Annotated in this window: 29 protein-coding genes and 1 other RNA gene; 8 read left to right on the top strand and 22 right to left on the bottom strand. The window is 47.6% G+C overall.

Annotation, left to right across the window (positions count from 1 at the left end; genetic code table 11):
* Nucleotides 1-822: 822 nt before the first annotated feature.
* Together HMPREF2955_RS12275 and HMPREF2955_RS12270 are read right to left on the bottom strand one after the other, a co-directional pair.
* The gene (locus HMPREF2955_RS12275; RefSeq protein ID WP_070723744.1) at nt 823-1,602 is read right to left on the bottom strand and encodes an ABC transporter permease; all 780 of its coding nucleotides are present in this window, start codon (nt 1,600-1,602) and stop codon (nt 823-825) included.
* Nucleotides 1,603-1,623: 21 nt separating this feature from the next.
* Entirely contained in the window at nt 1,624-2,262 is a 639-nt protein-coding gene (locus HMPREF2955_RS12270; protein ID WP_070723743.1) for an ABC transporter ATP-binding protein, read from the bottom strand.
* A gap of 219 nt (nt 2,263-2,481) precedes the next feature.
* Here HMPREF2955_RS12270 and HMPREF2955_RS12260 point away from each other — a divergent pair, with 219 nt between their 5' ends.
* Nucleotides 2,482-3,567, top strand: a complete 1,086-nt coding sequence (locus HMPREF2955_RS12260) for an agmatine deiminase family protein (protein ID WP_070723742.1) — start codon at nt 2,482-2,484, stop codon at nt 3,565-3,567.
* 19 nt (nt 3,568-3,586) lie between these two features.
* Nucleotides 3,587-4,468, top strand: coding sequence for a carbon-nitrogen hydrolase (locus HMPREF2955_RS12255; RefSeq protein ID WP_070723741.1), 882 nt, complete (start codon nt 3,587-3,589; stop codon nt 4,466-4,468).
* Between the two features lie 106 nt (nt 4,469-4,574).
* Here HMPREF2955_RS12255 and HMPREF2955_RS12250 read toward each other — a convergent pair whose 3' ends face one another.
* The 9 genes from HMPREF2955_RS12250 to HMPREF2955_RS12210 form a co-directional block, all read right to left on the bottom strand.
* On the bottom strand, nt 4,575-7,346 hold the full coding sequence (locus tag HMPREF2955_RS12250) for a DEAD/DEAH box helicase (RefSeq protein ID WP_246830143.1): 2,772 nt from the start codon (nt 7,344-7,346) through the stop codon (nt 4,575-4,577).
* Nucleotides 7,347-8,563: 1,217 nt separating this feature from the next.
* Nucleotides 8,564-9,679: a hypothetical protein gene (locus HMPREF2955_RS12245; RefSeq protein WP_070723740.1), complete on the bottom strand. Its 1,116-nt coding sequence runs from the start codon at nt 9,677-9,679 to the stop codon at nt 8,564-8,566.
* A gap of 624 nt (nt 9,680-10,303) precedes the next feature.
* Nucleotides 10,304-12,400, bottom strand: coding sequence for a galactose-1-epimerase (locus HMPREF2955_RS12240; protein WP_070723739.1), 2,097 nt, complete (start codon nt 12,398-12,400; stop codon nt 10,304-10,306).
* A complete protein-coding gene (locus tag HMPREF2955_RS12235; RefSeq protein WP_070723738.1) occupies nt 12,397-16,356 on the bottom strand; it encodes a two-component regulator propeller domain-containing protein in 3,960 nt (1,319 codons plus the stop codon). The genes HMPREF2955_RS12240 and HMPREF2955_RS12235 overlap by 4 nt, the downstream gene beginning before the upstream one ends.
* A gap of 54 nt (nt 16,357-16,410) precedes the next feature.
* Nucleotides 16,411-18,405, bottom strand: a complete 1,995-nt coding sequence (locus HMPREF2955_RS12230) for a hypothetical protein (protein WP_070723737.1) — start codon at nt 18,403-18,405, stop codon at nt 16,411-16,413.
* Nucleotides 18,406-18,587: 182 nt separating this feature from the next.
* Nucleotides 18,588-20,078, bottom strand: a complete 1,491-nt coding sequence (locus tag HMPREF2955_RS12225) for an IPT/TIG domain-containing protein (protein WP_070723736.1) — start codon at nt 20,076-20,078, stop codon at nt 18,588-18,590.
* Between the two features lie 51 nt (nt 20,079-20,129).
* On the bottom strand, nt 20,130-21,266 hold the full coding sequence (locus HMPREF2955_RS12220) for an endonuclease/exonuclease/phosphatase family protein (RefSeq protein ID WP_070723735.1): 1,137 nt from the start codon (nt 21,264-21,266) through the stop codon (nt 20,130-20,132).
* A 140-nt stretch (nt 21,267-21,406) separates the two neighbouring features.
* Nucleotides 21,407-22,693, bottom strand: coding sequence for a family 43 glycosylhydrolase (locus tag HMPREF2955_RS12215; protein WP_070723734.1), 1,287 nt, complete (start codon nt 22,691-22,693; stop codon nt 21,407-21,409).
* Nucleotides 22,694-22,864: 171 nt separating this feature from the next.
* On the bottom strand, nt 22,865-25,576 hold the full coding sequence (locus HMPREF2955_RS12210; protein ID WP_070723733.1) for a glutaminase family protein: 2,712 nt from the start codon (nt 25,574-25,576) through the stop codon (nt 22,865-22,867).
* Between the two features lie 339 nt (nt 25,577-25,915).
* On the opposite strand from HMPREF2955_RS12210, the gene HMPREF2955_RS12205 reads away from it, so the two are divergent.
* The 5 genes from HMPREF2955_RS12205 to HMPREF2955_RS12185 all read left to right on the top strand — a co-directional run bounded on the left by HMPREF2955_RS12205 (nt 25,916) and on the right by HMPREF2955_RS12185 (nt 36,942).
* Nucleotides 25,916-28,675, top strand: coding sequence for a hypothetical protein (locus HMPREF2955_RS12205; protein WP_070723732.1), 2,760 nt, complete (start codon nt 25,916-25,918; stop codon nt 28,673-28,675).
* A 534-nt stretch (nt 28,676-29,209) separates the two neighbouring features.
* On the top strand, nt 29,210-30,694 hold the full coding sequence (locus HMPREF2955_RS12200; protein ID WP_070723731.1) for an IPT/TIG domain-containing protein: 1,485 nt from the start codon (nt 29,210-29,212) through the stop codon (nt 30,692-30,694).
* A gap of 24 nt (nt 30,695-30,718) precedes the next feature.
* Entirely contained in the window at nt 30,719-33,808 is a 3,090-nt protein-coding gene (locus HMPREF2955_RS12195; RefSeq protein ID WP_168166899.1) for a SusC/RagA family TonB-linked outer membrane protein, read from the top strand.
* A 15-nt stretch (nt 33,809-33,823) separates the two neighbouring features.
* Complete coding sequence (locus tag HMPREF2955_RS12190) at nt 33,824-35,896, top strand: RagB/SusD family nutrient uptake outer membrane protein (RefSeq protein WP_070723729.1); 2,073 nt, start codon at nt 33,824-33,826, stop codon at nt 35,894-35,896.
* Between the two features lie 23 nt (nt 35,897-35,919).
* Nucleotides 35,920-36,942: a DUF4973 domain-containing protein gene (locus tag HMPREF2955_RS12185; protein ID WP_070723750.1), complete on the top strand. Its 1,023-nt coding sequence runs from the start codon at nt 35,920-35,922 to the stop codon at nt 36,940-36,942.
* Between the two features lie 1,806 nt (nt 36,943-38,748).
* Here HMPREF2955_RS12185 and ssrA read toward each other — a convergent pair.
* Nucleotides 38,749-39,149, bottom strand: a transfer-messenger RNA (tmRNA) gene (gene ssrA / locus HMPREF2955_RS12180).
* Between the two features lie 207 nt (nt 39,150-39,356).
* On the opposite strand from ssrA, the gene HMPREF2955_RS12175 reads away from it, so the two are divergent.
* The gene (locus tag HMPREF2955_RS12175) at nt 39,357-40,112 is read left to right on the top strand and encodes a glycosyltransferase family 2 protein (protein WP_070723728.1); all 756 of its coding nucleotides are present in this window, start codon (nt 39,357-39,359) and stop codon (nt 40,110-40,112) included.
* A 45-nt stretch (nt 40,113-40,157) separates the two neighbouring features.
* Here HMPREF2955_RS12175 and HMPREF2955_RS12170 read toward each other — a convergent pair whose 3' ends face one another.
* From HMPREF2955_RS12170 to HMPREF2955_RS12125, 10 genes are all read right to left on the bottom strand, one after another.
* Nucleotides 40,158-41,375 (bottom strand): glycosyltransferase, encoded by a 1,218-nt coding sequence (locus HMPREF2955_RS12170; RefSeq protein ID WP_070723727.1) that lies wholly within the window; start codon nt 41,373-41,375, stop codon nt 40,158-40,160.
* Nucleotides 41,372-42,166 (bottom strand): polysaccharide deacetylase family protein, encoded by a 795-nt coding sequence (locus tag HMPREF2955_RS12165; RefSeq protein WP_019188940.1) that lies wholly within the window; start codon nt 42,164-42,166, stop codon nt 41,372-41,374. Before HMPREF2955_RS12165 ends, HMPREF2955_RS12170 begins: the two co-directional genes overlap by 4 nt.
* Nucleotides 42,156-43,271, bottom strand: a complete 1,116-nt coding sequence (locus tag HMPREF2955_RS12160; RefSeq protein ID WP_044260928.1) for a glycosyltransferase family 4 protein — start codon at nt 43,269-43,271, stop codon at nt 42,156-42,158. Before HMPREF2955_RS12160 ends, HMPREF2955_RS12165 begins: the two co-directional genes overlap by 11 nt.
* Nucleotides 43,272-43,524: 253 nt before the next feature.
* Nucleotides 43,525-44,832: a hypothetical protein gene (locus tag HMPREF2955_RS12155; protein WP_246830142.1), complete on the bottom strand. Its 1,308-nt coding sequence runs from the start codon at nt 44,830-44,832 to the stop codon at nt 43,525-43,527.
* 20 nt (nt 44,833-44,852) lie between these two features.
* Nucleotides 44,853-46,142, bottom strand: a complete 1,290-nt coding sequence (locus HMPREF2955_RS12150) for an oligosaccharide flippase family protein (RefSeq protein WP_070723749.1) — start codon at nt 46,140-46,142, stop codon at nt 44,853-44,855.
* Between the two features lie 37 nt (nt 46,143-46,179).
* Nucleotides 46,180-47,019: an AAC(3) family N-acetyltransferase gene (locus HMPREF2955_RS12145; RefSeq protein WP_246830141.1), complete on the bottom strand. Its 840-nt coding sequence runs from the start codon at nt 47,017-47,019 to the stop codon at nt 46,180-46,182.
* 74 nt (nt 47,020-47,093) lie between these two features.
* The gene (locus tag HMPREF2955_RS12140) at nt 47,094-48,131 is read right to left on the bottom strand and encodes a chain-length determining protein (RefSeq protein WP_070723724.1); all 1,038 of its coding nucleotides are present in this window, start codon (nt 48,129-48,131) and stop codon (nt 47,094-47,096) included.
* A gap of 19 nt (nt 48,132-48,150) precedes the next feature.
* On the bottom strand, nt 48,151-50,688 hold the full coding sequence (locus tag HMPREF2955_RS12135; protein ID WP_070723723.1) for an SLBB domain-containing protein: 2,538 nt from the start codon (nt 50,686-50,688) through the stop codon (nt 48,151-48,153).
* 388 nt (nt 50,689-51,076) lie between these two features.
* Nucleotides 51,077-51,547 carry a lipocalin-like domain-containing protein gene (locus HMPREF2955_RS12130; RefSeq protein ID WP_246830140.1) on the bottom strand — a complete coding sequence of 157 codons (471 nt, stop codon included), beginning with the start codon at nt 51,545-51,547 and terminating at the stop codon, nt 51,077-51,079.
* A 17-nt stretch (nt 51,548-51,564) separates the two neighbouring features.
* Nucleotides 51,565-53,130 carry a capsule assembly Wzi family protein gene (locus tag HMPREF2955_RS12125; protein ID WP_371326391.1) on the bottom strand — a complete coding sequence of 522 codons (1,566 nt, stop codon included), beginning with the start codon at nt 53,128-53,130 and terminating at the stop codon, nt 51,565-51,567.
* Between the last annotated feature and the right edge of the window lie 633 nt (nt 53,131-53,763).

Genomic DNA, 53,763 nt, shown 5'->3' with positions numbered 1-53,763 from the left:
AGAACGTATGGAATAACTTCCGCCAGGGTCGCTTCCTGAAACATAGCCCCGTTTTGTCACAGACAAATGGGGCAACATTTCAGATTTCATCATATCTCCGCCCAGTACTTTGTGCATGAGCGGGGTGATTATCTTGGTTTTACAGTATAAAGACATAAACTCCTCTCTGTTTGTAGAAATATTTAAAGTAAAGACGACTTCACCGCCTGTTTATAATGAGTTTCAGCCTCAATACCAAATTTGCGCCAACAATAAAGCCTCCCCTCTTGGTGCTTTGTTCGTTAATTGGTACGTTCGTCAGTTTTCACGATGAGAACAAAATTCGTTGACATCAAAGCATATAATGCCCGCTTATACGCCTAGATAATATGGGAAAAACAGGTTTCTAAGTAGCACCACCAAGAACAAAAAAGTGGCCGTTGCACGCCTTTCGACGTAGCAACGACCACTTTCGTTAATATTTAAACCTATGAATTTTCTTTTTATACGGGAACGTTTACACGGCCGTAATTGTACATTTTGAGCACGTTTACACAGTATTTGTTAAACTTATCGCTCGTTACAATTTTCTTAACCATCTTTCTCATAACTTTATTCCTTTCTAATTTAATTATCCTAATGTTTTGTTCGATGCCTCTTCACATCGGTGTTATCCTGAATATGTCTTTTTAAAGACTTTAAGCGATGTTCGCTAAACGTGATGCAAAGTTAAGACCTAAAATTGTGTGCGCAAACAATTTGATGGAAAAATGGCGTTTTAAGGCCGTTTCTTTGACACACATCAATGCGGTTGACCTAGGTCAACCACCTGGCAGCTGCCAATTAGTCAGCCTTCAAAACATCAAGAAGACGGCCGTGTTTGTCGAACGAGAAACGATGGGCAATATAAAGCGTAACCATGAGCGAGAGCATGGGTGCACAGAAAGTGATACACGAAATAAGTATCTGATAACGCACAGCCGTATCGGGCGCCGAACCACCAAGTATCTGGCCAATCATCGTTCCGGGGAAACTAACCAGCCCCATTACTGCCATATTGGCAATACAAGGCATAAAAGACTTCTCTATGGCCTGCCTAATAAAGGGCGTCAAAGCCTCTAAACGTGTTGCGCCATTGCCCAAAAGATAGAAATACAACTGCCGTTCGCGCTGCAAACCATGATAATAAGTACTCAACGAAAGCACGTTCACCCCAAGCATATTGCCTAGCAGTATGCCCACAACGGGTATAAAATAACGTGCATCGAAGGGGTTATACAAGCGCAACACCACGAAAAGGGCATACATGCACACCACGAAAGCCCCCACGCCTAGACCTACGGCAATAGGCATAAGCATCAGCCGCATGCGCATACGGGTTCGGTTTACTGCCGTTATCGAGGCCACCAGCACCATCAGCACAAACCAAAGCACATTGACCAACCAACTGTTGTAGCTGAAAAGGAACTCTAAGTAAAGTCCGATAAGCGACATCTGTACCATCATACGCACCGTAGAGATGATAGTAGAGCGAATAAGAGGAACTTTGAAATAATGGAAGAAATAAAGCGGAACAAGCACCAAGAGCAATGTCAAGAGCATTCCGATGATGGATATATTCATTTTATAAAGCCGTGTTTGGGGTTACTGATTGTTTAGTTTAAGCATCAAGGTCTTATCGCATTGCCCAGCAAAGGCCCTATCGTGGCTCACAGCGATGATGGCCGCCCCACGTTTGGCCAAGCTTTGCAGATATCCGGCAACAAGCAATGCACTGTCTACGTCTAAGGCCGATGTTGGTTCGTCTACCAGCAACACCTTCTTATCCAACAGTCCGGCCATCGAGAGCATAATGCGTTGTCGTTCGCCTCCGCTCACTTCGGCCAAGCGCTTATCGTATAATGTTTCGTCCAATCGCAGTCGAACCCATTGGTCCATCAGCGCCTCCTTAGAAAATCGTTTGTCGCGATTTACCCGTAGTTGGTAGGGCAAAGCCACAAGCTCGGCCACGGTGTTGCAAGGTAGGTTCACTTCTTGTGGAACATAGGCTATCATACTGCGCATATACTCGGCAGAGAGCGGCGTTAGTTCTGTTCCGCCAATGCTAACTGAACCCTCGTCAAGGGGCTGAAAGCCCAATATACATCGCAACAGCGTTGTTTTTCCGCATCCCGACTCGCCCATCACGCAAAGCATCTCGCCCCCACTAACCACAAACGAAAGGTTGTGGAACAGGCTTTTACTCTCTAACGCAAGACTGGCGTCTTTCATTTCTACCGTCATACTATATTTATAATGTGTTATGGTGCGAAGGTTAGGCAAAGCGCGCATATCTACACTAGGTTATGCGCCAGTATGGCCAAGGCACGGTTCGCGCCAGGTGTTCTTTAAGTTCAATAAAGTAATGAATTGCCTACAAAAATACAAAGAAAAGTTCACAAACGTGTCGTTTGTTGGCTTTTTACGCTATCTTTGCAATGAAAACGAAGGAGAAAGATAAATATGGCAACATCCAACAACATCGACATAAAGCTTTACTTACCTGCCGAGTGGCACGAGCAAAGCGGCGTGCAGCTTACGTGGCCGCACGCAAAAACAGACTGGGCACCCATTTTGCCCGACATAACCAAGGTGTTTGTGGAGCTTACCCGAGCCATTGCCAAACACGAAAAGGTGCTTATCGTGGCTCCCGATACCGATGAGGTGAAGGCAACGCTTATGCGAAACTTAGGCATGGAACGCCTGCGCAACGTTCTGTTTCACCAATGCGAAACCAATGACACATGGGCCAGAGACCATGCCGCCATAACACTTACGGGCAACAACACCAACAATGGCTTTAAAATACAAAACACGCTGCTGGACTTTAAGTTTAATGGGTGGGGCGAAAAGTTTGCTGCCGACAAAGACAACGCCATTACCCAAAGCCTATACCACGAGGGTATGCTTAACGGAACGCTTGAAAGCCACAACGACTTTGTTCTTGAAGGCGGTGCCATAGAAAGCGACGGAAAGGGAACGGTGTTCACAACATCGCAATGCCTGCTGGCCCCGCATCGCAACCAACCTATGACAAAAGACGACATTGAACAACGGCTGAAAGAGGTGCTGAGAGCCGAACACGTGGTGTGGCTAGACCATGGGAACCTTGTTGGCGACGATACAGACGGACATATCGACACCATTGTGCGCACAGCACCCGAAAACACACTGCTATACGTGGGATGCGACGACAGCCACGACGAGCAATACGAGGATTTCTTGGCCTTAGAACACCAGTTAATGGGCCTTCGCACATCAACAGGCATGCCCTATCGCCTGCTGCGTCTGCCCATGCCCGACGCCATTTACGACGAGGGCGAACGTCTGCCTGCCACCTATGCCAACTTCCTCATCATCAACGGAGCCGTTATTTGCCCCACTTACGCACAACCCGAAAAGGATAAACAGGCGCTGCAAACCATCGCCCAAGCTTATCCTTACCGCGAAATCATAGGCATAGACGCACGCACCGTTATCAAACAACACGGGTCGTTGCACTGCCTTACCATGCAATTTCCGCAAGGCGTTATTGCCAATAACCCATAAAACCACGACAAAGAAAAAAATGCTTAGAACAGGAATAATACAACAACACAACACGGCCGACATACAAGACAACATGAACCGACTGGCCAACGGCATTGCTCAGCTGGCCAAGGAGGGCGCACAACTCATCGTTCTGCAAGAACTGCACAACTCGTTGTACTTCTGCCAAGAAGAACAAGTAGACGTGTTCGACCTTGCCGAGCCCATTCCTGGTCCATCAACGCAGTTTTTTGGCCAACTGGCCAAGGAGCATGGCGTGGTGATTGTTACCTCGCTGTTCGAGAAAAGAGCACCAGGGCTTTACCATAACACGGCTGTGGTGATGGAAAAAGACGGCAGTGTGGCAGGCATTTATCGTAAGATGCACATCCCCGACGACCCTGCTTACTACGAGAAGTTTTACTTTACGCCGGGCGACTTGGGCTTTGAACCCATCAACACAAGCGTTGGACGATTGGGCGTGCTGGTTTGTTGGGACCAATGGTATCCAGAAGCAGCCCGACTGATGGCCATGCGCGGAGCCGACTTGCTTATCTATCCCACCGCCATTGGCTATGCAGCCAGCGACGATGAGGCCGAACAGCAACGCCAACGCGATGCTTGGACAACCATACAGCGCGCACACGCCGTGGCCAACGGCCTGCCTGTGGTGGCAGTTAACCGCGTTGGTTTCGAACCAGACCCTTCGCAACAAACGCCAGGCATCAACTTTTGGGGCAGTTCGCTCGTATCTGGTCCGCAAGGCGAACTGCTTTTCCGTGCCAACGACACCGAAGAACAGCGCGCCATTATAGATATAGACTTGGCTCACAGCGAGCAAGTGCGCCGTTGGTGGCCATTTTTCCGCGATCGTCGCATAGACGAATACGGCGGCCTTACGCAGCGTTTCTTGCAGCCGTAGCAGTCGGCATTGCAGCAGTCTCGGCCTTTTAGGCTCGTTGGTTTGCCTCTTTAAGGCGCTCATTAGCCTGTTTCTTCTAGGCCGTTAGTTTATTTCTTTTAGGGCGTTAGTCTTCCTCTTGCGACTTATTGGCGGCAAGCAGCGAGCCGAAGAAACCCAGCAAAACCTCCACGCTCTTTTTGTCGGGTATGGCTATCTTGATATGTGTCGCTCCCGTTTCGGGGTCTTCTTCCACCAGTTCTTCCACCAGCTGCCTTGTTGCCTCTGGCGACTTAAGCGTGTCTGCAAGCCCTTGGAAGAACGTACGCCCTGCATGTACCAACTCTTTGGGCGTAGATGGGTTTGCGCTGCGGGTGCTGTGGCCATGGGTGGGTGTGACATTGGCATTTCCTTTTGCCGCATTCTTGGGTGTGTCTCCGCGTCCGAAGTCCTTGTTCTCGGCCATTTCGCCTTCGTGCTCAACGGCATTGTCCTCATACTCGGCAGCATTGTCTTCTGTTCCATCATCAGTTGGTGTGCCAAAATCAAAATGAGTGACTACCGTTGTGTTATCGTACTCGTCTTGCGGTGTTTTGCTTTCCCTTGCACGTTCTGCATTGCTGTTTCCGCCCTCGTTGTCGGCAAGGGTGCGCGCGCTTACTTCGCTTTCTTCATTATTGCGCGTTTCTTCTTCATTTTCGGCCAAATCGTCATCGTCAAACACTTCCGTTTCGCTTGTTTCGGGGGCGTTGTCTTCCATCGTTTCATTGCCCACAACCAGCTCTTGCTCGTCGTTGTCAATGGGGCTTTCGCCAGTGTGGGTGTCTGCCGAGCTGCCCATCGTTTTGTTTAGTTCGGCCATCATCTCGTCAAACTTGCCTTGTTGGGCAAAGATGGTGTCCTCCCCGCCATCCAAAACCCCTTCGAAGAGAGAGGATTTGAACTTTAATTTACCCAGCATGTCTTCTTCGAACGTGCCTGCCGACACGAGGTTTATCACCTGTATGTTGCGTTTCTGCCCCAGACGGTAAACACGTGCGATGCGTTGTTCAAGTACGGCAGGGTTCCAAGGCAGGTCTATGTTCACCACGACAGAGGCTGCTTGCAGGTTCAACCCGGTGCTTCCCGCATCGGTAGAGAGGAAAACGCGGCAGTGGGGTTCGTCCATAAAGTTGTTTACAAGGTCTTTACGACGTATCGAGGGGATGCCGCCATGCAGATATTCAAAGCCGATGCCTTCCTTTTCCAATTCTTTGGCCACCAGTCTTGTCATTCGTTCCCACTGGCTAAACACCACCAATTTCTCATCGCCGCTTTCTATAACATTGCGCACGATGTTTATCACCTCGGTTACTTTTGTGTCGAACCGCGTTTTTTGGTCTAATATGTAGGTGCTGTCGCACAGCATACGCATCTGCGAGAGGTGCTTCATCAGCCTATTGCGGTCTGTTTCAGACAAGAAGTGCATGTTCTGCCATTTCTTCAACAGCACCGACACATGCCAGCGCGCCTCATCGTGTTGCACCATCTGTTGCTTAGTCATGGGTACGAACAAAAGTTTGTCTTGCCTTTCGGGCATTTGCAAGTTTACGTCGCGTTTGCGCCTCCGTATCAAGAAACGTTTGATGCGCTCGCCCAATTCGTTCAGGTTACGATAGCCCGCGGTAGCACCTCTCTCATCGAGCATAATGTACCGGTCTTTGAACTTATAATAAGGGCTAAGTGCGAATTGGTCTACCAGTTCGGCCACCGAATAGAGTTCTTCCAAGCGGTTTTCCAAAGGCGTACCCGATAGCACCACGGCATATTGGGCGTTCACCTTGCGGGCCGCTCTGGCGATGTGCGTATTCCAATTCTTAAGTCGCTGCACCTCGTCTATCACCAACATGTCTACCTCTATGCTTTTGAGAAGTTTCAAATCGTTGCTTAATGCGTTGTATGATATGATGCGATAGGGTTCTTGACCTTCATATTGTTTGCATCTGGCCAACAAGTCGCCCTCTATAACGTGAACTGTTTCGCCTGTAAATCGTTCTATTTCGCGTTTCCATTGGTATTTCAGCGATGTGGGGCACACGATGAGCACATTTCCCACCAGTGCCTTGTGCCTTAACATCTGCGCTGTGGCGATGGCTTGAATGGTTTTGCCCAGTCCCATCTCGTCGGCGATGATGGATTTGCCTGCCTTTAAGGCAAACTTTATGCCCTCAACCTGATAAGGATAGAGGCGGGTGTGCAGCAGAGAGTTGAAATCTTCCTGCCCCAAAGCGTCAACCCATGCCGCCCTTTCAATGTTTTCTCGGCGTTCAACAACATATTGCAGCGCATCGGGGTAACATCTAAACCCGGCATCGAGTTCTCGGGCCTTGGCCAAGAACTCATGGAAATGGGCATAAGCTGTTGGTTTTAACGCTAAATGCTCGTCAAAGTAATCGTTCGCCAACATCTTGAACGCCTCGCTGTTGTCGCAGCCGATGCGTATGCGCACTTGGCGACCTTGCCTGTAATCGATGTATACGGAGGAATAGGGCGGCAACTCCCTGTGCACTTTTCGTCGCCCGCCAAACGTGAGTTTCAATGCTTCTATGTGCTTGCATGTGTCAAGTTGAGATGTGCGGAAATCAAAACACGAGCAATAATTCCACTGGCTGTTTGCCCCGCGATACACAACTTTATACTGTTGTTCGGTTTTGGGATTGGTCACCAAGTACTCTCCGGGCTGCAGCTTATCGTCTACGGTAGTAACAAGCAGCCGCTCTTCTCTGGCCACTTGCCTTCTTAATGCCACCTGCCAGTCTTCCAAGTTCATACCTTTGGGCATCACTTGGTGGGATATTCTTTTCCTTACCTTTTGTTTACCCTTCTTTTTCTTCTTTCCCTTGTTGATGTTTTCGCTCATTATCAGTTAAACTTTGCTCGTTTTCGAAGAAGTTATCTTGGCCTTATCACCTCAATGTGCATAGTGTGGGGCTTTATGCTGAATGGCCAAAGCAAATTGGCAAGACCAAACAACGCCCCCCTTTTGGAGTATAAAGCTTGCAACAAAGGTACAATAATATTTGATAATCTCACCGCTTTGTGGGCCGTAAAGTTTAGGTATGCAGCAGATGTGCATGGCAGGCAGTAAGACGCTCTTTGCTAGTTGTTTTCAGTTCCGAATGGTTGTGTACATGGTGCCTTCGATGTCGAAACGCAAACAACAAATCGGGGTTATAGTAGTTGTTATGCCTGTTTGTGATTGGGAGATTTCACCACACATCCTTCACTAACCGTCCCACAAGGTCAATAACTACCTTTATTTTACAATACCAAGAAGACCCTATTTTACGAAACCGATGTAGCAAATAACACGCAGCACATTGGTAAAGATTGGCTTACGCGGTTGTTGATGTAAAATAAATTCACGTGAAACATCGCCATAAATTCACATTTTTAAGCCTTTTACATTTCGAAATCTCTACAACTGGAGGACAGAGAGAGAGGCTTTACCTAGGTGTGCAACCTGCTCCTTTTGCCTACAACCAGCCGTGATGGTTTGCCCAAGACCGAACATCGGGCGGTAGGAGTGGCAACGATAAATGTTAAGGCATGTCCAGTCTTTTCGCCCTAGTCCACATGGTTGATGGCGTAGGGGTAGCAAATGTTTTTCTCAATCGCCCTCCTGTGGTATGTTATAGTCAAAAGTAAATGGATTTGGGAAATAGAATTTGCAGAACGACGAAGGAACTCAAGCGAACTGTGATGAGCTTTCTTGAAAACATCGCGGAATACAAGGAAGCGGTGAATTTACTTCTAACCATCAATTCCCGATTGGTTGATTCCTAAACCATTTTTTTTGACTATAAGCCTTCCACTTACACCAGGAAAACGCAAAAACGGGATGCTTTATCACAAAGCATCCCGTTGTCATTAACAACTCTCTTTTCTTTCTTTGTTTCCTGAATAATCTTTACTTTCTAATGCTATACCTGATTTGAGATTCAATCCTTATTCAATCTTTTGCCTATGTTATGGGATGTTGTGGGGGAATAAACCAACATCCAGTCGACTACTTTCCCCGCATCCCCTTAACATACTGGGCCTATGGCAAAGCCCGCCTAATACCTAATTGTTTTTTTATCTTCGTCCCCCGAAGTGCACACCGCCAGAGTTGGTGTTCGAGGAGTTCGTATTGTTATGTTGCGGCGTATATGTTGTACCGCTATTGTTAGCGCCGCCAAACGAACGACCGGAACTTGAAGGGGTAGAACCACCTTGCGAACGTGTGGAACTAAACGGTGTTACGCTTTGTTGCGTGTTGCTGAAAGACGAACCACCTGTGTTTCCACCGAACGAACGTCCCGATGTTGAAGGCTGTGAGCCTTGCGAACGGCTAGGGCTGAACTTGCTGTTGGGCACTTCGGCCGATCCACTTGCATCAGAGCCGCTGAAATAACGTGCGCCCCCAAAGTTTCCGCTGCCAAAGTTGTCGTCGTAATCACGGTTTATGCGTGCCGTACTCCGCGTGCTGCTTTGACGTTCGTAACCATCATTCCAACTTTCGCCATAACCAAAATCGCGCCCCGAACCATAGCGGCTGCCGCCCGAACGCCTGGACTGGCTAGGATAATTGTAATTGTACGTGCCATAGTCGCGACCAGAGTAAGAGCTTTGCGGTGCGTCGTAGCCATAGCCGTAATTGTCGTAGCTGTTATCGGTAAAGCCGCCAAACCTAAATCCGCGTCCATAGTCGCCACGTTGGAAACCATCGCGCATGCCATAGCTGCGCCCTCCGCCAAACTGCCTTCCGCTGTACCTGCTGCGCCCGCTATACCAACCGCTGGTGCCGCGATAAGTGTTGTAGAACACGGGGCGACCGAAGTAATAATAGTCGCGATAGGGATAACGAGCGTATATGCGGAACCGCCAGTAACCCGTGTCGTAGTAAAGAGGACGGTAGAAGTAATTGGCCTGGCAGTATGCCCTGTATTGCCAATCGTATAGTATATAACCCAAGTCTTGGTTGCGCCTGCGCCAATAGATACCGTAAAGGTCGTCGTAGTGGTCGATGCTAAGCAAGTAATCGAGGTTTATTTCGTAAGCAGCCTCATACTGGTCGTCGGTGAGGTTCAGCTCGTACGCCATCTTATCGGTGAGGAAGAGGGCTTGTTGCCGCGCTTGTTCGAAACTCATCGCCTTAGCCTGATAAGCAAAAGCCAGCAGAGTAAGCAGGGTTATTAATAGCTTCTTCATAATCGTTCTTTTTAAAGATGTTTATAACTCGATTCTAATTTTTTGGAGGCCAGCTCGGTTTTGGTCCTCTGTCTCTCTCTTTGTCTTTGTGGGGTAGCCTATGGCCGCCTCTTCGGGGATTGCCTTTTGGCCTTTATTCCCTTTTTACATTTGCAAAGTTAGCCCAATTATAAGCCCTACCAAAAGGTTTTTCCCTAAACACGAAAGGAAATCCCCTACTCCAATGGAATAGTGAGTTAGTTTAGACGGTGAGGTGGTGAATTATTAAGGTTATGAGTTCATAAGCTTAGGCGCAATGAATAACCGTTTAATGACCATTATTATTCCTTACTCTCTAACAGTAGGCCGAGAAGAAATGTTTACCAGACAGCAATAAATTAAAAACAGCTTGTGATTGTTTATACATCGGTGAAGTTTCATACACCAACAAACAATCACAAGCTGACAAGGGAACGAGTTAATAAATGGGCAAGTTAGCAAGTGGTCCAGCATTCTTATCTAGCCTTTCTAGCAATACTAGTCCTCCTAGGTCCACTAGGCTTTCTAGTTATACTAGACCAACTCGTCCATCAGCAGGCACAGTCATTTTTTCACCTTTTCACCCTTTCACCTTTATAAGCCTGTTCACCGCACAGAAAACTTGTACACGCAGTGGCTGCTATACTTTTTATCAGGTTCGAGCCATGCGCTAGGCCATTCGGGACGGTTAGGACTATCGGGGTAATGCTGCGTTTCTAGGCACACGGCCGAATGCTTGGGGTAGCGATAGCCATGCTTACCAGCAAAAGAGGCATCGAGAAAGTTACCCGTGTAAACCTGTATGCCAGGTTCGTTGGTAAACACTTGGAGCATAATTCCCGTTTGAGGACTGTACAACGAGGCCGCCACAGCATGTTCGTCGGGTTGTCCGTTGTGCCAAGTATTCAAGCACCAGTTATGGTCGAACCCACGTGCATTGCGTGTCATGGCAAAGCGTTGGTTGTTGATGTCTTTACTTAACGGCGTTGGCTTGCGGAAATCCATTGGCGTGCCAGCAACTTTCAGCATTTGACCAGTAGGCATATAGGTAGTGTCGGCAGGCGTATAGCGGTCGGCATTGATGTAAAGCACTTGGTTCTCGCCATGTTGCGAAGGCTTGCCGTTGAGGTTAAAGTACGAGTGGTTGGTCATGTTGATAACTGTCTTCTTATCTGCTGTGGCCTCATAACGAATGTCAATGGCGTTGTCGGACGTGAGTGTATAACGCACAGTGGCACGAACAGTGCCGGGAAAACCATTGTCGCCATCGGGCGAAACAAGGCTCATCTCCACCGTTGAGTCGTTAAGTTGCTTACCATCGTACACTTGATATTGCCAACCCGTAAAGCCTCCATGCAGGCAATGCCCATAATTGTTGCGAGGCAACTGCACTGTTTTGCCGTCTACAACAATGCGTCCTTGGTTAATTCGGTTGGCGTAACGTCCGATTGCCGCACCAAAATCCGACCCGAAGTGCTGATAGTCGGCATACTGGGCAATGTTGTCGTAACCTAAAACCACATCGCGCAGTGTGCCACGCCTGTCGGGAACCATGATAGAAACAATGCGCGCACCAAAGTTTGTCAGGCAAACTTCCATGCCTTTATTGTTAACCAACGTGTAAAGACGTGTGCGTTTACCATTGATGCTGGCCTCGAAATCGTTGGGATATAGTCCTGAACGCGTAGCCACACCACGACTACCAGACTTCACTGTTGGCGCTGTGCCCGTCTTCGAAGGTTCGTTTCCCACCACCAAAGGCCACCCTTCGGCCCACTCTATGCGGTCGAGCCACACCACCCGACCATCATCGGGGTTGGATGCCTTAAAGCCATGATAAAACATATAGTCGTTGCCAGCATCGTCGGTAATCAGTCCTGCGTTGTGCCCAGGGCCAACAACATTGCCATTCTTACTCAACAACACATCGTAATGGTTATCAAGCAGACGCTGGCCGGCTTTGTCTAAGTAAGGTCCGAAAAGACTCTTAGAGCGGCCAATGGTTACACGGTATGTGCTGCGAGCCCCGTCGCAACAAGTGCCTGCCGACCCGAAGAGGTAATAATACCCCCCACGCCGTCTGATGTAAGTTGCCTCCATAAACGTTCCTGCAACCTTGCGTGGCTTAGCGCCCTGCTTTACATGCAAGCCATCGGCACTCAACTCTACACCATATATGCCATGAAACGAACCGAAGAAAAGGTATTTCTTACCCCCGTCTTCGATATAAAAGGGATCAATACAGTTTTGAATACCAATCTGCTTGCTTGTAAACATGCAGCCGCGGTCGACAAAGGGACCGGCAGGACCATTGCTTACAGCAACGCCGATACCAGCATCCCATTCCCCACCCCATACCGATTTAGAATAGTATAGATGGTATTTACCGCCAACGCGCTGAATGTCGGGCGCCCAAATACCGCCTTTCGGTAGCCATTTAGGGCGCGAATTGTCGGTAAAGGCCGTGCTCACCAACTTCCAATCCACAAGGTTATCTGAGCGGTATATGGGCACGTTGCGCGTATCTTCTGTGGCGTAAAGATAATATGTGCCGTCTTCGGCGCGTATCACCGTTGGGTCGGGCGCGCTCTTGTCTATCACGGGATTATTGTAAGTCGACGTCTGCGCCAACGACAATTGGGTTGACAGCGACAGCCATGCGAGCCATGCCGCCGTAAAGATGGGTTTTACTGAATGTCTCATTGTTCTTTATTAAATTCTTTGGGCAAAATGCCAAACTGTTCGTAAAAGCATTTGGTGAAATAACTTGGACTAGAAAAGCCCACGTTGTAACACACTTCATTCACTTTCTTATCGCCTGTTTTAAGCATTTCGGCTGCTGCTTTAAGTCTTTCTATACGTATATAGTTGTTGGGCGATTGGTCTAGCGTGCCGCGCACCTTGCGGTTAAGGCTCGTGCGGCTCATGTTCATCTCAGCCGCCAAGAGGTCTACGTTAAAGTCGCTGTTGCCGATATTGCGCATAACAGCCGCCTTTAACCTTTCCAAGAACTCGGCATCGGCAGGACTGATAGAGGCAGACGATGCCGAAACAAATGGCGAAGTGGCGTACATCTTCTTTATTTCCTCGCGCTGCCGCAATAGGTTTTGCACGGTTTGAGAAAGGAAGTTCATGGAGAATGGTTTCACGATGTAGGCATCGGCACCGCTTTCCATTCCCTCCATCTTACCTCGTTCGGAGGTAACGGCCGTTAATATGATTACGGGAATGTGTGAAAGGTCGACGTTGTACTTAATGCGACGACATAGCTCCATGCCGTCCATCGGTTCCATCATCACGTCTGTAACCACAAGGTTCACGTTGTTACGCTCCATTTGCAACAAAGCCTCTTCGCCGTCGGTGGCCGTAACGATGTTGTATTCTTTTTCCAAGCACCGCTTTTCGTACTCCAACATCTGCACATTATCCTCTACAAGCAGCAGCGTGTAGGGTTTGGTCTGCGCCTCCTGCGTGGTTGCGAGTTCGGTTTTCGCAGGCGTTATGTCCCCTATTCCATTGCCTCCCAACCTTACGGGCACTTCTTGCACCAAGGGCAAGGTAAGCACAAACACATTCATATCCGCCTCATCGCCCATGCGCAAATGACCATTGTGCAGTTCGGCCAGCGAACGAGCGAGGGCTAAGCCAATGCCCGTGCCCGATGTAGAGTGTTCGGCCGTGTCGATATGGAAGAAAGGCTCGAATATCTTTTCACGCAAATCCAAAGGTATGATGTTGCCATCGTTGGCCACGGTGAGGAAAAGTTGTGCATCGTCGGTCTTCAATGTCACCGAGATATACGACAGACAGTACTTCACAGCGTTGTTAATCAGGTTGCTTACAATCTTGGTAAAGCCCTCGTGGTCAACATAGCCATGCAGGTTGTTGCCTTGCAACGATAACGTGGCGTTGATGTTCTTCTCGCGCATAGCCGAACGGAAACGGTTATATATGTCGGTAACCAGTTTCGTAAGGTTGCAATATTCGAAGTTGAGGCGTAGGCCGTCTTTCTCTGTCTTGCGAAAATCCAGCAGTTGGTTTATTAGGTCGGTAAGCCTTTGCGTATTCTCGTACATGATGTTGAGGTCGTCTTTCACATCATTGTCTTTCACCTTCTGCGTGCTGAGAATGTTTTCCAACGGGCCTAAAATCAGCGTAAGCGGTGTGCGTATCTCATGCGCCACGTTGGTAAAGAAGTGTATCTTGCTTTGATACAGTTCTTGTTCTTTGCGCGTTTCGAAGGTCTCCATAGCGTGTCGGCGACGCGTTTCGGCACGGCGGTTCCAATAACGCATCAACAACCAAACCAAAACGGCGAGCAAAACCACATAAAATAGTTTGGCCCAAATGGAGAATAGGAAGAATGGGCGCACATTGATGTCTAGCCTATACTCGCCAGGATAAGCCTTTCCGTTTTGGTCTTTCATGCGCACAATTAGCTGATAAGAGCCAGCAGGCAGGTTGGCGTAGGTCATAAAGAAGTCTGCGCCCATAGGTTGCCAACTCTTGTCGAACCCTTCGAGCTTGTATTCTAACGCTCCCCAATTTTGCCTTGAATAGCTTAGGGGTACAACATGCAACCTAAATGAATTTTGGTTGTAAGCCAACGATAGCTTACGAGTAAACACAATGTTTTGTTCCAAGGGTGTGCCCTTTGTGAAGTTGTCTACGTGTTCGTTGCCTATATATAAATCGGTGGCCACAAGTTGGGGCATGCGCTGTTCTTTTTTCAATGCCGACGGCGAAAAGCGCACAATGCCGCTAAGGCTTCCAAAGTAAATTCGCCCACGCTTATCGATGAGCGACGAGTTATAGTTAAACTGGTTGTCGAGCAGCATCGTGCTGTTGTTATAGGTGCGTACGTCGCCGCTATGGGGGTCGTAGCGCACAAAACCAGCATAGCCCGAAAGCCAAAGCACGCCGTCGCCATCTTCTTCCATGCGGAAAAACGTAGACGTGCTGTTAAGTACACCTTGCTGTAAAGGTTTGAAACGACGGGTGGAAAAGTTGAACCTGCACACGCCACCGCCCTGCGTTGTCACCCAAATAGTGCCTTCGCTATCTTCGAAAATGCTCAGGGCCTTATTTGAAGTAAGCCCCGATTGGGTTGCTTTAAAGTTTGTCCAACGGCCATTGTGGCGCATAAATACGCCATTGGTTTGTGTGGCTAGCCACAGGTTTCCGTGCGAATCGAAACTTACATCGTTGATGAGCACGGGCGGAACGGCTTTATCGTAGACAAAAGATTGGGTGTTGGCGTCGTAGGTACATAATCCACGTATGGTGCCAAGGTACATTACGCCTTGGGGCGAACGCGCTATACTAAATATGGTGTTGTCGTGGAGCGACCCCAAACGGCCGTCGGCCTTGAACGATTTGACAACTTGGTGGGTGCGCGTATCAATAACTTTTAGGCCCGAGGCAAAGGTGCCCACCCACAATTCGTTGCCGTCCACGCAAAGTCCATGCACGTTTGGGAAGGCGTTGCTGGCCGCAATATGGCTAAATGTTTCGCTGTCGGGTTCCATACAGTTCAGTCCGCCGTCTTCTGTTCCTATCCATATTCTCCCTTGTTTGTCCATAACCATCTCGCGCACGCGCCGTCCATGTAGTCCGTTTGCGCTGCCTTGTGGCACAAAACGTTCGAAAATGGGGTGTATGGCAGGCAAGTAATTCAGTCCGCCAAAATAAGAGCCAGCCCACAAACCGCCCTCGCGGTCTTTGTAGAGGCAATAAAGCGGATTGTCTGATATGGAGAAAGGGTCTGTGGGATTATAGGTAAAGTGTTGTATGGCGTGGGTATCTAGGTTGTAAACCAGCATGCCTTGCTCGGTTGCCGCCCATACCTCGTGATGACTTAGTATAAGGTTACGCACGAAAAGGTCCTTTCCCTCGACACTCGTTACTAGGGGTTCGAAACTGTGGCGTGCAGCATCTATAAGCGAAAGTCCTTGTCGGTCGGTGCCAATGGCGTAGCGCCCGTTGCCCAAGGGCAGTATGGCCGAAACAATGTTTCCTGCAAAGGGCGTTTGCCCATCTTGTGTGCGAAAGGGCGTGAGCGTGCGAAATGCGTGGTCGGTGGTGTATAGTCCGCCGCCGAAAAGTCCGAGCCACACCGCCCCGTTGTCGCCAATGGCCATACCTGCAACGTTGGGATATCCCTTCAATCGGAAGTGTGAAAGGTGGTTGCGACGTAAGTCGTAGCAGAAAACTCCCTGTTCGTTAGCCGTGATGTATATCTTGTCGCCATGACCTTTTATCACGTTCACCATGTTAGTGATGCTCACGCCGTCGGCACTTCGTTTGTCGAAACGGCTGAAAGAGTCGGTCAATGGACTGTAAATCCACACGCCACAATCTGTTCCCACCCATATTCGGCCATTCGCATCTTCAAAAAGCGCGTTGATATAGCTACTGCCTAGGCTATGTCCGTCGGGATAACTGTAATACCATTTAAATAAGGTGCCGTCGTAACGGTTTAGTCCAGATTTCGTACCTATCCACATCAGGCCTGTTCGGTCTTGCAAAATGGCGAGCACGGTGCTTTGCGACAGTCCCGACTCCACGCCGATGTGCCTGAACAGGATGTTGCTCCTGCCTGTCATTCCGACAAGCAGAAGCAACGCAGCTATCATCAATCTTATTCTCTTCATCTGCATTAGTTTGTTGCGTAAAGGTACGAAATTATTCAAACAAACCGAAAAACGGCCGTATTATTTCAAGAAATCTGTTGTACGATTAGGAGAATATAGTTCCCAAAGGGAGGCAATTGTCCAGCCTGGCGCAAAGATGTCGTTATAAAATCCCTTGCCATTGTGTCCGTAATCCCACGTGGTATGTTGCACCACTTCGGGGTAGAAGCCCTGCTTACCCACACCGCAAAGGTTGTTAGCAACAGGCAACAGCTGACTGAGCGAAGATGTAATAACATCGTACATGCCCTTAAAACGCAGTTCGGCCGTTTGCTGAGCCAGCCAGCTAAGGATGTGGGGAAGTTCGAAAACAAACACGTCTATATGGTTATTTTCTACCGAAACATTACCCCATCCGCGTGTTCTCAGTCCCAGTTCGCCCGTCATCTGGCCAGGTGCAAAGGGCACATCCCACGTGTAATACCAGGAAAGGGCAAAGTAAGCGGCCTGCTTACACAGGTCGATATAGTGTTTTCTCTCCTCGCCCTTAGTAACCATAGCCAGATAATAGGTGGCTGTTACGGCGGCAATGGCGGCCTCCTTGTCTTCGCAATTGGCATCGAGCGTAGACGAGAAATAGTCGCTTTGCGAGATAATGTTCTTCTCCACATAGCTTACCGTTCGGCGAGCGGCTTGCAAATAGTTCTTGTTGCCGAAGTATTTCCACCCCATCACCAATGCAGAGGTAGCCGAAGGAGTGCTGCCTCCCGACGCATCGACGTCTGTTCCATCAGACTTAAACTTGCGAGCGAAGTGCCCATCGTCTTTTATTAAGGCAACGAAGTTGTCGAGAATGGTACGTATGCGCCGCTCCCATTCTATGTGGCGACGACCGCGGCTCTTCTCGTATTTTAAATAATGTAGTACAGCATACACAGCCTCGCTTTGCTGACGAATGGAATGGATGCTTTCTTTTGGGAAACCGTCGCGGAAGTTTACAAAGTCGTGCAGGTAGCCACCTTCCCCAAATCCGTTGCTCAAAAAACTGTCGAAGATGGCTTGTCCCTTGTTAACAAGGTCTTCGTCTTTTGTTTCGACACCGTATTCTATCTCGTTGAAGGCATTAAGCAACACACGTCCGCAAAAGCCTATCTGCATTTCTGTTTCTGGTAGGCAGTCGTTAACCCGAAGTGAGAGCCCCGAATTGTATTTCAATGGGTAGCGGTCTACGAACGAATGGCGGAAGTAATCGCTGAGGGCAGCTTTCACTTCTGCACCCGTGTAGGCACTTTTCAGGGGTTGTGGCTGCATGCGGTCGTAGCCATACTGCCACACTTGCGTAACAAAGCTGCCGAAATCATTAGCTTTATAGCGATGTATGCGCCAACGCAAGGTTTGCTGTTCATCCTTTTCTAGCTTGGCAAAAGCCGTTATGGGGTCTATGAGCGTTAACTTGCGGATGTATCGTTTGGGAGTTTCCTTATAAGGATAGCCAAACTTTAAGGCCACGGTGTTTCCCTCGCCGTCGAAACCTGCATAACCCACGGATGTGCGCCCAGGAAGTATTATCTCGCCCGTAGTTAGCTGAACTTGTACATCGCAAGGTGTATCTAACACGCGCAATACAGAAATGCCTTGCCCATCGTGTGGGTTAAAAGCACTAGTTAACGGTGTAGACATACGGTCTTCTCTAAAACACCAATGCTTACTCGTCTTGAAAGAAGGAGCCTCTTGGGGTGAGCGCATGTTGCGATGATACCAGAAACCAGGCATGTAAAACTCTGTCTCGCTAGACGATAGCCCTGTGTTGAGGCTGAGTTCGAGGTGGAAATACACCTTTTCGCGCGCCGAGAGGGTAACGGTCAGCAGTTCGTCGTCGCCGTCTTTCGTAGTAGAAGACACAATGCTTAATGGTCCATCGGTCGCCCAATATTGCCCTTGTTGTTGCAATTGGCGCGTTTCAGACGGATTGCCTGGCGTTTTTAGGCTAAGCGACATCGACAAGCCTTGCGCTTGTAACGGACCAATGTTCGCTACAAACGCCCAACCTAGCAGAATGACTTTTATTCGTTTCATCGTTTTCTCTGTTGTTTTTATGCTGTGAATATCGTCAATAACAGTTGACGTTATCTATCTTCAGGCCATACCGTCTCTCTATGCGAAAGACGCCAAACAAGTAACCTGCCGTGGCATCGCCAATGATTTGGCTATGCAACCAAAACGATTTGGCGGCACCACGTATGGTTAAAGGTGTGCTTTCAACGGCTTATTGTTCTCACACTCTTATAATAGGTGTCGAAAACGTAGAATGTTTCGGTACGCTCATCGTAGGCAATGCCCGTAGGACTTCCAAAGCGCGCCGTCTCTCGTAAGTCGCCATCATCAGGCCCCCAAGTGTTGCCATCGCCCATAGCTGATGTTGCTCCGCGCCCTGCAAAGGTGCGAACACGACCTTCGGGTGTGAGGTAACGCACGCAATAGTTATCGTAATCGCAGAAGTAGAAATCGTAAACGTCTTCCTTGCCCTGTGCCACGTAGTCTGCATTCTTCACAAATATGCCTTGATAGGGGAAGTTCATTAACGTGCCGTCGCCCTTGCCATCGGCCCATCCTTTCACACCCTGCTGCCCAGAAACGAGGTAAGGCTGCTTGAAACGCTTAGTAGCCTCGTCGTAATCCATACGATAGATGCAGTGTTGATTCAGTGCTATTACGTAAGCGTACTTGCCTGTGGGGTGCATGGTGATGTTAAAGTTCCAGCGACTAGCACCAAGGGTGAGCATTTGCTCGTAGTTGTTGCCCGTGAGATATGGGTCCCAAGGAGTTGTTTCCGAGGCATTGGCATAGTATTTGGCCACGTCTAGGCGATAAATCGCATTGTTGCCGTAGCTGTTAAAGTATAGTTCTCCGTTAACTGGGTGCACGGCAACGGTGTTACATTGCTTGTAAGCGGCCAGCACCTCGCACTTAGACTCGTCGGTAAAGCTGCCATCGGCGTTGCGTTTAACAATCCACACACTAGTAGAACGGTCACCGCTGTCGTCGCGGTCGGTGGCAATCACCATGTCGCCCTTTGCCGTAAAGTCTATTGCACGTAAGCGCTTACCTTCGAAACACTTACTGCCGTGCATCACGGTGGTAACAGTCTTCGCCTTCAAGTCGAAGAGTTGCACACCATAGCCACTATAATCGAAATCTTCGTATGCAACATATAGGTGGTCGTGGTTCTGTGGGTCGAACCTCATAAAGGCGGCTTGCTTGCCGAAAGTAGCCGAGCCGTCGTCCTTGCCCGTACCAAATTTACCATCGTTCCACCCTGGGTCGCCGTCGCTTATGCGGTAACCAATCAGCGTGCGCACCATCAACGGACTGGCGTATGCAAACATTGTAGTGGCCTTGGCTGATTGTTGAGCCACCTTCACCTCCACTTCAAACCGTCCCGACTCGGTCCAATAGGGCACAATACAGCCAATACTGTCGGCCTTTACGTACGTTAGCTTAGCTGTCTTTCCGCCAATCGTTACGTTTACCTGTTTAGAGTCGAGTCCGAAGTTTGTGCCATAGATAACCATTTCTTGGCCTTCGCTGCCTTCGGCAGGCGTAAAACGACTGATGGTTACAGGCACATTAGGGTTGTAACTCGGTGTATTGTCCTCGTCTTTATCGCCGCAAGCAGCTATGTTGCCACACAAAGCGGCTATGAAGAGCGCGTATATCCAACGCCTCATTGTGGGTTTATTCCTTTTCATATTGTGGTTTCGTCTTAATGTTAACTATGTATTTACAATCTTATGCCGCGCCTATTTCTTCACGCGAACTTTAAGTGTGGTAAGGTTTCCCTTATGATCTGTGGGCCACGTTCCTGTTGGTTCGATAAAGACATCCTTCGAATCGTTGGCTCCACGCTTGCCAAAATAGATGGAACCAGACGGTCCGACGAGTTCGGCTTTCAGCAATTCAACAGGTTGCGACTTGTTGTAATACACAAAATCGATACGGTCGCGCTCGTCGTATTCGGGGCAGAAAGACAGCTGGCCAATGTTGGCATCCTTGTTATCGGCAGGGAATGTGAAACCTGGATGTGTTACGGGGTTGGGGAATTTCTCGCGATAGGTGTCTACGAAACCAGCCTTTCTCAACATTACAGAGCAGTCCCAGTTGGCCACTACGCCGTTATGACTGTACAAATCCTTGGTGTTGGCCTGCCAATCAAGGTCGGACGGTTCGTTAAAGTCGCCACCTAAGACAACAATACGCCCCTTATTCATCTCTCCTTGGGCATCGTCGAGAAACATTTCCATCGCCTCGTCGCGCGTACTCAGTCGGTTGTCTTTCATTATCCGTTCGCTATCGGTAATAGGATTGGGCAGTTTCGACCAATCAGGACCACTATTATAACCTCTCGGCAGATAGCAAGCATAGTGCTTATAGTCGAGGTGTGCAGAATAGAAGGTCATTTCTTGTCCACGAACTTCCACTGTTACCTTTATCATATAGTTGTCGGTGGGTGTGGGAAGAACCTTGAAACTCTTTATCTCGTACTTCGACAGCACGCCAACAAACGTGCCATGATTTTTGCCATAATAATCTTTTTGGTACTTTGTCTTTAACGATTGGCACAGCCGATGTGTGTACTCGCCGTCGCCATCGGGGATTTTTTTCAGCAATAGGTCGTTACGCAACTCGCACAACAACACTACATCGGGGTCCACTTGGTTAATAACGTCTACCAATCCATTATAAGCGTTGTTCACTTGCGTTGCTCCAAACCATGTGTTTAGTTGGAAAACTTTCAGGTCTTGATACACTTCCACAGGCTTTGGAGGCTCAGGAGTGGGATTGTTGTCTTCTTTGCTGCACGCTATCGAGCAACAGCCAAACAGCAGCATCAATGCTGCATTCAGACAACTGCGTTTAAAAAGATGTTCTCTTTTCATTGTTCTTGGTTTTAATAAATACTATTCTAGGTTTCTAGTTACTCTTATTTCACCACCTTATACGTTGATGTTTGGGGCGTGGCATTAGGTTGGTTCTGCTGCACGTCTGGCGAAAGATAGTCCTCGATACAGAGATATTTCTACTGAACCTTTACGATTTTCTGATTAACACTGCCGCTATTTCCCCGCACCTTTACCACATATATGCCCACGGGCACATCGTTCAGCCACAAGTCTTGTGCGTTTATGGCTCTGCCTGCTTTTACCTTTTCGCCGCTTATGGCGTAGAGTTCCCAAGTGAAGGCAGAGTTATCGGGGCTTGAAATCTGATAATAATTGTTGCCGCCGCGGGCAATGGTGTAGGTATCTTGCGTGGCATCCACATCAGCAATGCCGCTAAGTTCGCCATCTTTAAAGAAGGGAACCGCCCCTCCTTTCGACGGATGCTTGCCCGCTATATAGGGCCAGCCATCAGCATCCCATAACACCTTGTCCACGAAAAGTTTCCTACCAGCATCTATATCTGTCTTATCAAACCCGTGATAAAGCATCCAATAATCGCCGTTATCGTCGATAATCAGTTGCGAACAATGGCCAGGACCAGCCACAAATTCGTTGCCCGACAGCACACTTTCGTACGAACCGCCCACATCCATTATCTTCTTACCGCGCTTATTGACGTATGGGCCACGCAAGTCTTTACTTCGCGACACCACAACTCGGTAGGTGCTGTTGGCTCCTTCGCAACAATTGCCCAACGAACCCAGGAAGTAATAATAGCCTTTGCGTTTAACAATCATCGTGGCCTCAGTACCATGATGCATCCAATTGTGGTTCGGACCAATCTGAAACTTCTCTGCACCAGGCTTTAAAGCCAATCCATCGGCAGACAGTTCTATACCCCACACGCCGCGAAAGCTACCCCAAAAGAGGTATTTCTTGCCGTCATCGTCTTGAAAGAAACAAGGGTCGATGCTGTTTTGTACGCCTATCTCGGTGCTGGTAAAGAGTTTTCCCTTGTCTACAAACCCTCCACGGGGCGAAGGAGACGTGGCTACACCGATGCCGCAGTTCCATTCCTTCCCCCATTCGGCCATCGAATAGTAAAGAACGAATTGCCCATTGATATAATTAATGTCGGGTGCCCAGATGTTTCCACCTTTTATAAAAGTGGGACGAGTTGAGCTGTTGAAGGCCGAACCCGCAAATCGCCATCGTGTGGCGAGGTCGCGCGACTTATAAATAGGTACACACAGCCCACCGCCTTCTGTGGCATAAACATAGAATTGGCCATCGGGTGCACGTACAACGCTTGGGTCGGGCATGTCTTTGTTTAAGACCGGATTGGTATATTGCCCACGAACAACTGCGGCCAACATCAGCAGATTGGCTACAAGGGCTATTCTTTTTATCGCGTCTATTTTCATAAATAGGGGTTATCAACTTTTAGTTACATTGAAATCTTCGTGAGTTGGTAAGTTCACGGGTTGTCAAGTTTATAAACTCATAAGCTTGTGAATTTGTGAGTTATAGTTATGGGGTTTGAGAACTTAAATACTCAAAAACTCATCAACTTAAAAACTCAAAACCTCATACACTCACCTCACCACCACCTTCTTCACTGTCTTGTCTTTGTACCGAACAACGTTTATTCCCTGTTTCGGAGTAGATAGTCGCCGTCCGTCTACATCGTATCGTCCCACTTCTTTCTTCGAGGTGTCGGAAGTTTGAGGTTCATTCTCAATGCCTGTCGAAAACTTCTTATTCTTCAAGAAGTTATCCATCAGCACCTTCATCCAATGTCCGCCAAGTACAGAGCGACCTTTGAATATCTGATAGTCGCCACTGTTCACCCAATACCAGTCGCTAAACGGCACTCGGTTCTTTGTTTTGTTGGCAAACTCCCACACTAGGTCGGCAATGCGTGCAAAGCCCTCTTGGTTCTCGGCCAAACATGCTGTCCACATCTCCCAGTCTGATTTCGTATATCTTTCGCGATTATCCAAAGGTATGCCGTATGGTTCTGCCTTTGTAAGATAATAGCTATACTCCTTCTGTTTCATTTGTTTGGAAAAGAGGTTAAGCCCCCACAGCTTATCCCACACCATATTATACTTCATGCTCCACGTGCCACTGCGGTCGTAAGCCAATCGGTAATGGTCGCCATCGTTAGCCGTTCGTTCCAACGTTGCAGCCATTTGGCGCGCCTTGTCCATATAAGTGCGGTATGTGGCGTTCTCCCCTTGCATCTGTGCCATCAGTGCATAGCCTGCAATTCCCATAATGGCCTTTACAGAAAGGTTTACGTTGTGGGCCAAATGTCCGGCAAAGTCGTCGGTGCAAAGTTGGTTGGCTGGGTCTTGTCCGTTAGCTACCAAATAGTTTGTCCACATCGTCAGCAAGTCCCAATACTTCTTGGCAAAGTCGGCCTTTCCTTCTCTCAAACAGGTCATTGCCGTGAGTATAACCATGTTTCCTGCCTCTTCCACAGGCATGTTCTTGCCAAAATCGCCCTTGGCACCTGGGAAACAAGAGGCATACGTCTGCTTGTCGGCTATGGGATAGAAACCCAAGTCGTGTGCAGGGAAATGAAATCCCCAGCGCGAGCTGTCGGCGCAATACTTGAATACGCCCTCTAATGCACCTTTCTCCAACTGCGTGTTATAGGTAAAAAGCAGCGGTGCGGCAGGGTAAGTAACGTCTACCGTGTTGATAAATCCACCCGAACTGTTCTCTTTCGAGAAGTACATCAGGTCGCCATCCTTATCCATAAACAGCTTATGGGCGGCTAACGTTTGTCGATAAGATGCTGCTAAGGTCTCGGCATACTTCTTGTTTCCTGCCGCTAAGGCATCGTCGTATATAATCTTGTCCCATCGGCGCGCACGTTGCATGTACGACTTATAATTATCGCGGAAGTTTTCGAAGGCATCAGTGAGCTGCTGCCCATCTTTCGCCCAATAGGCTTTGTAGCGCGTTCCAAGGAATTGCACGTCTTGAACTTCATCGTAACCTATCATCATATAACTAGAATCGCGTTCCGTCAACCCGAAGTTATGCAAGTAGCCCAACATGGGCATCTCGCTTTCGTTATTGCTCTTGATACGCAGTGCATCGCGTTGGGCCAGCGTTCCCTTACTGATAAATTGGCTTTCCACAACATTCTGGTCGGCCATCGTAACGTTTCCGTTCACGTTGGGCATCATCAGATAACCCCAATCAATGCAAATGATGTCGCCCGTTTTGCCCAACACGTTCTGTTCTACACTTCCCGTTCGCACATAGTCAATGTTGTTAACGTTTTGTATGCGCGAAACCGTGGGTTGGGTGTTCTTCATCACCGCTAGTTCGGGTGTCGTTCCGAAGAATATCTGCACATCATGCTTTCGCTTATCGTTGGAGCAAACCTGATAAGATATGTAGTTAATGGGTGTAGAAAGCAAGTTCAGGTCGTCGAGAAACATAGGTGCGGTGAAAACCAAACGCAGGTCTACGCCTCCGCAACGAAACGTATAGTAAGTGTTGGTGGCCATAACGTCGCAGCCCGTTTGTACGGCATTACGCATGTTGTTGTGTTTCTCTTTCACGTTGGCAAATAGTCCGATGTCGGCATTGGCTCCTCCTGTGGTGTTATGCACGTGGTATGCGATGACGTTGTCGCCAACACGCAAACTTTGTTTTACATTAGCAGACAACATCAGCTCTTCGTTCTGCACCCACGTTTCGCCCGTCTCGATGGCCAAAACGCCATTTACGTACACCTCACACTTATCGTCGTGCGAGTAAATCAGCCACAAGTCGCGCGCCAAGTCTTCTTTGCTCAGCGTCACATGCCTACGTATATAGATGTCCGAATTGGTGTCCGTCCAAACCGTACGTATGTTAGGATACTCTTTGGGCGTGCCAAACGCCGCCTGTTGTGTTTGCCATTTGCTGTCGTTAAAGTCGCGTTGCGCCCAATTTGCCGCTGGTTTTGCATAGCTAACCTTTGCTTTCCACGCTCCCGTGTCGGCCATTGGTGCCACGGGTCTCAGTAGTCGGCCCTTCTCCTTTCCCATAAATCGGTAGGTCGTTCCGTCAACGCGCAACAAGCCGTCAATGGCTTTCTGCTGTCCCGTCCAATGACGTGTAGTGCCGTCGTATAGGTTATCGTAAGGCGACCAAATGGAGAAATAGGGGTCGTTTACAATCAGTGGGACAGACGGCAAGCGAAGACTGGTACGCCGATAAGGTTCGAAAAACGAACCGCCCTGCGCCTCTGCCGCCAGCATATTTGCCGCACCAACCAAACAAAGTAATAGCTTTTTCATATTGAACAAAATACTATGGTATTGGTTTAAACATTAATTCTGATTACATTGCAAAATTACTTGTCCCTTTTAGATAAGGGTACGACAATCATTCCAAATAATAACAAAATCGGACCAACAAGCCCCTTTGGTTCTTTTTTGCTATACTCTGAACGGATTTTACGCATCGGTACTTAAAATAAAGTCTATCTTTGCAGCGTAAACAATCGGCAACAAATAGTTCAAGTTTCTATATATAATATGGTGTAAGCACCCAACCCCATGCAGGGTTGTATCTATATTTGATATATGCCGAAACCTTAACGAACATAGAGTAATTATTTTAACTAAAAACAACTTATGAAAAAGCAAGTACTATCATTAGGTCTAGGATTGTTGAGCGCAACCCTGCTCAACGCCCAAACCACGCCTTGGCCAGGACATGCTATCGGCAATGGAGGGGAATATTATCTCTATAATGTCGCCACGGGCTTGTGGCTTCAAAACAACAACACCGTGAAAGACGGATGGGCAACGGCCGTTAACGTGGGTACGCGCGGCCTACCCATCACCTTTGAAAAAACAGGAGCAAAGACGTTTAGGTTGAGTTCCATCTTTTACAAAGGCAACTGCGTATCGAAAAAAATTGGAGATGCAGGCTTGCTTTATTGGGACATGCCCGCCGATAACATTGGGGATTGGGAGCTATCGCCTGCCGACAACATGCAATCCATACACGGATACTGGCTAGAATGCGATGCCTTGGTGCTAGGGGCAGACAATAACCTGCTCACAGTAGATAAGGAGAAGAACAGCGTTTGGCAGCTTGTTACACGAGAAGAACGTATTGCCGATGCAAAGGCGAAGGCCTCTGCCGAACATCCCGTGGACGTAACGTGGCTTATCGGCGCATCCGACCTCGTGACGAAGAACAACCTTTTCAAAATGGATTGTACGGCTGCACCTAACACCGAGCATTCTACTTATCGCGGCGGATGGGACATTGTGAGGGCAAACACCATCCAAGAGTTCTGGAACACGCAAACATTCGATTTCTATCAAACAATCAGCGGGTTGCCCAACGGCACCTATAAGTTCAGCGTACGCGGATATTATCGAGACGGTTCAAGCGAAACGCGCAACTATGCAATGTACGGATATGGTGCCGACAAGTTTATCAATGGCACCGAACAACTTCGCGCCACCTATTATGCCAACGGCACTTCTGCCCCCATCATGTCTCTTTACGCAGGTGCGAAAAAAGCTCCCGAAGAGGGATTTAATTTCCAAGCCGAACGCGAGAACAAGCAAAATAGTGGGTTATACGTACCCAATACAACCCACGAGGCCAACTGCGCCTTATGGAAGGGCAATTACCAAAACCCCGAAATAACCGTTACCGTTACAGATGGAACACTGAAATTGGGCGTTAAAAAGGAGGCTGGCGTTGTCGACGATTGGTGCGTAATCTCCAACTTCTCTTTAAAATACCTTGGTTCGAAAGTTCTTCAAACCGCAGAAGAGGCACTGAAAGACCTTAAAGCGATACTTGCCACAACAAAAGCGTTTAAAGGTGCCGTCGCCCCTGCATTGAGCAAGCAATACACAGATGCCATTGCAGCAGCCAACAAGACCCTCACCTCTACCGACCCTGTGGCCATTATCGCCGCAACCTCTAACTTACAAAAGGCTTACGATGCCGTTGCTGCCTGCTCAGAGAACTATTCTGCCTTGGTAAAAACGACTGAAATTTGCAAAAACATCAATAAGAACAACGATGCACAGCTTAATGCCGCCACGGTAAAGGCCGAGAAGGTGGCCAAAACCGCCACGACCAATGCCGACATGAAGGCGGCTCTTGTAGACCTGCGCGTGGCTCGTAAGATTGTTGCTGCCGACAAGATGCCCGACATTTACAAGGGTGCCAAAGCGGGTGCAGGCGAATTCTATTTCTACAATGTGGCCTCTCAGAAGTTCCTTATGGGCGGTTCCGATTGGAATACGCATGCTGCCGTAGACGTTCCCGGTTTGCTCTTTACCGTTGCAGCCGAAGGAAACGGTTTCACCATCAATCGCTTTGGTGGTAAAGCAGGCAATTACTTGGGTTATAATGGCTATACCGACATTCCAGACAAAGCTGTTTGGGCGTTCGTTCCCGTCGCAGGCAAGGCCAACGTCTACAACATCGTAAAGGGCGACAACCATGCCCAAGGATTGGCTTTTGCGCCACAATCCAACACCGATGCCGACGAGGCTATGGATAAGGAGTTTTGGAATACCGTTTCTGTTGAGGCTGCCGTGGCCAAGAATGCCAACGCCGAATGGAAACTTGTTACCAAGGCCGAACGTGATGCGCTGCTCGCAACGGCTACCGAGAAACGTCCTGTCGATGCAACTTACTTGCTTGCCAACCCTGGTTTTAACCGCCCCGACCTCTTTAAGAAATGGAATAACGACAAAAAAGGCGACTTTAAGGATGCCAACCTTGGCGTTATCGACCGCGGCAGACGCACCAACCCCGTGTGCGAAGCATACTACCTAAACTCGTTCGAGGTAAACCAAACTGTAAGCAACTTGCCCGAAGGTTATTATCAGGTAAACATGACAGGTTATTATCGCGATGGCAGCCGAGAGAACTTGCAACAAAAGGTTGCCAAAGGAACGGCTCCTGCACGCCATGCCATGCTCTATATCGAATATAAAGGTAAGGGCGACGAGGTTGCACTGCCCTCTATCGCAGCAGGAATGAACCAATGCCCAGGCATCGGATGGACCGGTACTGCCGGCGAACAACCCGACGATGTGATGGATGCAGCCGAATATTTCGAATGCGGACTATATAAAGTGTACACCCACATCATTAAGGTTGGCCCCGAAGGCGAACTTACCATCGGCGTAACCAAAGACAAACAAGTGGACGGCGATTGGGCTGTGTTCGACAACTTCCGCCTTACCTACTTCGGCAAGAAGGTTTCTCAAGGCACCATTAATGGCATCGACAACGTTAAAAGCGATGTCGTTGAAGACGGTAAGATTTACAACCTACAAGGCATGGAAGTGAAACGCCCACTTAAAAGAGGCATTTACATCAGTAATGGAAAGAAATTCATCGTTAAGTAAGATTTAGGTTTAATTGTTTTTAGTGGCCAAGGTTCAAACGCATTTGTGTTTAACCTTGGCCTTTTTCATGCCATCTTACCTGTTGACAACCATAAAGGCCGTTTCTACAAGCCTTTTGTAATGACGCTACCCTTACCCGCAGTCACACTACAACTTGTTGGTAGTCGTGCTACAGCCGCTTTGCAATCACACTACAAAGGCTTAAAAGCACAATCAACGGCTATTTGTTCCTTATAACAATAGATGTCATGCGAGGCTATTTCAAATTGATGTTTTAATCCCGACAAACAAGTACTTGCCACATGCATTGTCTATCGAGCCACATTTACAATTGCACTTCATTTTCTACATCTTTCAATAGAAAAAATAGGCAAATGCCCTGTTTTTTTTATCTTTTGAATGGTTTGTTTTATCTCAACAATTCAATTCTCACTAATTTTGCTGATGGAATTACCACATTAAACATCGGGAAAGTGCCCTTTGGGAGGGCGTAATACCGGGAACTAGAAATAAAAGTTTAAATACAATATATTTATGAAGAAAAATAATCTAAACATCTATGGCCAAAGGTTCGCATGGGGAGCCTTGCTGTTTTTCGTTGCTTGCATGTCGGCATGTCGAAGCGACAATGGAGACGTTTCTTCTGCAGAATACGACCCATCTCGACCTGTCACCGTGACAGACTTCATCCCCAAAGAGGGCGGAGTGGACCAAAAGTTGGTTGTTTACGGCAGCAACTTCGGCAACGACACCGACAATGTCAAAGTCACCATTGGCGGACAGCGCGCCGTTCTCATCAGTGTTAAGGGCGATTGCCTTTACTGCTTGGTGCCTGCCAAGGCCTATTCGGGCGAGGTGGTGGTGTCTGTTGGCGGCAAAACAGCCAACGAACAGAGCGCAACGGCCAGCAGCAAGTTTAACTATGAACGAAAAATGGTTGTGGGAACGCTCAGTGGCGTACGTAACCAATTCGACGACCAAGGTTGGCACGACGGCCCTTTCAACACGGCAACAGGCTATGCCGGCGAAGGATGCCTTACCTTCGACCCCTTAAACCACAACATTCTGTATGCCGTTTACGATGAAAATGCACACGGCATACAAGCGCTTGACATGGAAAAGAAGGAGGTAAAGACCATACTCTCTATGTCCAAGTTCGACAACCACCGACTACGCTCCATCGATTTTTCGAACGACGGGCAATATATGCTCATCTCCACCGACCGCGACGACCGCCAGTTGCAAAGTCCCAGTGTGTGGATTGTTAAGCGCAACGCCGATGGGACCTTCACCGACGCATCAAAATCGCAAATCTTAGCTGCCTACAAGCAGTGCAACGGAGCCGCCGTGCATCCCAAAAACGGCGAACTTTACTTCAACAGTTACGAGCGCGGACAGGTTTTCCGCCTAGACATGAACAACTACTTCAACACCGTTACAAGCGGCGGAACATGGTATCCCAACTGGACCGACGGCAACTTTAAGGAGCTGTTTACCATTCAAGATGTGAGTTGGGAGTTTAAAATCTTCATCCACCCCACTGGCAAGTACTGCTATATCGTGGTTATAAACAAGCATTACATTCTGCGTTCCGACTATAACGAAACCACCAAGAGCTTTGCCCCACCATACGTTGTGGCCGGACAAGCGCGAAACGACGGATGGGTAGACGGTGTTGGCACCGGTGCACGAGTAAACAGACCCTACCAAGGCTGTTTCGTGAAGAACAAGAAATACGTTGCCGAGAACCGCGACGATGTGTACGATTTCTACTTCTGCGACAACCGAAACCACTGTATACGCTATCTCACCCCCGACGGCATCGTCCGCACATACGCAGGACGCGGCACTTCCTCGCAAGCTGGCGATGGAAACACATGGGGAACGGAAGACGGAGACCTGCGAGAAGTGGCTCGTTTTAACAGTCCTACGGGAATTGCCTACGACGAAAACTCTAACACTTTCTACATCCTAGATACCCAAGGACGAAAGATACGTACCATTTCAATGGAAAAATAGAACTCCAAATAGAGCCATAAGACAATGAAAAAGATATTTATATTATTCTGGATGTTGTGCGGCATTACGCTTAACGCCTTAGCACAAGAACAGCTGGAAATATCGGGAACAGTAACCGACGCCACAGGAGAAACCCTTATTGGCGTTAGCGTCACCGTGAAAGATGCCAAGGGACTGGGCACCATCACCAACATCGACGGTAAATACACCATCAAGATGCAGCAATACCAAACGCTGGTGTTCTCTTACCTGGGCTACAAACCCGTAAGCGTGCTGGTTAAAGGCGACAGAAGGGTTATCGACGTACAGATGGCCGAGGAGAAACTCAACACCATCGACGAGGTTGTCATCACGGGTCTTGGCGCGCAAAAGAAACTCACCGTTACGGGTGCCATCACCAATGTCGACCTCGGACAAATGAAACAATTCCCCTCATCAAACTTCACCAACGCCTTGGCAGGTAATGTTCCAGGCATCATCGCCATGCAATCGTCGGGTCAGCCGGGTAAAAGCACATCGCGCTTTTGGGTTCGCGGCATCTCAACCTTCGGCGCCAGTTCAGATGCGATGATACTAGTAGACGGTTTCGAACGGTCGAACATCAACGACTTGAACATTGAAGACATCGAGAGTTTCTCGGTATTGAAAGACGCCTCGGCAACGGCCATCTATGGCTCGAAGGGTGCTAACGGCGTTATTCTCATCACCACCAAACACGGTAAGGAAGGAAAGATAAACATCAACGCCAAAGGCGAGGTAGCGTATAACACCCGTACCATCACTCCGAAGTTTGTTGATGCGCCCACGTATGCCACTCTGCTCAACGAGGCACGCATAACGCGCAACCTCCCTCCACAGTATCAACCCGAAGAGTTGGCACTAATCAGGTCGGGACTAGATCCCGACTTCTACCCCAACGTAGACTGGTCGAAACTTCTTCTTAAAGATGGTGCAATGAGCTATCGTGCCGACTTGAGTTTGAGTGGCGGTGGAAACACAGCCCGCTACTTCGCATCCCTATCGTATGTAGAAGACCAAGGCATGTACAACACCGACGAGACATTGCGCAACAGGTACAACACCAACGCCAATTTCAAACGCTGGAACTATCGTATGAATGTGGACATAGACGTTACACCCACAACGGTTATCAAGCTGGGCGTATCGGGCAACCTCAACAAGCGCAACAGTCCAGGTCTTGGCGACCAATATGTATGGGGCGAACTCTTTGGTTTCAACGCCCTAAGTTCTCCCGTCCTCTATTCCAATGGCTATGTTCCAGCCTACGGTCGCCAAAAATATCAAATGAACCCTTGGGTTTCTGCCACACGCACAGGTTACAACCAAGAATGGGACAACAACATACAGACAAACGTAACGGTAGACCAAAAGCTGGATTTCATTACCCGTGGCCTCTCGTTTACAGGTAGGTTCGGATACGACACCTATAATAGCAACCACATATACCATCGCCTTTGGCCAGCCATGTATCGCGCCAACAGCCGCGATTCGCAAGGCAACATCATTTGGGATAAGCTTTTCGAAGAGTCGCCCATGGCCCAAACATCAGGCGGAGAAGGTTCGCGGCGCGAGTTTTTGGAGGCTTTACTACGTTGGAACCGCACCTTCAACAAACAACACAACTTTGGCGCTACTGCCCGTTTTACGCAAGACGAGCGGATACAGACACAAAATATAGGCACAGACATTAAAAACTCTGTCAGCCAAAAGAACCAAGGCGTTGCAGGGCAGATAACCTATAACTACGCCCTACGCTATTTTGCCGACTTCAACTTCGGCTATAACGGTTCCGAAAACTTTGCCGACCACCATCGCTTTGGTTTCTTCCCTGCCTTCTCCCTAGCTTGGAACGTAGCCGAAGAACCCCTCGTAAAGAAGGCATTACCCTGGCTCAACATGTTCAAGCTACGTTACTCGTGGGGCATGGTGGGCAACGACAATGCGGGAAGAAGCCATCGTTTCCCCTACCTTTACACTATCGACTTTACTAAAGAAGGCTACAATTGGGGGTCGAACCTTACCACAGCCACCACCACAGGCATGCACTACACGCAGGTGGCATCGCCAAACGTTACATGGGAGATTGCGCGCAAAACCGATGTTGGCTTTGACTTCGTGGCGTTCGACAACAAGTTCTCGCTCACGATGGACTATTTCTACGAGAAGAGAACGGGCATCTTCATGCAACGCAATTTCTTACCCGACATCACAGGACTTGAAAGTCGCCCTTGGGCAAACGTTGGCGCCGTAAAATCTAGCGGTTTCGATGGCAACTTCCAATACAAGGACCACATCGGTGAGATAAACTGGACGGTGCGCGGAAACATCACTTACAGTAAAAACACCATCCTAGAACGCGACGACGAAAACAACGTTTACGCCTATCAGTACGAAAAAGGCTACCGCATTGGCCAACAAAGGGGGCTTATTGCACAAGGCCTCTTCCGCGATTACGACGACATTCGCAATTCGCCCAAGCAAAGTTGGGGAACCGTACAACCTGGCGACATCAAATATAAAGACGTTAACGGCGACGGCGTTGTGAACGATGGCGACCGCGTGGCCATAGGTGCAACCAGCACCCCTAGCCTCATCTACGGGCTTGGAGCCTCTATTAGCTGGCGCGGTTTCGACTTTAACTTCCACTTCCAAGGAGCTGGCAAATACACGTTCCTCATCAACGGCGGTACGGTTAACGCCTTCAGCAATGGCCGCTGGGGAAATATCCTTAAAGGAATAACCGACAACCGATGGATTTCAGCCGACATATCGGGCACCAAGGAAACAGAAAATCCCAATGCCCCCTACCCCCGTTTGAGTTACGGCAGCAATAGCAACAACGAGCAGGCATCTACCTTTTGGTTACGCAACGGCCGTTTCTTGCGCCTCAAAAACCTCGACATTGGCTACACAATGCCCAAACCCTGGGTCAACGCCATACACTTGGAGAGCGCACGAATCTACATTTCGGGGCAAAACCTCATCACGTGGTCGGCCTTCGACCTTTGGGATCCCGAACTCGACAGCAGCAGGCGAGGCGAAGAATACCCCATCACTCGTTCGTTTACGGCAGGCATACAAATTAGTTTATAACCACAGACATACAACATGAAACGTAAAAATATTGCCCTGATAACGTTGGCGTTGGGCATCGGAATACTCTTTTCCGCTTGCAACGACTATCTGGACTCCGACAAATACTTTGAAGACCGTACCACGATTGAAAAGGTCTTCACCAGCAGAATACGCTCCCAACAATGGCTTGCCTACGCCTATTCGTTCTTGAAAGACGAGAACGCCGACGTTGTTGGCAAGGAGAAAGAAACCAATTCGTTTACCTTTGCCGACGACATGTACTATGGCGACCGCGACGTTAACTACGACTCAAAGGAGGCTGACGAGCTTTCGTACAACACGTTCATGCAAGGCGAATACGACGAAAACGACTTTAACCAAGGCTGGACAATGTGTTACAAGGGCATTTATCAGGCCTCAGTGTTCATCGCCAACATTTACAGGAACACCGAAATGACCGAAAAAGAACGGCTCGACTTTAAAGGGCAGGCACGTTTTGTGCGTGCTTACTTCTATTGGCTGTTGCTCCGCCGTTACGGTCCTGTGCCAATCATGCCCGACGAAGGCGTTGATTACACCCTTAGTTACGAACAGATAGCCACGCCGCGCAGCTCGTACGAAGAGGTGGCCAACTATATTAGCCGTGAAATGGTGCAAGCCGCCAAGGAAATACAATACACTAGGCGCGACGGCGAAAACATCGCACGCCCCACAAAGGGTGCTTGCCTGGCCACACGTGCCCTGGCATTGGCTTTCGCTGCCAGTCCGTTGGCCAACGGTAACACCGATGCCTACGCCAAGCAGCTGGTAGACGACAAAGGCCGGACATTGCTCAACACCGACTATCAAGAGGAGAAATGGGCACGCGCCGCCGCTGCCTGCAAAGACGTTATGCAGCTTGGTGTGTACGACCTCTATCACGCCTCGTTCAGCACAACAGATGCAGCTGGCGACCCGGCCACCATCGTACCTGCCGACTCCACTTGCCAATTTGCCCAAAACGACTGGCCAACGGGCTGGAAAAACATCGACCCCTTCAAGTCTTACCGTGTTTTGTTCAACGGAGACGTTGCCCCAGAAGACAATCCCGAACTGATATTCTCGCGTATAGACCAAAATGCCACACGCATAAACCACAGCATGATGTCGTTTGCACGCCATTCCATGCCTCGCGACTTTGGCGGATGGAACACACATGGCCTTACCCAGAAGATGGTAGACGCCTATTATATGAACGACGGAACCGACTGTCCTGGCAAAGACAGCGAGCTGAACGGCGGAAACGGTGCTGAACGTCTCAAAGGATTTACCACCGCACGCGACTATCGACGCGGAAAATACAAGCCATTGGCCGCCAACGTGTCGTTGCAATATGCCAACCGCGAACCGCGTTTCTACGCCTCGGTGGGCTATAACGGCTCTGTTTGGGAGTATTTGGGCGACCCCGAAAACACCCACCACAACCGCCAAACCTTCTATTATCGCGGTAGTGGCAACGGCTACAACAACTCGCAGTTCTACCTCCGCACGGGTATCAGCGTGAAAAAGTACGTCAATCCCACCGATGTTCCCGACCGCGAAGACTATAAGAACATCAAGAACAGGGCCGAACCCGCCATTCGCTATGCCGACATACTATTGCTCTACGCCGAGGCACTCAACGAACTTGATGGCACATACACCATCCCATCGTGGGACGAAAGCACCACTTACAACGTTCGCCGCGACATTGCCGAGATACAAAAAGGCATACACCCCATACGCATACGCGGCGGAGTGCCCGACTATTCGACAGACGTCTATGCCAACAAAGACCTCTTGCGCGCCAAAATTAAACGCGAACGCATGATTGAATTCATGGGCGAGGGCAAGCGTTACTTCGACCTGCGCCGCTGGAAAGACGCGCCACGAGAACTGAACCAACGCATTTATGGCTGCAACGTAATGATGGATGCCAACCACGCAGCAGAGTTCCAACAGGTTATCCCCATCAACAACCTGCGCAGCACATTCTCAGACAAGATGTACTTTTGGCCCATCCGCCACAGCGAACTGAAACATAACTCGCGCCTGACACAGAACCCAGGATGGACCTACAACGATTAACCTACCCTTTAAGTGACAAGAAAATGAAAGTAAAACATCTTCCGATATATGCGGCGATGCTCGCAAGCGCACTCGCCACGCTTACCGCCTGTAACGACGAATGGAAAGAAGAGCAATACACGCAGTACGTTAGTTTCCGCGCGCCGCTTGGCAAATTGGGCGTTACCAACGTTTATGTGCCTTACAGCAGGCGCAATGCCGACAAAACTTTTGTCGAGAGTAGCGGTCTCTCATCGTATAAGCTACCCGTAATCGTTAGCGGTTCGCTGCAAAACGAAAACAACATCACGGTGCATGTTGCACACGATGGCGACACGCTTAACGTGCTAAACCAAGCCCGTTTCTTAAATCGCACTGAACTGTGGTACACCGACATGAAGGATTATGCCACTGTCCCTGAGACGACGACCATCCCATCGGGCGAGAATGTGGGGCTGCTTAACATAAAATTCAACTTCAACGGCATCGACATGAGCAACAAATGGGTGTTGCCGCTTACCATCGTAAACGGCGAAAACTATGGCTACACTGCCCATCCACGTAAGAACTACGCCAAGGCGCTGCTCCGCATCTTCCCCTTTAACGACTATTCGGGCGACTATTCGGGCAGTACGATGAAGATTTTCGTTACAGGCGACGAGGCTAACGCCACCGCTAAATCTATCATTCGCGGATATGTGGTGGACGATAAGACCATCTTTTTCTACGCAGGCGACATAGACGAGAGCCGCACAGACCGTGCCAAGTACAAGGTTTTTGCTCGTTTCAACGGCGAAAAGGAGGGCACGGTAGACTTCTATACCACCAACAACGACCTGAAATTAAAGGTGAACAAGCAGGCCTCGTTTCACATTATCGAGCAAAAAGACGATGTGAAGCCTTATCTCGTGCACCGCTACGTTATCATCAACAACATTAGTTACGATTACGTAGACTACACCTCGGCTCCTGGAACAGAGTTTAATTGGTCTGTTAGCGGCACGCTCACACTAGAACGACAGATAAATACACAAATACCCGACGAGGACCAAGCCATCGAATGGTAACGTTCCTAGTTGCCTAAACACATTTAGGCGTGTCTTATCAACCGCACGCCTCAACACAGACCCACTCTGTTAAGGCAGGTTCTAAAAATTACCTCCACTGGATTTTTTGGCTCTATCTGCGCAGATTTCTATTACCCATTGATGGAACATAGTGAACTATGCGACTGAAAGGGTAAGAGGAAGATGCCAGATAAAGGCAAAAAGACCGTGAAGAGCGAACTAAAAAAGGAGAAAACGACGTAAGCGTGGAATTTTTAGAACAGGCCGTAAATCTTTCTTAACCTCCCAACTCTCTTAAAAATAAAATGGTTGATTGTTGTTATAGTAGTAGTCAGAAAGCCATGCTTTATCTCTCAATGGGATGTAAGCATGGCTTTCCCTTTCTCCCCTCCCCTCTCCTCTATTGCCTATAAGCAATGTCTTGCAAGATGTATTAGTGGTGGACGAGTGGACAAGTTAACTTGTTAACTGGTCAACCGGTCAACTTTATACTATGTAATATTTTCGGCAAGATTTTTAACATTATGAGTGCCATCTTTGTCCACCAAACACCTACCTTGTCTCAAAAAATCGATTCTCGCGACGGTTGGTTTTGATGTAAAAAGGGGCAGCGAGTGAATGCTGGCAAAATGAATGTTTATTACAAAAAGCTGACTTTTGCGCCAGATTTTGGGCTATTTGCTGCTAAATACCGTGTAATATGCCGCTAAATGCAGTGCATTTTGGTGCTAAACGCAGTGCAATTTGGTGCTAAACACACTGCGTTTTGGTGCTAAATGCAGTGCGTTTTGGTGCTAAATGCAGTGCGAAATGCTGCAAAATGCGAGACGAAAAGCATAAAAATGCACTGCTATGGTATAAATAAAACCTTTTAGAGCCATTAAAAACATGGCTGAAAGGGGCAAAATAACCGTTAAAAAGTGGTTTTTTAGGGGTTAAAAGTGGGTTATTGGACTTGGAAAATTACGAATTGGCAACCAATCTAGAAAGGCAAAATGGCGCAAAATGCAGGTTTTACGCTTAAAAACAGACAAGACAAAAGACGTGAAAGGCTAGAAATAGCGGCTAATTGCTGGTTTAGAAACCAATATTTTCGCTAGAATGGGATGGCAACCAGGAGGTGTTTTGTAAAATATGAATACCTATTTTAACAAAAACCAATCGCAAGAAAAAGATTAAGCCCCCAAATGGGTTGTTAGGGCTTGTGCAGATTTTGTGTATTGCGGAGCATATTGTCTGGCTTATTCTTGAAGGCATAGCGGGCTACGTTAAGAGAATAAGACAGGCAAAATGCCGACAAGCAAACGAAAGATGAGCAGGAAGCGATGCAAACGACCTTGAAATAATTGGTAAGCGGCCCAACGAGCGATTGGGGTTGAAAGGTAGTTGCTAATGCCCAATTAAGGTTTCATCCAAGAAAACTTAGCGGCTAATCAATGAAATTCAGCCATATAACCAAGCCTATAACAACATTTAGCGCAACAATAGTTGAACGGCGATAGCGTTTAGGGCAATAACGGCACACCCACTAACTATCGGCAGAACCATTGTATGCCACCGCTAATTTTCAACAGAGCGGTTTTTAGTAGAAAAATATAGTAAATAAAGGTATTACATGAGATTTCAGGTCTATATTTGCATATAAGCTTAAATTTGGAGTTTCTTAGCACCCACCTTAAACGAGCAAACGCCCACCCCATTATGGAGTGAGCGTTTGTTTGACTTTTGTTTTGCTGGGCTGTAATGGGCAAATATGCCGTTTTCACCCAAGCGTTACTTGCGTTTTTCCTCTAAGAAGGGGAAAAGTTGTGGAGCTGGTGGGATTCGAACCCACGTCCAAACAGGGAAACCATACGCTTTCTACACGCTTATTCCAGCCTTCGGTTTTCGTGCATTGGCAAGACCTGGACCACCAACCAATGCCTTATCCCCTAAAATTTCATTCGGCGAGCGGGGCCACGCCAAACTATTCCCGATTTCTCTGCACCGCTATATCAGCTGGCTTCGGAACAACAGCCTCTGAGCGATGTCTCGTTCCATCACCTAGTGACGGAATAAAGCCCAAAACCTACTATACTTCGGTTAGGCAGCGAGAGCGTAATTTCTTTCGCCAATTAAATTGTCGATAACTGGGATTATGGAGCCAGCCACCTACGCTCCGCGTGCTTACATACCATTTCATCCCGCTGTCAAATCCAGTCAACCCCGATTTTGTTTGCCCATAATTAGTTTGCATATTTTTGTATACAGCTACTTATTGGGGCGTGGCGAAATGCCATGAATTAGTTTGCAAATTTACACATTATTATTTATACGTGCAAGTTTTGGGGCTTTTTTCACAACTTTTGTGCATTCGCCATAGTATAATGCAATAAGATGGCTTGTGCTTCGTTTATGCAAATAATTATAAGACTATGAAAGTAACGGTAATTACAGTGACCTTCAACAGTGCTGCAACTATTGCAGACTGTATGCAATCGGTGTTAGACCAAACCCATCCAGACATCGAATACATCGTTGTTGACGGGCAATCGAACGACAACACCATCGACATTATCCACGAGTTTGAACCAAAGTTTACGAACAGACTGCGCTGGGTGAGTGAGAAAGACAATGGGATATACGATGCCATGAACAAAGGTTTGCGCATGGCCACGGGCGATGTGGTGGGTGTTTTGAACTCAGACGATTTCTTTACGACTACAAATGTGGTGGAGCAAGTGGCGCAAGCGTTTTCCGACTCTACGCTAGATGCCGTTTATGGCGACGTGCATTTCGTTCGCGAACCTGACTTAACGCATAGCGTGCGGCATTATTCATCGGCGGGTTTTCGCCCCTGGTGGCTGCGTTTTGGGCTTATGCCCGCCCATCCCTCGTTTTATGCGCGTAAGGAGGTGTTTCAGAAAGCGGGCCTATATAAGACCGATTATAAGATTGGTGGTGACTTTGAGATGATGGTCAGGCTTTTTAAGCGGTTCAACATTAGGGCGAAATACTTGAACATAGACTTTGTTACGATGCGCACAGGTGGCACTAGTACGAAGAATATGGGTAGCCGACTAACCCTATTGCGCGAGGACACACGTGCATGTAGGGAGAACGGTATATACACCCACCCAATTTTTATCTGCCTGAAATACTTTTATAAGGTGTTGGAATATAGGTTTTAACGTTCCTCCTTAATTGATGGGGCAATTATTGTTGCTTTGTTGCACCTATTTCAAGATTTTGGAATATAGTTCGAGGTATTCGGAAAAGCGGTCTTCCTTATTGAAATGTCGAACGATGCGCTGCCGACAAGCATCCTCGAAAGTTGTATCAGGTTGTTGGCATAGGTGCTCTATCTCGATGGCAGCTGTTTGTAGGTCACCTTTTTCTATTACTAAGCCAGTACCAGCTGTAACAGTTTCAGGACTTCCACCTGTATTGTAAGTAACGACAGGTGTTCCACATGCCATTGCCTCAAGGTTGGTTGTAGGAAAGGTATCTTCCCAAGTTGGGTTAAAATAAACGCTGGCAACAGAATAGAGTGAACAGAGTTCGTGTAGGTTATCAGTGCGGCTAATGCCTACAATACCTGCTCGGGCCGCTAATTTTTGCTCTTGCTTGGTCAGGCCCACAAGAACAATACGGATGGATGGGGGCAAGAGTGATGCGAGTTGAAGAAAGTCGGGCAAACCTTTTCGGTACCAGTTGGAGGCAATCCCCAAAACGATGGCACAATGTGCAGGGATGCCATACTTCTCTTTAATCCAGCTTACTTCCGTCTGCTTGCTAAAAACATTCGTATCAATACCATTATATATAAGGCGTGTGGGTGTATGCTTGAAAAACGACTGCTGTAACTGGCGTTGTAGCCACTGGCTTACGGGAACGAGTGTAAGGCGGTTGAGGGAAAGGAAAGTATCTTTTTTCTGTTCGAAGTTGCGATACGAGCGGTCTAACAGCAAACTCTTAGGATATGCGCCTTTTTGCGGACATTCCGCACAATGCGTTTTCCATTTCTCACACCCAATAAACTCGTAGTGGGCACAATGGCCAGTAAAGCTCCAACAGTCGTGTAGAGTCCACACCACGGGGATGTCGTGTTGGCGTAGGTATTGAAAAAGTAGCGGATAATTGAGGTAATAGCCATGTATGTTGTGCAAGTGTACGATGTCGGGGTTGACGTTTCCGACAAATTGCAGTAACGACTTTGTAGCCTTCTGGGACACTAAGCCGTGGTTGTCGAGCAGCCTAGAGGCTATCCCATGACGCATTTCATCCCAGCTGCTCCCCACATGGAAGAGATTGGATGTGCTAGGATTGGCCCACCGTCCGTATGCGATGTAACTTTGCCAGCCTTGCTTGATAGCCGCCTGCCCTATACCCTCGGCTATTTTACCATGCGACCCCCAATTGGCGGTGATGTTAATTTGCAACAGCTTTTTCATTCGTAGGTTTTATTACAACTGATGAAATAGTTAAGATGTTTAATGGGCCAAAAAGGCTCGAAGTGCCTGCGATTGAGAACTTTCCCGTTAAAAGAGAAATAATGTTTGTAATCGGATTGCGAGAAAACATACTTATAAGCTTTACAGGCGATGTCTATCGACCGCTGATTAGCGTGCGTAAGCTTTCCATAAGGAAAGGCAAAGTAGTTGCAGGGCTGTTGCAATTGTTGCTCTATCACTGTTTTGCAGGCTACGATTTGGTGACGGAGCGTGTCTTCATCGTCGGTGTTAATCATATAATGGTCCAAGGTGTGTGCCCCTATAATATGTCCGCGGTTGGCCAATTCGCTTAGATGCGACCAACGCATAGGTTGTTTTCCCTCGGTAAGCACCGTGTGGTTGTTGAAGTGCTCGATGTAAGCGTCGTCTCCCTCCACATAATTTGGATTGACAAAGAAGAGAGCATTTACACCAAACTCTTCCAAAAGAGGAGCGAAAAGGTCGTAACACTCCATAAAACCATCGTCGAACGTGAAAGCCACCAATGGTTTGTCGGGACATTCTTTGCGCATAATTCTCTCAACGGCGTCTTCTATTCGAATGAAAGTTACGTTACGCGACAAGTTGTCCAGTAAGTTCCGAAAAGTGTCAGGTTCTTTTTCGGCCGCTATTCTGTGGCCGTTTAAGATGTGGATACCTGGGGCGGGAGTTGCCCAGGCACCAAGAACGTTAAGTATTTCTTCTCGGACAACGCCACGCAGACGTTGGTATAGGGTGGAGTTATGTTTCATTTAGCACTTTTCTAATTACTTCCGTTTGATAATGAATATTCCATTTACGGTCGATTTCGTCAAAAGCCTTCCGTCTAGTTTGCTCTCGTTTGTCTACGTCTGCACATATCCAATATTCTATTTCCTGTTTCAGGCTCTTGGCATTGCCCTGTTCGAAGAACGTTCCCGTTTCGCCTTGACGTATGGCCTCGAACTCCGGCATTTGGTAAGCGAAGTTGTTATGAGTAACAACGGGACATCCAAACGTAAGCGCATGAATGGCTGTAAGGCCTACATTGCCAGGCGAAACGCAGACTTGGGCATTGTAGAACAATTGCCCAAGCACCTCGTCGTCATAACAAGGGCCATACATCCAAACGTTATCAGCCACGTTCTTATCTTTGGCATACTGGTCGATGTTAACTTGTTCAACGTCTTTACCAACAAAGACAATGTTGACTGGGCGGCCTTCTTCCTTAAATGCCGCAGCGCAATCTACAAGCAATTCCAGTCTTTTTAATTTCTGAATTCTTCCGCAATAGATAATGGTGGGATTGTCGTTTAGAAAATGTTGGCGGTAGATGTCGCTACAAGCAAGTTGTTCTCGTATGGCACGTTCTTTGTCCGAATCCATCGAATTGGCGATGCAATACATCTTACGCCTGGGTATTCCTTCTTTCTGCATCAGGGCAATGGCGTATTCGCTGTAAACCATCAACGCGGAATGCAAGGAGAAAAAGAGCTTTTTTACCAGTCTTTTTATTCTTCCCTCCCTGCCATACCATCCATGCGTCCATGCAATGGTTTTCTTTCGGGTAAGCTTGGCCAACAACAATATTGCCCACGAGGAAAGACAGAAGGGCTCGCCATCAATGATGTAATAACGGTAGGGCTTAAAAAGCAACCTTACCGAACCACGTTGCCAATAGAAGGGACCGAAATAAACGTTTTTCAATGTTTGGCGATAGCCTTCCAGCTTGGTATAATCGAACTTCTTTATTGGTGTTGCAACTTTGTTGCCCAAGTAAAAATGGCACGCAAAATTTTTCGCCATCGCACTGAAGACGGGGAAACGGTAGTGTGAACCAATGTTTGTAATAAGGCAAAGCGGTTTGGAAGTATCCATCTGTTAACTTGTTGTATTCAGAACTTGTTATATGTATAAAGTCACTGTTATCGGTGATTTCATTTAAAGGTTTGTCGGCAGCTCATGCCTTGGGTCTATCTTCTATAAAGTTTCCTACTTAATTGTCCTAAGTGGAGGGCATTTCTTAGACACACAATTGAGGACAAAGCGAATTAGGAATTTGATGTTGTGGCTAAAACCAACGTTATGTCCAACAGGATAATAAAGAGCATTCGTCATTGTATGGTGTGGATTAAGTGGGTGTTTTGTTCTTGACCAGCGGACTTTCCACCATCAGCAGGATAATGAGCAGAATGAACATTCCACTAGACAACAAGGTTGTGAATATTGACGTGTTAAGCAGAAAGGACAACGTCGGGAGAAAAACAACGAAGAGGTCTTTCAGTTCATACCTAAACGCTATTGCGTTGATAAATTGTAATAACACGAAGAAGAAGACACCTATAATAACAACACCCGACAATCCCCAAGCCGCTATACCATCTGTTAAAAAGAAGTTGGCATTGGCGTTTTGCGTTCCATGTGCAACAACAACACCCAACGGAACGTCATAAGGATAGGCGTTGGTTATGGCGTTTACAATGTTGATGTGTGAATAGTGCGTATAGGGATGCTCACTGAAGAAATGCAAATAGAACTGAGACAGCCAACCCGCCACACAGACAGTTCTTAAAAGCACAATTGCACCAACAACAAAAAGAATCTCGTTATCTTGGGCAAAATAAAGCGCAAATGATATTATTACCGTGGTGACAATTATAAGCGAATGCAGTCTTTGGGATATGGTTTCGTGCTTTAATTGCACGACAAAATAGAGCGCAACCAAGACAAAGGGCATAACGAAGGTTATCTTTTGCATGTCTACCATGAACAAGAGAATGTAGCCGAACAGTATGGCAAGCGCCTTATGCCATTTTTTCTCTCGCAGATAACAAACCAATAAGAATGGATAGAATGCGCCCGAAAGCCATCCTTGAAGATAAGCGATGAAACCTCCGCCACCGTTTATGGCCTCTGAATTTTGGCTGCGTAAGTCGTATAAGACATCAGATTGCGTGAATATGTTGACAAAATGCATCGACTTCATCCTCGACAACACGAAAATAGCCGTTATAATCAAGGTGATAATTTCAATCCACCGAAAAGATAATGCAGGCCGTAGTTCAAGTGGTTTGAAAAGATTTCGCCAACTTTCCATCCCAAAGTAAACAATGAAGAACAAACACATTACGCAAGCGTAAGAATAAAGGCTATAAGCATCTATGCCGTTGGTGACGAATAAAGCGTGTATAAATGGAATGTAAACCAACAGATACAAGAAAATGCAAAAATAAGAAGACATGCTCTTTATGCCCTTATACAGGGTAAAGGGAAGGATTGAGAATGTTATCCACAACGTCTTTGGGAGCGGTTCCATTTCAATATAGTCTAAGCCCATGTAATAAAACAGCTTGAAGACAAAATGCTCGAACATGAAATCATAGGTCAGGATGTATGCCGTTATACATAGCATACGTCCCAACAAACTGTTCGCATTCATTATGTACCCTATCGCCTTTCTCATAACTCCCATGTGCGAAATATGAAAAACAGAAGTGCAAGGATACAAAGAGGAAGACTCTTAATGAAGTCTGACAAACTAAGATGTACAAGTCCTAACACCTTCCTAAACAGGAGCGTCTTTACCGTTGCGCATCCTACGGAATAAGAAATCAGTATGGTTGCAAAACCATATCTGTAATTGCAGGCAAACAGGATACAGCCAATACCGACAATGAAATACAACAGTTCGTAGCGTAAAAGTATGTGCTGCTTATTAATTCTCCTAAAAAGGGGTATGAGCGGTTGCGTAAGGATTGTAGACATGGCCCAAAGCGAAAGGCATATCGACATGCTACCTGCCTCGTGCCACTTGTCACCTAAGAACCACACAATGAGTTTGTCGCCACCTAGACAGATAAAAAGGGTTGGAATGGCAGACAACAGGAGTGTGGCGTTAACTACCTTCTTAGTAACTTGTTTGATTTTGCCTTCGTCTTCGGTGTCACAAATCTCTTGATAATATACCTTGCCTACTGCCGATCCGACAAACGACATTGGCAAAAGTAACAGTTGAAGTATGATGGAATAGCAACCGATGATGCTTTGACTGAAAAAGGCGGATAGGATTAACAATGGTAGGTTGAATGCGGCAAACGACAATACGCTTGCTGGGGCATCATACAAAGGGAAACTTTTGTTCTCGATGGCGCATTTCCTCATCGATAGAAACGAGATGGGCTTTGTTTCGGGCATCTTGATTTTCATCAGAACAAATGCGACGAGAAAAAAAGCCGTTATTGCTTGGGCAAGAACCGTACCTAACAGCAGTCCGTTGGCAACAGTTAGGCCGACAGCTCCAAACACAATACGGAAAAGCCCTTGTGAACCACCTTGGATAATGTGGTTTACGGACAATATGGTGTACTGTTCGTGTCGGTTACTTACATTATAGCATACTGTATGTAGAATAAAAAAGAACAAGTATATCATTAGCAACGTGAACGAAGGAAAGCTATTGAAAAAGGAAACGCCTAACGACTTCCCTAATACAAACGTTCCACCAATCAATAAAGAGGTTGAACAGCCAAGCAAAAGACATAAGGCAACGATGTTCTTTTCTTCTCGGCGGTCTATCTTCACTATGGCATTCTCATATCCTAAGAATATAAGAACGGTTACAATCGATATGAACGAAGAAAACACTCCCCACTCACCGAAATGTTCTTTCTCGTATAAACGCGAAAGAATAGGCGTCACCAAGAATGGTAATATGTACATGATGATATTACCAAACGAGAGCTTTAGCATGTTGCCAAAAGCTTTGTTCTTCCGTATGTCGTTTAACTTACTGTTCAAAATTGTACTTTGAAGGTGATGGCACATAATATATAGTGACGCCTCTACGTCCCAGTTCCAGCATTTTCTGCAAGCAGGGCGCTGAATAGAATACCTTAATTCTTAAGTTAGAGAGCCTTGTGTGCTGATAACAGTCAGCGGAAAATCTCTTAATTATTCTTCCTTCCCTTGACCTCCGCTCCAAATTTCCCTCAAGACAGGTGTATTCTTTCACTTCGCCAGAGGCTGTAAGGTAGCGGTAAGTCTTCTCTTCTGTGAAAAACTGTGCCCAATAAGGGTGCTCTTTATATAATATAGCCTCAACACAGTGTACGAACGTACCAATATAAAACTTTGGAAGACCGATAGAGAACACTAGTGCGTTGAGCTTTGTCATTCTATGCCACGGCGAAAACTCGTCCCAACAGTTAATGCTCTTATGGTGGTCTTTAGTGAGCCATTCAGCATATTTCCCCCAGGCACATACCGAATGCTGTACGTTGATGCTGCGAACGACGCCAGGGAATGTTCTAAATGTTTCTGCCAAATAACCAGCCTTAGTGGGAGCAGTCGCTTTGTCGAAGACATAATTGGCATCTTTCAGAAAAAGAGGGTCGGGAAATGCTGGCATGAGGAGTGTGCCTTCTAGGGTTAGCACCTTCATAACGGCATCTATCAATTCTTCAGCTGTGCCTTTGTAGTTATAAAACTCCATCATTGAGGCGTGTATGCAAACAACACTCCCTTTCTTCATTCCTAACCGTTGCATCTCTCTTACGATGTCATTAGCCGTGTAGGTTTTATGGTATACCAGTTTTCCTATTTCCTTATGTATCTTCTTTTTCAGCATAGAGAAGTCCTTGATGCCTGTTATACCTTTAACAAATAAACCCAATCGAGTTATTATGGAAACACCCATACTAATCAATTAAATAGTTTGCCAAGTTCTTTTCGCAATAACCAAAGCGATTGCACTACGAAAACCAACAGCATTATTGTCAGGACAAAGAACATACGCTTGGGACCTGCTGGTTTAAGAGGAACTGTAGCACCTTTTAATATGGTGAAAGCAGGTGTCTTCTCTTGAACTTTTGCTTTTGCCGATTGGAGCTGCGTAGCTAGCGTAGTATATGTGTTAAACTTAAGTTGCATGTCGTTCTCCAAGTCTTCTCGCTTTGCTCGGAAACTCTCCAATATCAAATCTGTGTTTGCGTCCGAATAGCTGGTGTATAGCTTACGCGATTTTTCATAAGCCAATTTAGCCTCCTGCACCAATTTTTTGTAGTACTCCATGTCATTGCGCGCCTTAGTTGTTCGATACTCTGTGATGAATGCTTGAAGTTTATTCCTAACAGAATCTGCAAGAGTTTTACAGATTAGGGGGTCTTGCGCTTGTGTCGTTATCGTAATAACTCCATTCTTCGAGTCCACACTTAGCTTTACTGCATGGCGTATTTGTTCCATTACAACACTCTGTTCAGTTGTTAAGTTGTAAGGATTAACGGTTTCTTTGGGCAGCACCTCTTCTTTCTTTTTCAAGAAGAAGAGCGCATCTTCCCACCATGTTTGCTTTTGCCTATTAGCAAGATAGTCGTAATAGGAGGTGTAGATAGACTTATCTGACGTTTGAACCGGAATGGTGAATAGGTTCGAAACAAACTTGTTGTCTTCCAACAACGAAGGGTAAAGCAATGGGGTGATGGCGTCTTTTGACTGTATATCCGAAAGGTCTATTCCCAACGATGACGCAATGCTTCCCAATGCTCCCCCTTTGCCAGGCGTTTCTATTTCAGGTGCAAGCTTTGTATCCGTTTCGTAATAGCGAGGATAGCCGATAATATACAGGCAAGAAAGGATAAAGGTTATTGACAAGACTTTTGTGTAGCTTATCCTTTTAATCCATATCTTTCTTAACAACGAACGTAGGTCCACTACGTTCTTGTCGTTTTCCACGTTTTCCATATCGTCTATATGTGTATTGTTACTTCATCAAATTCGCAATCGTGGCTATCAGCGTGGCAAGGCCGGCCATCGTTGTTCCTACGGAGAGCCATTGGGTAAGTGTCTTGCCGTTGTTTTCGGGCTTGGTGGGCACCACAATCTCGCAACCAGGAAGTATTTTCGCGTTATGCCCAACGCGCGCCACGGTTCCATTCATATATATAATATAGGTGTTACTCTTCTTAGAACGGTTTCCAAAGCCACCTGCTTGATTGATGTACCATGCTGGGCGACGGCCTTTCTCGTAAGCCACCGTATTGGGATACATCACGTTACCACTAATCTTCACCGTTCCGTTGTATTCAGGCACGATAAGCTTATCGCCTTCGCGCAACACGAGGTCGGCGTCGCCACCAGGTTCGGCCAATGCCTTTTCTAGTTCGATACCCACATAATAGGTGTCGCCAAGGTCTAGGCGTTTCTTTTCCACCGAGTCTTTCTTGCCACTTTGCATCTCGGCCAAGCGCAAAACAGTTTCCATGCGTAGCCGTTCATCGGGCGTGATGCGGCGTTCTAGTCGCGCACCGCGAACATAAGCCAAGTCGGTTACGCCGCCAGCCCGCTTAATGGCATCGCTAAGACGTTCGTTCTTGCTCGTAAGCGTATAGGTTCCTGCGAACATCACCTGACCTTGCACGGCGATATTCTTCTGTACATTGTAGCCGGGGCTCTTTCGTACATACACCTCGTCGAAGGGTTGCAGCGTAAATCCTGTTTCTCCGTCTACCACAAACCCGTCTTTAAGGGCAAAGGTATAGGTACGCGAGATGACCGAGTCGGTGCTCAGAGCCTTAGGGTTGACGATGCGCCGAGCCACATCCACCTTAGTAGTAGATGCCGACTCTCTCAGTCCGCCCGCTTGCAGCACCAAGTCTTCTAGTGTTTCGTTGGCGGCATACTTGTATATGCCAGGATACATCACCTCGCCATGTATGGTTACGGTTTGTTGTTGCATCATCTCGCCCTTTGTGGGAACGAACAGCACATCGTTCTTTTGTAGGGGGATGTCGGCCACCTTGCCGCTCATAATTCCTTCAATGTCAACGGGTATTACCTCCAAAGTGCGGTCGGGGCGCATGCGATGCATCACGGCGCGTGCCGTAAAAGCCTCTTCGGTAATGCCTTCGGCGTGTTCTATCAGCGTGCGAACGCTGTTGATGGAGCCGCCAACCTGGTACATACCAGGGCGGAACACAGCTCCTTTCACTTCGGCCATATTTGAAAAGCGCGGCAAAATGGAATCAACGCTAACCGAATCTTCATCGGCTAAGTGGAAAGTGTTAAGATCGAACTCGTCTATGTTAAACACCGAATACTCGCGTCCTGTCTTTCTCACCAGCCTAACCGTCTTGGTGTAGGCATCGCCCGTAAAGCCGCCAGCGTATTTCAGCAACGTACCCACACTCTCATTACGTTTCATTTCATAATACATGGGGCGTTTCACCTTACCCGTAATGTTCACCAAGCAGTCGTATGCGCCAACCACAACCACGTCGTTGTCGGCCAATCGCACGTTACCCGTTAGCTTGCCATTCAATATATAGTCGTAGATGTCTACCACCGTAACAAGCTTATTTTGCCGATATACCTTGATGTTACGCAGCGTTCCTAAGTCGTTTATGCCGCCAGCCATGTATAAGGCATGGAAAACCGACGCGAAAGCTGATAGCGTATAGGTGCCAGGCTGTTTCACTTCGCCCATCACGTTCACCATAATGGTGCGCGTTTGACCCACCGTTAAGCGCACACGCGAACTGCTATAACGCGAACCTAGCGTAGAACGCAGGCGTGCGTTGGCCTCGGCCACGGTAAGTCCGCTAACCTGTACAGGCCCGAAACCTTCGATAATCACGTCGCCATCGGGCGAGATAGTTGTCTGTTCCGACTTCTGCGATGCGCCATAGATGTCAATATTAACTGCATCGCCAGGCCCCAGCCGATAATTTTGGGGTGTGGCGATATTCATGTTGGGTTCAAACGACAGGTCTTTGCGGTTAAAGATGTCACGTCCGAACACTTTTTTAGGCATCTTGCCCACGTATATTTTCAGTTTCTCTCGTTCCCGTTGTGTGGCCGAGTCGGGCAAAAAATCGTCCAACTCTTGTTGCATCAGCCTATGGTCAGCAGTGTTCCGTTGTTTTGTTGACAAGTCGCCTTCTTCTTGCTGTGCACCCCTCACCATCATGTTGTTCTTCACGTTCTTCTCGTCTTTCTTGTTTTCGCCGTTGTTCTTCCGCAAACGGCCGTCTTCAAGCTTACTTTCCTTGTCGGTGCTATTGCTCACTTGCCCTAGGCCCTTATCTTTGGCCACACGTTCGTATGCTTTTTTAACGCGCCTTATTTGCTGAATGTCTACGCCACGCTGCATCAGCTTGGTTACTATTTGGGTCTGCGAGGTACCTGCCTCGTGCTCTTTAAGTACAAACTGCATCACTTGCGAGTCGGTCATAGACGATTGTGCCCTTAGCCCAAGCGAGCAAAGGGTCATCAGCAGCACAAGTAAAAGACTTCTTTTCATTTCCCGTTTTTATATTTACTTCATAAGCAAGTGGTCGTGCCTTTGCGTCACACATATATAATGTGTGCCCCTATTTTCGGCTGCCACTGCAACGTATTTTTTGTTTGTCCTAATTGTAAAAGCCCTTTGGCTTGTTTCTCCTATGTCGGCCTGTCATTTTTATTAATGGTGCAAAGCCTTTATTTAAACTCCTTGTGGGGTGTTTTATTGCATGCCCCACCTATAAAAAATGTTTGCTTGGCATTCCTTACTCCTTTCAGATAACCGTCAAGGCACTTGCCTTCTACTTTTCGCAGACCATGCAAAGATACAAATAAAAAGTTGCTTTCCTACTCCTTAACCTGCATTTTTGCATTTGCCCCAGCACCAATGCACATAGGCCATGAGCCTAAAACTTAACGAAATGCAACCTACATTTGCGCGAACTTAAAACCATCCGCGAACTGGTAAGGTCATCAATCTTGAAATGTTCGTTAAGGCTGTTTACGCCATAATGCAGCAGAATTTCCGTGTTCTCCAATGGTTTGTCACCATTCTCGCGGTCGTAAAGATAGGGTTGCGAAAGCATTAAGCTGTCGCCCTGCCTTTCAAAGCGCAGCAAACATTTACTTATTTTCCTGTCTACGTCTCTCAGTTCAAGCAGTTTATGTTGAATGGCCCAAAACAGGCGCTTACCCTGCATCGTATTTACGCCGCCCGTACCAATACTGTCTATCTGTTGCAAACGCCAATAGCCGTCTAATTTCTTGTTGCGCGAAGTCTCTAGCTCGCAACTGCCAAGCAGGGCCAGCACCATCAGTGCCATGCCAACAAATTTCACCAAGCCCATAGGCCTGCATATCTTCGTATTCTGTGTCATGTTGTTTGTCTTACCTTTCATTTAAACAGCCCTTTCTTAGCCACTGTAAGTTGTACGCCCCACTTATTACCCAATATCCGCCCCATGTCTGCACCCACTGCGGCAGCCACATTCCAGTCGTTGCGCAGTTCGTACTTGCCTTCCAGCATCAAGCTAACGTTATGCTCTTTCTTCTCGAAGGGGTCGGAGTAAGTGCCAAGCCCATTTTGATAAGTGGCGAGGAAACGATAGCTCAGTTCGTCGGTGGGTTTTCCGCCGATGCCAAGATGCCAAGCCACAAAACGGTTGTTGGCCACATTGATATTGCCATTGGTGTTATAAATGGGCGAACGATAAAGCGGATTACCCATTACCTGCCCCCAATGCTGCCAGCCCGTATAGATATAGTGGTTGTAATAGTTGTCTTGCCCGCCCAAGTGGTCGGCAATGGTGTTGGTGTGGTCGTGGTAGATAGGGCCGCTTTGGTATTTGGTGTAAAGGTATTCAAGCACCACATCTGTAATCCATCGTCCGTATTTAAAGTTCAGTTCCGCCCCAAGCATCCAATCTTTAAGGTCGTAAACAAAAAAGCGGCGTTTCTTTTTCTGCAACCATTCGTCGCCCGTACCATATCCGTCGTAGTCTAGTTGCAACATCGACGAATGGTCTTCGAAATACTTGTCGGCATAAACAGAAAACCGCCAGGTGTCTGCATCGTAGTTCACACGCGCCAACCATGCGCCTAGTTGGTTGCCTTCGGCGTTTTGGTAGGTTGTTTCGCCAACATCGGCACCACCCGGCAAGAAAGCCTTTACAAACGATTTAAGATTCGTCCTACCACGAATAACCTTCATCGTGCCATCGTCTAGCGGTTCATAAGACGTGCCACCAAAGGTGGATGCCATTTCCAAACCCAACTCTAACGACAGAGGCGTGAACCGTTCGGGATTGCCAATCATAATATAGCCTGCCTTACTGTGGTAAAGCACGTTCTCGGTATATAGGTGCTGTTGACCTGTAAAACGTTTCTGCCAATTGTCGTCGGTTGTTTTTCCGTATGCCACGTGGCCTTTAAGGTGCAACCATCCATTGCCAAAGGGCAGTGTCCAATAATCAGGTAAAGCCAAACGCACCTGCGGAACGGGGCGCGCATTGATGCCAAGCAACTGCGAACCACTGCTTAAAGCATTGTTTTTCAATTCCATGTTGTGGCGTTTGCTGCCGATGGTGAGCGTGGCATGCAGCCAACGGGCCTGCACAAAGGCTTGGTCTACCACTATCCTGCTAGTGAAACCTTGCGTTAGTGCCACATTCAGCCCATAACCCATCCCCCACCTGCGAACAGAGTCGGTGGTTAGCGGGCGTTCGATACCAGCCAGTAAATATCCGTTGGTCTTTTCCAGCGAGCTTAGTCCGTGTTTGTTGGCGTTTAGCCAAAGGGGTGTTTGTCCACTCGATTGCGTGGCTTGCACCTCAACACTATACCCCAACCCTTTGCCAAGCTTTATCTTTCCGTGTTCGTTTGCTTCGCGCCATGCCTGTGCCTGCGCAGTGAATGCAGGCACCATACATGCCCAAAGTAAAGCGGTAAAATAATGTTTCATACTCTCTAAACAACGCAAGACGTTTAATATTATTTTATATCTCTTGCATTTTCTTACTTTATTTGTTTTTTTAGATGCCGTAGTCGTCTTGACTTTTAACCCCAATCGGTGGTTGGCCTGTGCAGACTTTGTTTGATTGTTGAGCGTATTGTCTGTCTTATTCTTGAAGGCGTAGCGGGCTACGTCGAGAGAATAAGACAGGCAAGATACCTACAAACAAACGAAAGATGAACAGGAAACGTTGGAAACAGCCTAAAATAATTGCTGAGCGTCCTGACGGCTGATTGACGTATAATCAAAAATAGATTTTAGAAAAGATTGAAAGGCTGTATGCAATTGTCGAAGTTGTCTTGACGTTTACTATTTCTACAATTTGAGAGGAGTTTGTTTTCTTTGTGCTTTAAAACCAAAACAAACTCCCCATTCATGTACGAAGTACCTGGATAAAGGTACGATAAAACCTGAAATACTGCACCATTTGTCTGTGGCAAAACATGCTTATATTTCAGAAAGTAACCTGACGGATGTTGTTCCATACACTCTCTACGGGTTGAAAACCGCCTGTCGAAGGCAGGTTACTTCTGCGTTTGCATGATGCTGTATGTGAGTGGCATGCCCTGCAACCGCTCGCGC

This window comes from Prevotella sp. HMSC073D09, from assembly GCF_001814145.1.
Classification (GTDB): domain Bacteria; phylum Bacteroidota; class Bacteroidia; order Bacteroidales; family Bacteroidaceae; genus Prevotella; species Prevotella conceptionensis.
The sequence above is the reverse complement of the archived record's forward strand: the minus strand, read 5'-3'. Positions and strand labels throughout refer to the sequence as shown.

Excerpts from the sequence above, each read along its gene's own strand:
- HMPREF2955_RS12275 (WP_070723744.1), bottom strand. The coding sequence starts at position 1,602 with ATGAATATATCCATCATCGGAATGCTCTTGACATTGCTCTTGGTGCTT.
- HMPREF2955_RS12270 (WP_070723743.1), bottom strand. The coding sequence starts at position 2,262 with ATGACGGTAGAAATGAAAGACGCCAGTCTTGCGTTAGAGAGTAAAAGC.
- HMPREF2955_RS12260 (WP_070723742.1), top strand. The coding sequence starts at position 2,482 with ATGGCAACATCCAACAACATCGACATAAAGCTTTACTTACCTGCCGAG.
- HMPREF2955_RS12255 (WP_070723741.1), top strand. The coding sequence starts at position 3,587 with ATGCTTAGAACAGGAATAATACAACAACACAACACGGCCGACATACAA.
- HMPREF2955_RS12250 (WP_246830143.1), bottom strand. The coding sequence starts at position 7,346 with ATGAGCGAAAACATCAACAAGGGAAAGAAGAAAAAGAAGGGTAAACAA.
- HMPREF2955_RS12245 (WP_070723740.1), bottom strand. The coding sequence starts at position 9,679 with ATGAAGAAGCTATTAATAACCCTGCTTACTCTGCTGGCTTTTGCTTAT.
- HMPREF2955_RS12240 (WP_070723739.1), bottom strand. The coding sequence starts at position 12,400 with ATGAGACATTCAGTAAAACCCATCTTTACGGCGGCATGGCTCGCATGG.
- HMPREF2955_RS12235 (WP_070723738.1), bottom strand. The coding sequence starts at position 16,356 with ATGCAGATGAAGAGAATAAGATTGATGATAGCTGCGTTGCTTCTGCTT.
- HMPREF2955_RS12230 (WP_070723737.1), bottom strand. The coding sequence starts at position 18,405 with ATGAAACGAATAAAAGTCATTCTGCTAGGTTGGGCGTTTGTAGCGAAC.
- HMPREF2955_RS12225 (WP_070723736.1), bottom strand. The coding sequence starts at position 20,078 with ATGAAAAGGAATAAACCCACAATGAGGCGTTGGATATACGCGCTCTTC.
- HMPREF2955_RS12220 (WP_070723735.1), bottom strand. The coding sequence starts at position 21,266 with ATGAAAAGAGAACATCTTTTTAAACGCAGTTGTCTGAATGCAGCATTG.
- HMPREF2955_RS12215 (WP_070723734.1), bottom strand. The coding sequence starts at position 22,693 with ATGAAAATAGACGCGATAAAAAGAATAGCCCTTGTAGCCAATCTGCTG.
- HMPREF2955_RS12210 (WP_070723733.1), bottom strand. The coding sequence starts at position 25,576 with ATGAAAAAGCTATTACTTTGTTTGGTTGGTGCGGCAAATATGCTGGCG.
- HMPREF2955_RS12205 (WP_070723732.1), top strand. The coding sequence starts at position 25,916 with ATGAAAAAGCAAGTACTATCATTAGGTCTAGGATTGTTGAGCGCAACC.
- HMPREF2955_RS12200 (WP_070723731.1), top strand. The coding sequence starts at position 29,210 with ATGAAGAAAAATAATCTAAACATCTATGGCCAAAGGTTCGCATGGGGA.
- HMPREF2955_RS12195 (WP_168166899.1), top strand. The coding sequence starts at position 30,719 with ATGAAAAAGATATTTATATTATTCTGGATGTTGTGCGGCATTACGCTT.
- HMPREF2955_RS12190 (WP_070723729.1), top strand. The coding sequence starts at position 33,824 with ATGAAACGTAAAAATATTGCCCTGATAACGTTGGCGTTGGGCATCGGA.
- HMPREF2955_RS12185 (WP_070723750.1), top strand. The coding sequence starts at position 35,920 with ATGAAAGTAAAACATCTTCCGATATATGCGGCGATGCTCGCAAGCGCA.
- HMPREF2955_RS12175 (WP_070723728.1), top strand. The coding sequence starts at position 39,357 with ATGAAAGTAACGGTAATTACAGTGACCTTCAACAGTGCTGCAACTATT.
- HMPREF2955_RS12170 (WP_070723727.1), bottom strand. The coding sequence starts at position 41,375 with ATGAAAAAGCTGTTGCAAATTAACATCACCGCCAATTGGGGGTCGCAT.
- HMPREF2955_RS12165 (WP_019188940.1), bottom strand. The coding sequence starts at position 42,166 with ATGAAACATAACTCCACCCTATACCAACGTCTGCGTGGCGTTGTCCGA.
- HMPREF2955_RS12160 (WP_044260928.1), bottom strand. The coding sequence starts at position 43,271 with ATGGATACTTCCAAACCGCTTTGCCTTATTACAAACATTGGTTCACAC.
- HMPREF2955_RS12155 (WP_246830142.1), bottom strand. The coding sequence starts at position 44,832 with ATGAATGCGAACAGTTTGTTGGGACGTATGCTATGTATAACGGCATAC.
- HMPREF2955_RS12150 (WP_070723749.1), bottom strand. The coding sequence starts at position 46,142 with ATGCTAAAGCTCTCGTTTGGTAATATCATCATGTACATATTACCATTC.
- HMPREF2955_RS12145 (WP_246830141.1), bottom strand. The coding sequence starts at position 47,019 with ATGCTGAAAAAGAAGATACATAAGGAAATAGGAAAACTGGTATACCAT.
- HMPREF2955_RS12140 (WP_070723724.1), bottom strand. The coding sequence starts at position 48,131 with ATGGAAAACGTGGAAAACGACAAGAACGTAGTGGACCTACGTTCGTTG.
- HMPREF2955_RS12135 (WP_070723723.1), bottom strand. The coding sequence starts at position 50,688 with ATGAAAAGAAGTCTTTTACTTGTGCTGCTGATGACCCTTTGCTCGCTT.
- HMPREF2955_RS12130 (WP_246830140.1), bottom strand. The coding sequence starts at position 51,547 with ATGACACAGAATACGAAGATATGCAGGCCTATGGGCTTGGTGAAATTT.
- HMPREF2955_RS12125 (WP_371326391.1), bottom strand. The coding sequence starts at position 53,130 with ATGAAACATTATTTTACCGCTTTACTTTGGGCATGTATGGTGCCTGCA.